General features: G+C 36.0%; 50 protein-coding genes and 3 pseudogenes (1 of these 53 running past the window's edge). 46 read left to right on the top strand and 7 right to left on the bottom strand.

The window, feature by feature from the left end; all coding sequences use genetic code 11:
- The 4 genes from RK02_RS06625 to RK02_RS06610 all read left to right on the top strand — a co-directional run.
- A protein-coding gene (locus RK02_RS06625) for an AAA family ATPase (RefSeq protein ID WP_016183485.1) crosses the window boundary here: on the top strand, positions 1 to 273 show its end. It extends 3,186 nt beyond the left edge of the window; the window shows 273 of its 3,459 coding nt (coding positions 3,187–3,459); the start codon falls outside the window, past its left edge; the stop codon is at positions 271 to 273.
- A gap of 193 nt (positions 274 to 466) precedes the next feature.
- Entirely contained in the window at positions 467 to 3,655 is a 3,189-nt protein-coding gene (locus RK02_RS06620) for a DEAD/DEAH box helicase (RefSeq protein ID WP_016183484.1), read from the top strand.
- Between the two features lie 839 nt (positions 3,656 to 4,494).
- Positions 4,495 to 4,893, top strand: coding sequence for a transcriptional regulator SpxA (gene spxA / locus RK02_RS06615; RefSeq protein ID WP_016183483.1), 399 nt, complete (start codon positions 4,495 to 4,497; stop codon positions 4,891 to 4,893).
- Positions 4,894 to 5,184: 291 nt separating this feature from the next.
- On the top strand, positions 5,185 to 6,000 hold the full coding sequence (locus tag RK02_RS06610; protein WP_016183482.1) for an adaptor protein MecA: 816 nt from the start codon (positions 5,185 to 5,187) through the stop codon (positions 5,998 to 6,000).
- A gap of 498 nt (positions 6,001 to 6,498) precedes the next feature.
- Here RK02_RS06610 and RK02_RS06605 read toward each other — a convergent pair whose 3' ends face one another.
- Both RK02_RS06605 and RK02_RS06600 read right to left on the bottom strand, forming a co-directional pair.
- Positions 6,499 to 7,071: a DsbA family protein gene (locus tag RK02_RS06605; protein WP_016183481.1), complete on the bottom strand. Its 573-nt coding sequence runs from the start codon at positions 7,069 to 7,071 to the stop codon at positions 6,499 to 6,501.
- A 262-nt stretch (positions 7,072 to 7,333) separates the two neighbouring features.
- Positions 7,334 to 7,915, bottom strand: coding sequence for a CYTH domain-containing protein (locus RK02_RS06600; protein ID WP_016183480.1), 582 nt, complete (start codon positions 7,913 to 7,915; stop codon positions 7,334 to 7,336).
- A 212-nt stretch (positions 7,916 to 8,127) separates the two neighbouring features.
- Between RK02_RS06600 and yjbM the strand changes: the two genes are divergently transcribed.
- The 6 genes from yjbM (at position 8,128) to RK02_RS06570 (ending at position 14,584) form a co-directional block, all read left to right on the top strand.
- The gene (yjbM, locus tag RK02_RS06595; RefSeq protein WP_016183479.1) at positions 8,128 to 8,847 is read left to right on the top strand and encodes a GTP diphosphokinase; all 720 of its coding nucleotides are present in this window, start codon (positions 8,128 to 8,130) and stop codon (positions 8,845 to 8,847) included.
- 379 nt (positions 8,848 to 9,226) lie between these two features.
- A complete protein-coding gene (locus RK02_RS06590; protein WP_016183478.1) occupies positions 9,227 to 10,039 on the top strand; it encodes an NAD kinase in 813 nt (270 codons plus the stop codon).
- On the top strand, positions 10,039 to 10,932 hold the full coding sequence (locus RK02_RS06585) for an RluA family pseudouridine synthase (RefSeq protein ID WP_016183477.1): 894 nt from the start codon (positions 10,039 to 10,041) through the stop codon (positions 10,930 to 10,932). Before RK02_RS06590 ends, RK02_RS06585 begins: the two co-directional genes overlap by 1 nt.
- A gap of 157 nt (positions 10,933 to 11,089) precedes the next feature.
- Entirely contained in the window at positions 11,090 to 12,460 is a 1,371-nt protein-coding gene (gene mgtE / locus RK02_RS06580) for a magnesium transporter (RefSeq protein WP_016183476.1), read from the top strand.
- A gap of 204 nt (positions 12,461 to 12,664) precedes the next feature.
- Entirely contained in the window at positions 12,665 to 13,981 is a 1,317-nt protein-coding gene (locus RK02_RS06575) for an AAA family ATPase (protein WP_016183475.1), read from the top strand.
- Positions 13,982 to 13,984: 3 nt separating this feature from the next.
- Positions 13,985 to 14,584: a hypothetical protein gene (locus tag RK02_RS06570; RefSeq protein WP_016183474.1), complete on the top strand. Its 600-nt coding sequence runs from the start codon at positions 13,985 to 13,987 to the stop codon at positions 14,582 to 14,584.
- A gap of 325 nt (positions 14,585 to 14,909) precedes the next feature.
- On the opposite strand, the gene RK02_RS06565 is transcribed toward RK02_RS06570, so the two are convergent.
- Both RK02_RS06565 and RK02_RS06560 read right to left on the bottom strand, forming a co-directional pair.
- The gene (locus RK02_RS06565) at positions 14,910 to 16,040 is read right to left on the bottom strand and encodes a thermonuclease family protein (protein WP_016183473.1); all 1,131 of its coding nucleotides are present in this window, start codon (positions 16,038 to 16,040) and stop codon (positions 14,910 to 14,912) included.
- Positions 16,041 to 16,080: 40 nt separating this feature from the next.
- Complete coding sequence (locus RK02_RS06560) at positions 16,081 to 17,166, bottom strand: thermonuclease family protein (protein WP_016183472.1); 1,086 nt, start codon at positions 17,164 to 17,166, stop codon at positions 16,081 to 16,083.
- A 623-nt stretch (positions 17,167 to 17,789) separates the two neighbouring features.
- On the opposite strand from RK02_RS06560, the gene RK02_RS06555 reads away from it, so the two are divergent.
- The 23 genes and pseudogenes from RK02_RS06555 (at position 17,790) to tnpB (ending at position 39,487) form a co-directional block, all read left to right on the top strand.
- On the top strand, positions 17,790 to 18,509 hold the full coding sequence (locus RK02_RS06555; RefSeq protein WP_016183471.1) for a sugar transferase: 720 nt from the start codon (positions 17,790 to 17,792) through the stop codon (positions 18,507 to 18,509).
- Between the two features lie 18 nt (positions 18,510 to 18,527).
- Positions 18,528 to 19,589, top strand: a complete 1,062-nt coding sequence (locus RK02_RS06550) for a glycosyltransferase family 4 protein (protein WP_016183470.1) — start codon at positions 18,528 to 18,530, stop codon at positions 19,587 to 19,589.
- A 697-nt stretch (positions 19,590 to 20,286) separates the two neighbouring features.
- A complete protein-coding gene (locus RK02_RS06545; RefSeq protein ID WP_016183469.1) occupies positions 20,287 to 21,960 on the top strand; it encodes a phospho-sugar mutase in 1,674 nt (557 codons plus the stop codon).
- A gap of 19 nt (positions 21,961 to 21,979) precedes the next feature.
- Complete coding sequence (locus tag RK02_RS06540) at positions 21,980 to 23,290, top strand: sugar phosphate nucleotidyltransferase (protein ID WP_016183468.1); 1,311 nt, start codon at positions 21,980 to 21,982, stop codon at positions 23,288 to 23,290.
- Positions 23,291 to 23,310: 20 nt separating this feature from the next.
- Positions 23,311 to 24,276: a type I phosphomannose isomerase catalytic subunit gene (locus RK02_RS06535; protein WP_016183467.1), complete on the top strand. Its 966-nt coding sequence runs from the start codon at positions 23,311 to 23,313 to the stop codon at positions 24,274 to 24,276.
- Between the two features lie 20 nt (positions 24,277 to 24,296).
- Complete coding sequence (locus tag RK02_RS06530; RefSeq protein WP_016183466.1) at positions 24,297 to 25,550, top strand: glycosyltransferase; 1,254 nt, start codon at positions 24,297 to 24,299, stop codon at positions 25,548 to 25,550.
- 12 nt (positions 25,551 to 25,562) lie between these two features.
- Positions 25,563 to 26,693, top strand: coding sequence for a glycosyltransferase family 4 protein (locus RK02_RS06525; RefSeq protein ID WP_016183465.1), 1,131 nt, complete (start codon positions 25,563 to 25,565; stop codon positions 26,691 to 26,693).
- Between the two features lie 83 nt (positions 26,694 to 26,776).
- The gene (locus RK02_RS06520; RefSeq protein ID WP_016183464.1) at positions 26,777 to 27,811 is read left to right on the top strand and encodes a glycosyltransferase family 4 protein; all 1,035 of its coding nucleotides are present in this window, start codon (positions 26,777 to 26,779) and stop codon (positions 27,809 to 27,811) included.
- A gap of 119 nt (positions 27,812 to 27,930) precedes the next feature.
- Positions 27,931 to 28,302, top strand: a complete 372-nt coding sequence (locus RK02_RS06515) for a serine O-acetyltransferase (protein WP_018451774.1) — start codon at positions 27,931 to 27,933, stop codon at positions 28,300 to 28,302.
- Between the two features lie 19 nt (positions 28,303 to 28,321).
- Positions 28,322 to 29,440, top strand: a complete 1,119-nt coding sequence (locus RK02_RS06510; RefSeq protein WP_016183461.1) for a glycosyltransferase family 4 protein — start codon at positions 28,322 to 28,324, stop codon at positions 29,438 to 29,440.
- A 35-nt stretch (positions 29,441 to 29,475) separates the two neighbouring features.
- Positions 29,476 to 30,555, top strand: coding sequence for a glycosyltransferase family 4 protein (locus RK02_RS06505; protein ID WP_016183460.1), 1,080 nt, complete (start codon positions 29,476 to 29,478; stop codon positions 30,553 to 30,555).
- A 3-nt stretch (positions 30,556 to 30,558) separates the two neighbouring features.
- A complete protein-coding gene (locus tag RK02_RS06500; RefSeq protein WP_016183459.1) occupies positions 30,559 to 31,731 on the top strand; it encodes a glycosyltransferase in 1,173 nt (390 codons plus the stop codon).
- 26 nt (positions 31,732 to 31,757) lie between these two features.
- Positions 31,758 to 32,945: an O-antigen ligase family protein gene (locus RK02_RS06495; protein ID WP_016183458.1), complete on the top strand. Its 1,188-nt coding sequence runs from the start codon at positions 31,758 to 31,760 to the stop codon at positions 32,943 to 32,945.
- Positions 32,932 to 34,326: a lipopolysaccharide biosynthesis protein gene (locus tag RK02_RS06490; RefSeq protein WP_016183457.1), complete on the top strand. Its 1,395-nt coding sequence runs from the start codon at positions 32,932 to 32,934 to the stop codon at positions 34,324 to 34,326. Before RK02_RS06495 ends, RK02_RS06490 begins: the two co-directional genes overlap by 14 nt.
- Positions 34,327 to 34,329: 3 nt before the next feature.
- Positions 34,330 to 34,857, top strand: a complete 528-nt coding sequence (locus RK02_RS06485; protein WP_016183456.1) for an acyltransferase — start codon at positions 34,330 to 34,332, stop codon at positions 34,855 to 34,857.
- 64 nt (positions 34,858 to 34,921) lie between these two features.
- Entirely contained in the window at positions 34,922 to 35,479 is a 558-nt protein-coding gene (locus RK02_RS06480; protein WP_016183455.1) for an acyltransferase family protein, read from the top strand.
- Between the two features lie 640 nt (positions 35,480 to 36,119).
- Positions 36,120 to 36,572: a hypothetical protein gene (locus RK02_RS06470; RefSeq protein ID WP_016183453.1), complete on the top strand. Its 453-nt coding sequence runs from the start codon at positions 36,120 to 36,122 to the stop codon at positions 36,570 to 36,572.
- On the top strand, positions 36,479 to 36,997 hold the full coding sequence (locus tag RK02_RS12530) for a hypothetical protein (protein ID WP_342662315.1): 519 nt from the start codon (positions 36,479 to 36,481) through the stop codon (positions 36,995 to 36,997). The genes RK02_RS06470 and RK02_RS12530 overlap by 94 nt, the downstream gene beginning before the upstream one ends.
- 81 nt (positions 36,998 to 37,078) lie before the next feature.
- Positions 37,079 to 37,534, top strand: coding sequence for an acyltransferase family protein (locus RK02_RS12445; RefSeq protein ID WP_342662314.1), 456 nt, complete (start codon positions 37,079 to 37,081; stop codon positions 37,532 to 37,534).
- Positions 37,535 to 37,586: 52 nt separating this feature from the next.
- Positions 37,587 to 38,069, top strand: coding sequence for a hypothetical protein (locus RK02_RS12440; RefSeq protein ID WP_016183450.1), 483 nt, complete (start codon positions 37,587 to 37,589; stop codon positions 38,067 to 38,069).
- A gap of 267 nt (positions 38,070 to 38,336) precedes the next feature.
- Positions 38,337 to 38,761, top strand: a pseudogene (locus RK02_RS12615) (Pycsar system effector family protein).
- 185 nt (positions 38,762 to 38,946) lie between these two features.
- The gene (locus tag RK02_RS06445; RefSeq protein ID WP_016183448.1) at positions 38,947 to 39,141 is read left to right on the top strand and encodes a hypothetical protein; all 195 of its coding nucleotides are present in this window, start codon (positions 38,947 to 38,949) and stop codon (positions 39,139 to 39,141) included.
- Positions 39,122 to 39,487 carry an IS66 family insertion sequence element accessory protein TnpB gene (gene tnpB / locus RK02_RS06440; RefSeq protein WP_016183447.1) on the top strand — a complete coding sequence of 122 codons (366 nt, stop codon included), beginning with the start codon at positions 39,122 to 39,124 and terminating at the stop codon, positions 39,485 to 39,487. The genes RK02_RS06445 and tnpB overlap by 20 nt, the downstream gene beginning before the upstream one ends.
- 203 nt (positions 39,488 to 39,690) lie before the next feature.
- On the opposite strand, the gene RK02_RS06435 is transcribed toward tnpB, so the two are convergent.
- Positions 39,691 to 41,049, bottom strand: coding sequence for an ISL3 family transposase (locus RK02_RS06435; protein WP_016183446.1), 1,359 nt, complete (start codon positions 41,047 to 41,049; stop codon positions 39,691 to 39,693).
- Between the two features lie 199 nt (positions 41,050 to 41,248).
- Between RK02_RS06435 and RK02_RS06430 the strand changes: the two genes are divergently transcribed.
- The 3 genes and pseudogenes from RK02_RS06430 to RK02_RS06420 all read left to right on the top strand — a co-directional run bounded on the left by RK02_RS06430 (position 41,249) and on the right by RK02_RS06420 (position 43,571).
- On the top strand, positions 41,249 to 41,476 hold the full coding sequence (locus RK02_RS06430) for an IS66 family transposase (protein WP_016183445.1): 228 nt from the start codon (positions 41,249 to 41,251) through the stop codon (positions 41,474 to 41,476).
- Positions 41,433 to 42,686: pseudogene (locus RK02_RS06425) on the top strand (IS66-like element short variant transposase); the annotation flags it as partial. The gene RK02_RS06430 and the pseudogene RK02_RS06425, both read left to right, overlap by 44 nt.
- A gap of 165 nt (positions 42,687 to 42,851) precedes the next feature.
- Positions 42,852 to 43,571 (top strand): peptidoglycan amidohydrolase family protein, encoded by a 720-nt coding sequence (locus tag RK02_RS06420; RefSeq protein WP_018451725.1) that lies wholly within the window; start codon positions 42,852 to 42,854, stop codon positions 43,569 to 43,571.
- Between the two features lie 47 nt (positions 43,572 to 43,618).
- On the opposite strand, the gene RK02_RS06415 is transcribed toward RK02_RS06420, so the two are convergent.
- Together RK02_RS06415 and RK02_RS06410 are read right to left on the bottom strand one after the other, a co-directional pair.
- Positions 43,619 to 44,701, bottom strand: a complete 1,083-nt coding sequence (locus RK02_RS06415) for a GDP-mannose 4,6-dehydratase (RefSeq protein WP_016183442.1) — start codon at positions 44,699 to 44,701, stop codon at positions 43,619 to 43,621.
- Positions 44,702 to 44,705: 4 nt separating this feature from the next.
- Positions 44,706 to 46,181: a nucleotide sugar dehydrogenase gene (locus RK02_RS06410; RefSeq protein ID WP_016183441.1), complete on the bottom strand. Its 1,476-nt coding sequence runs from the start codon at positions 46,179 to 46,181 to the stop codon at positions 44,706 to 44,708.
- 194 nt (positions 46,182 to 46,375) lie between these two features.
- On the opposite strand from RK02_RS06410, the gene RK02_RS06405 reads away from it, so the two are divergent.
- The 10 genes and pseudogenes from RK02_RS06405 to RK02_RS11995 form a co-directional block, all read left to right on the top strand.
- On the top strand, positions 46,376 to 46,579 hold the full coding sequence (locus RK02_RS06405) for a hypothetical protein (protein WP_016183440.1): 204 nt from the start codon (positions 46,376 to 46,378) through the stop codon (positions 46,577 to 46,579).
- 65 nt (positions 46,580 to 46,644) lie between these two features.
- Positions 46,645 to 46,872, top strand: coding sequence for a hypothetical protein (locus RK02_RS06400; protein ID WP_018451726.1), 228 nt, complete (start codon positions 46,645 to 46,647; stop codon positions 46,870 to 46,872).
- 171 nt (positions 46,873 to 47,043) lie between these two features.
- The gene (locus RK02_RS06395) at positions 47,044 to 47,358 is read left to right on the top strand and encodes a hypothetical protein (protein WP_016183438.1); all 315 of its coding nucleotides are present in this window, start codon (positions 47,044 to 47,046) and stop codon (positions 47,356 to 47,358) included.
- Between the two features lie 264 nt (positions 47,359 to 47,622).
- On the top strand, positions 47,623 to 48,573 hold the full coding sequence (locus tag RK02_RS06390) for a reverse transcriptase domain-containing protein (protein ID WP_016183437.1): 951 nt from the start codon (positions 47,623 to 47,625) through the stop codon (positions 48,571 to 48,573).
- Between the two features lie 33 nt (positions 48,574 to 48,606).
- On the top strand, positions 48,607 to 50,799 hold the full coding sequence (locus RK02_RS06385) for an AAA family ATPase (protein WP_016183436.1): 2,193 nt from the start codon (positions 48,607 to 48,609) through the stop codon (positions 50,797 to 50,799).
- Between the two features lie 3 nt (positions 50,800 to 50,802).
- Complete coding sequence (locus RK02_RS06380; protein ID WP_016183435.1) at positions 50,803 to 52,851, top strand: UvrD-helicase domain-containing protein; 2,049 nt, start codon at positions 50,803 to 50,805, stop codon at positions 52,849 to 52,851.
- A gap of 169 nt (positions 52,852 to 53,020) precedes the next feature.
- Complete coding sequence (locus RK02_RS12525; protein ID WP_016183434.1) at positions 53,021 to 53,215, top strand: hypothetical protein; 195 nt, start codon at positions 53,021 to 53,023, stop codon at positions 53,213 to 53,215.
- Positions 53,216 to 53,394: 179 nt separating this feature from the next.
- On the top strand, positions 53,395 to 55,251 hold the full coding sequence (locus RK02_RS06370; RefSeq protein WP_016183432.1) for a P-loop NTPase fold protein: 1,857 nt from the start codon (positions 53,395 to 53,397) through the stop codon (positions 55,249 to 55,251).
- Between the two features lie 311 nt (positions 55,252 to 55,562).
- The gene (gene galU, locus RK02_RS06365; protein ID WP_016183431.1) at positions 55,563 to 56,453 is read left to right on the top strand and encodes a UTP--glucose-1-phosphate uridylyltransferase GalU; all 891 of its coding nucleotides are present in this window, start codon (positions 55,563 to 55,565) and stop codon (positions 56,451 to 56,453) included.
- 298 nt (positions 56,454 to 56,751) lie between these two features.
- A pseudogene (locus RK02_RS11995) lies at positions 56,752 to 57,671 on the top strand (hypothetical protein); the annotation flags it as partial.

The following is a 57,671-nucleotide window of genomic DNA, read 5'->3' as shown; positions in this document are numbered from 1 at the left end:
TGTTTAGCCTTATCTTTAGCTGATGTCATTCAGCAACAAAGTGGAGGCATTCAAATTGAAGCGCTCTTTATTGATGAAGGCTTTGGTACCTTAGATGAAGAAGCACTCGCTCAGGCGATGCAAGCATTGATGCAAATTGAAAGTGAAGGGCGCTTAATTGGTATTATCAGTCATGTTCGTGAATTAAAAGAACAAATTTATCAACAATTACAAGTCAGAACAAAGGGCAATGGTCAAAGCCAGCTAGTTAGCCAAAGCATGGAGATTGGTTAAGCATTATCGCTAGCTAACTAGCAAATCCCCTAAGTATAAAGAAAAATCAAATCCCAAACAAGCTAGCTATTGCAGCAAACCAACTAGAAAGGTAAGTAAAGTCTGGGGCAGCGTAAGCCAAGTGTTGCAGCTAGCAAGAAAAAATAGTATGAAGATTAGGAAATCTTAAAAGTTTAGAAAGGCAGTGTGAAGCATGAAGTGGAGTATTCCAGAAAGAATCGTCAGTCGAGGCCGCAAATATATGGAAGAAGGACGTGTATTATCCATTGTTGCTGATCCAACACAACAACTTTGGCATGCGGAAGTTCTAGGTAGTGAACGTTATCTGGTGGAACTAGATGCCACTGCCAAAGAAGAAGACTACTGCCAATGCCCTTATTGGCAAGAACACGGCTATTGTAAGCATACCGTCGCAGTTGAGCTCGCTTTGAAGAAAATGGGTAAAACGCGCCAACAATTAACTGAGCATGCGCCTAGCTTTAATCGGACCCCCGCTCAGCTACTAGCCAATAGTCTCAAAAAATTACACGTACATCCCCAAGGCTATTTGGATAATCAAGCTTTGACTGTCAGCTTTCAACTTGAAGTTTTGGAGGTGAATCCATATCATCCAGAGCATAGTCTATTAGTAGCTAGCTTGCGCCTAGGCTATCAAGGAGAACGGCTGTATTTGGTCAAAAATTTAGCGCAGTTTTTGCAATGCTACCAAGAAAGCAATTATTACACTCTTAATAGCAAAAAACGTTATTTTGTCGCTCGCGAATTATTTACCAAAGCTGAGCAAGATTTGATTGAACTGTTTATCCTTGCCAATCAAGCGCAAGAAGGTCTGTTGCAACTAACTTCGGTGGCTAAATTACAGCTGGATAAAAAATATCTCGTGCTTAATCTGACGACATTAAAGCAGTTAGCGGCCTTTAGTAAGCAGCAGTTAGGCAGTTTAATGCTTCACCAGCAAAAATACCAACCCTTTTTTGTTGATGAATCCACGGATCCACGCTTTACTTTTGAGCTAACCCAAACAAATGAAGGAGCTCGTTTAAATTTAGCTGACGGCTTTGATTTACTGTTGACCTATTATCAGGGAGGCTTTAAGCAGGACACCTTTTATAGTCTAAATAGTCAACAGCTACGGATTTATCAAAGCATTCATCAACTAAAAAAACGCTTTGATCAAGTGGAATTAACCTATCCAGCCGCTGAATTGGAAAACTTCTTCCAACAACAGCTCCCATTATTAAAGCAAATCGCCCAGATTCAAATTGATGCCTCCTTACAGCAACAAGTACTACAGGTCCCCCTGGTGAGTCATTTTTATTTCATGAAGCAACAGGGACAATTGATCCTACAGGTGGCTTATCGTTACGGTGAAACCATCTTTTCAAGTAACCCTAAACGTAGTAGGGCAACGAATCAACAACAGCTTATTTTAAGAGATCGTGCAAGTGAAGAGCGGATTGAACGATTTATTGAAATGCTCGGCTTTGTCCCCAACGAAAAAGGCTATCAAAAGCAATTACCAACCGGGGCAGCCTTACATCATTTCTTTAGTGTCGAATTAGCGCAATTTGCCCAATTTGGTCACATTCATCTAGGAGAGAAGCTCCAGGCCCTTAAGCTATCAGAAGAAAAATTAGCGGTGCAATTAGCCGTTGATCGCCAACAATCCTGGCTAGATGTTCGCTTTGAAGTCAGCGGAATTGAAGAACAAGAGGTCAGTCAACTAGTCAAAGCCTTACTAGAAAAAAGCAGCTATTATACTACGCAAGCAGGTCAAATAATCGATTTAACGAGTGAAACGTTTACCAAAGTCGCTCAATCCTTACAAGCGATTCGCCAATTTGGCCAATTAGCTGGCAATCACTATCAATTACCACTTTATCGTGGAGGAAATCTTCAACACTTATTGGCGGACAATCAGGAAATCCAAGCCAGTCAAGCTTACGAGCAATTTGTCTATGATTTAACCCATCCTGAACAATTTGCGGCTAAAATTCCCGACCAACTGCAAGCTAGCTTACGCAATTATCAGCTTGTTGGCTTTCGCTGGTTAAAAATGCTTAGCAGCTATCAGCTTGGTGGAATTTTGGCGGACGAAATGGGGCTAGGGAAAACCTTACAAACCATTACCTATCTATTATCGGAAAAAGAAGAACAAGGTAGCTTGCGAGCTTTAATCGTTGCCCCAGCCAGTCTAGTCTATAACTGGCAACAAGAATGTCAACGCTTTGCTCCCAGTCTTAAGGTCGCTGTCGCAATCGGCCAAGCGAGCGAACGCGCCCAACAAATCGCAAAGGATGCCGAAATTATCATCACCTCCTATGCCAGCTTGCGCCAAGATATTGAACAATATAAAAAGCAACAATTTGACTGCTTGATTGTTGACGAAGCCCAAATGGTGAAAAACAGCCAAACCAAGACAGCCAAGGCCTTACGAGAATTAGTGATTGCCAAACGTTTTGCGCTCAGTGGGACTCCGGTTGAAAATCGCTTAGAAGAATTGTGGTCTATTTTTCAAATGATTATGCCAGGCTTTTTCCCAAATCAAACCGCCTTTAGACAGTTATCGACTGCTCAAGTTGCACAGATGATTCAACCATTTGTTTTAAGGCGCGAAAAACAAACTGTTTTAACCGATTTACCAGAAAAAATCGATATCAACTATTATAGTAGCCTAACCGAGGAGCAAAAGACGATTTATCTGGCCCAATTAGAAAGTATTCGGCAGTCGCTAAATCAAATGGACAGCCAACAATTTAGCCAATCGAGAATGACCATCCTAGCTGGGCTGACGCGCTTGCGCCAAATCTGTTGTTCACCTGCGCTCTTTATGCCCGATTATCAAGCCGAATCTGGTAAGTTAGAGCAGCTCAAAGCACTGGTTAGCCAAGCCAAAGCGAACCAACGGCGGATTTTGATCTTTTCACAATTTACGAGCATGCTGGATATTATCCAACAAGCACTAGCCGAATTAGGCTACGACAGCTTTTATTTACGAGGCAGTACGCCAAGCAAAACACGCATGGAAATGGTCGATGACTTCAATGCCGGCAAATGTGATATTTTCCTTATCTCATTGAAGGCAGGCGGTACCGGCTTAAATCTTACTGGTGCCAATACCGTTATCTTGTATGATCTCTGGTGGAATCCAGCCGTTGAAGAACAAGCTGCCAGCCGTGCGCATCGCATGGGGCAAAAAGAAACCGTTGAAGTCTGGCGCCTCATCGCCCAAGGTACGATTGAAGAGAGAATGTATCAGCTCCAACAAGAAAAACGTGAACTATTCGACCAAGTCATGCAAGGCAGCGAACAATCCTTACACCAACTAACCGAACAAGACATCCGCCACATCTTCGCTATAGGCGAAAAGGATGTGAAGTGAATTGAACAGCCACGAGAAAATTTGAGTGTTACTCACCGTTAAAAAATAGATGCAGTAAAAAATTTTTTTCAACGGTGAGGCAAATTTTCCGAGTGGCTATTCACTTCACACAGATTAGAAAAGGATGTGAAGTAGCTTGCTCAGACATGCGAAAATTCGAGTGTTACTCTCCAATGAGAAAATGAGAAAAGTGCAGAAATTTTCCCATTGGAGAGGCGAATTTTCGGCATGTCTAGCTACTGAACACAGATTGCGAAAAGGATGCCTAGCAAGTTGGTCAACTACGAGAAAATAAGTTCCAGCATGGTGGGAAAATCCGTTTATTTAAAGATTTTCTACGCCAGGCTGGCTTATACGTCGAAGTGTCTAGTCGTTAGACACAGATTACACCAAGGATGCCTAGCAAGTTGGTCAACTACGAGAAAATAAGTTCTGTTCTGTCAACAAAATCCATCGTTTTAAAGATTTTACTGACAGAACGGATTTTTTGAAATGTTAGTTATTTTATCTTGAGTTTAAAAAGTAAAATGAAAAACAATTGATTTTGCAGGATTGATTTTTGGATGAAAAACTATTTCTATTTTCTTTTCTTATAATAGAAACAAAGGTATCGCTTACATAAATTTTAGAAAGATTACCCAAAAGCTTGAGTTCATCGCCTTTTATCGCCGACATTTCCTAGCCCTACTTAGCTAATCCGACAAAAGATTCTTAATATGACTACTTTTATAGAAACAAATGAAACATCCCCCCCTAGTAATTGCTTGCATAATTATGTATAATGTGAATGTGAAGAAGTGTTAGATGTTTTATTATGGCCAATGAAGGAGTGATTTTCTGTGTTAATTTTATATACCTCACCGAGCTGTACTTCCTGTCGCAAGGCTCGGGCTTGGCTAAAAGAGTATGATATTCCCTTTGTTGAACGAAACATTTTCTCTGAACCATTGACAATTGATGAATTAAAAGCAATCTTACAAATGACTGAAGAAGGAACCGAAGAGATTATCTCAACCCGTTCTAAGGTATTTCAAAAGTTAAACATCAACCTAGACGAGCTACCTTTGAAAGATTTATTGAAGTTAGTTCGTGAAAATCCAGGTTTATTGCGTAGACCGATTATGATTGACGAAAAACGGCTACAGGTTGGGTTTAACGAAGATGAAATTCGTCGATTCTTACCTCGCGACATTCGTCAATTAGAATTAAGACAAGCGCAATTAATGGCGGGTCTATAATCAAAAGAGGAAGCAATCACCTACAGGAATAGATTACTAAACAGGGCTGGAAGTGTGTAGACTTACCAGCCCTATTTGTATAAGGATGTGAAGCGACTGGCTCAGCTACGAGCATCTAGCCGAAGCAGCTGCAATATGAGCTTTGCGTTCAATTTATATAGGCTACAAACAAGACAAAAGTTAGGTATAGGGTACAAGCATCTAGTTGTTTCCAGTTTTTTTGCTTTACTTTTTTCTTGGTTTCGCTACAATATTACTAGAAAGAATCAATAGAAATGAGGTGTAAACGATATGGAAGTAGAACATATTAATGATGATACCGTGCGCGTTTACATTCGCAATGAAGATTTAGCTGCTCGAGGCTTTACCTTTATTGACTTATTAGGGGGACATCGTGAGATTGAAAGCTTCTTTTACAGTATTTTAGAAGAAATCGATGTTGACGACCAATTTAAAGGCAGTGAAGCTGTCACTTTCCAAGTATTACCACGAGGAGACGGCTTAGAACTATACATTACTAAAGATATGAATTTTGATAAAATGGCTGATTTACCTTTCTTCCAAGGGCCAAATGCCAAAACTGTTGATGCAATTGATGAATCACTGACTGAAGACGAATTAGAAGCAATTGGTTATATAGATGATGAAGATAGGTTAGAAGCAGAGCAAAAACAAAGCGAACAGCCACGTTTACCAAGAGGTGCGAATGAACAGCAGATGCGAGACTGGGTGAACCGAATTAAAGGTGAAACAGAAAGCATCAAAGCGCAAAATCAGCAAAACAAAGAAAAAACCAAACCTCGTCGCAAAATTGTGCCAACGGAATATGTCTTTGTCTTTAACGATTTTGAAGAAGTCATCCAAGCCACGCAAAAAGTCAATATTATTGGTATAGATGCTAAGCTATATGAGTTAGAACAGCAATTCTATCTAGTCGTGACCTACCAACGAGGCCATAACGAACCTGAACATATGGCAATGCAAAACGCTATTTTTAAAGAATTTGCCCAACCTACGCACCTAACCAAGGATGTCTTACAAGAACACGGCAAAGTCCTATTTGCCAACGACGCACTAATGGAAATCAAAAAAATCTTTAAAGGGTAAGATAAGGATGCCTAGCAAGTTGTTCAGCCATGAGCAAATAAGAAATAGTCTGGGAAAATTGTAAACAAAGACAAATTTTTTCCAGACTATCTTATTTGCCGAATGGTTACTTGCTAGACACGGATTAGATAAGGATGCGTAACGACTTGCTCAGCTACGAGAAAATTTGAGTGTTACTCTCCAATGGGAAAATCAAAAAAGTAATGAGATTTCCCCATTGGAGAGGCAAATTTTCCGAGTAGCTAGTCGTTACGCACGGATTACATAAGGATGTCTAGCAAGTTGATTAACTCCATCCATCTAACTTCCAGTCTGGGAAAGTTTAAGTAAATTTAAACTTTTTCAGGCTATTTATTTGTTTAAATAATGAAATCATCATCTAAGTACAAAGCAAAAATGTATGCACACACATCCAAAATGTTATTTAGCTAACTGAAAAAATCCCTTTAGCTTATAGAAAAGTCGAGTGAATTCGGCTCTATAGCTAAAGGGACTGTTTTATGAATGATTTAGTTCTCGTATTTCTAAATGATTGAGCAAGGTTGGAAACTGCCAGATGTTTTCCTTACCTTCAATAATATAGCTGGTCTGCTCATCAAATTGATTGCAATACCAGACAATCGTATCGACCTTTTCTACCTTCATATCACAAGCTAAGTGTTGATCTTGCTCAAATAGTTGCTTACAAAGAGGGGCTTTGCGATCTTCAGCGAACACTTCGCAATCGCCACCAGTTTGTGCAAACAACTGACCAGCCAATTCTTGATTATAGTTTTGAGAATCAGCTTGCACTAAACGCAAAAATTCACGCGCGTAACGTTTGCCTTGTAATTGCGCAGCCTTATAGTCTAACGCGATTTGATAGGCCTTGGATAATAAATGATTGCGAGTAGCCAGATTATCATTTAATTGGTTGGTTTGAATAAATTGTTGGATTACCTGCAAATTAACCAATGGAATCACCTGCAATCGCACCGGAGTACTCAGTGATGATTGACAAAATGTCAATAAATGCTCAATCTCATTAGAAAAAGGCACTAACGGATTCACAAAGATATACAAATCATTCATCATACTCACTCCTCATAAATATCAGCATGAAATCAGAAAATAAATAGCAGTTGTTGCTAAATGGTTCATGCTCCTCTAAAGCGACTGGCCTGTTTGATGTTTTCTTTATAGCTAGCTAAATAGTCATAAAGAAAACTTATACAATTTAACTTTATCAAACTTTCGCTAATTTATAAATCAATACGCTTGTGAGGGAAGGTGCTAATCTTTCGTTTTTACCAAAGCTTAAATAAATCTCAGCCTAAACGAATATTCTGAAATACTAACTGAGTCCATAGGCTTGAAAGGCGCGCGCAATTTTATTGGTAGCTGGTTTGTAGGTAATGGCTAGTTGCTGACACAATTTTTCAAAAGCTAGCTTACCTTTATTGTAATCGGCTACTTCCAACTCTAATTCATAGTCGTGCTGCTGATGATACCAGCTTTCATCTAGAGCAATTTCACCTATTTCAAGGTTGAATTGATAACGCTTGGTAGTAAGTTCAGCTAATAAACGCAATTCATTTAATTCAATCCCTAAAGCCTGCAATTTTTTAGCGACTGCCCCATGTTTAGGTAAAGTTTTTTGCTTTAGATAGGGCTGGATTTCAGCTAAACTGTAATGATCTGTGGTTTCTAATAAGCCTTCAGCTAGTGGGGTTTTTAAAGTAAGTTCAGCTTGATTCGCTAGGGTGCGAATTCTTAGGCCACAACCAAGATTTTTTAGCTTGAAATCTGGGGTATCAAAATAACTATTGCTTTGGGTAAAGGCTTGTGCCGCACGTAATTGCCAATAGTCGATACAGCGTTGATATTCTTCATAGGTTAATAAGGTCTTTAATTCGATTTCGATTTGTTCAGCCATAGCATGCTCCTCGTTTGAATAATTTTTTCTATTTATATAGTAACAAAAAAAGGCAACAATTGACCAATAAGTTTTTAAGAAAACGTTTCCTCATCTTTGGTTCGGTTCATAACTATGCTATAATTTAAATAGTGAGCTTTTTTTACATCAATAGAACAATGAAATAAAATCAACTAAGTGTTTTGCGATAAAATGTTTTGCTGAGGTGACTTATGGAGCGTAAATGGGATGATTTCTTAGCACCGTATGAACAAGCGGTCAATGAATTGAAGGTAAAATTACGAGGGATTCGTAAACAATTTAGAGAAACCAAACAGCATGTGCCAATTGAATTTGTAACTGGCCGTGTCAAGCCAGTCGAAAGTATTCTAGCCAAATCCAAGTTACGGGGCATTCCTTTAGATCGTTTGGAAGAGGAGATGTCAGATATTGCGGGCTTGAGAATCATGTGCCAGTTTGTAGAAGATATTCATCAAGTCGTTCAGCTATTGCGCAATCGCAAGGATATGAAGGTCATTATCGAGCGTGATTATATTACCAATAAGAAGGCAAGTGGCTATCGTTCTTATCATTTGGTGATTGAATATCCAATCCAATTATTAGACGGTGAGCGCACCTTGCTGGCAGAAATTCAAATTCGCACCCTAGCGATGAACTTCTGGGCCACTATTGAACATTCGTTAAACTATAAATATCAAGGCGACTTCCCTCAAGAAATCGGGGAACGTCTGCGCCGAGCAGCTGAGGCAGCCTATCTTTTAGACGAAGAAATGTCGAGTATCAGAGAAGAAATTCAAGAAGCGCAGCGACTGTTCTCTCAAGGAAAACGTGGACAGATCGAAAGCACGACTTCAATGGATCAGGCTGAATTTGGCAGCCTCAACCACGAACTCGAACAAGCCTTTATGGAAGAAGAAACGCCTAGTGAATAAATAATCTAGCCTAAATTCACTCATGTTACTTAAGAATAGCAAAAGGAATAACTGAAAATGAAATAAGCTGGTACAAAGTGATTGCATAAATAATTAAATTTATGCAGGGGATATACCCTTACATGAGCAACTGATTTTGATGCTTTTGTACTCTTAAGATTTGGATACCAGTAAATATTTAACAGCTAGGCGGGTGGCAGACACCAGTTTTTGTACTCTTAAGATTTAGGTTTCAGTAAAAACTAAACTTATTCTCAATGATTACTGGCTAGCTATTATTCTTTGTTCCATTAGTCGTTTACAACCTTACTTTCTTTCAACTTTACGCATCAATTAATCATGTGCTGGCCAGTTTGGTTCAGTCAGAAAGGGTAAAACCATGAAAATAGCGATTATCCATAATAGAGAAGCCCTTTCGTTAAAGGTAGCTGATGAATTAAAAAATTTATTACAGACTTCAACGCATCAAATGGACCAAGAAAATCCTGATTTGGTCATTTCAATTGGTGGGGATGGGACCTTATTGTCAGCCTTCCACCTATATAGCCATAAACTTGAACATGTGCGCTTTTTAGGTGTGCATACGGGACATTTGGGCTTTTATACTGATTGGCGTGATTACGAGCTTAAAGAATTAGTCGATTCACTTTGTAGTCAAACTGATCAAACGGTGAGCTATCCATTATTAGATGTGACGATTCATTATCGCAATGAGAAGCCTACTCAGCATTTTCTAGCGCTGAATGAATCTACGCTTCGACGCAATAGCCAAACGCTAGAAGCCGATGTGTATATTAAAGACGAATTATTTGAAAAATTCCGTGGCGATGGGCTATCTGTGGCTACGCCGACTGGTTCAACTGCTTATAACAAAAGTATTGGTGGGGCAGTGCTGCATCCTAGAATTAATGCGATGCAGCTAACCGAGATTGCTTCGTTAAATAATCGCGTCTTTCGTACATTAGGCTCGCCAATTGTCTTGTCGCCAACGGAATGGGTAGTTTTAGAATTGCCTGATAAAAAACAAGCAGCCTCTTATATGATCACCATTGACCAGTTTTCAATGGAGCATTCAGAGGTAGAAAAAATCGTTTATAAAATTGCCGAGGAACGCATTCACTTTGCTTCTTATCGTCATACCCATTTTTGGCGGCGTGTGCGGGATTCGTTTATCGGAGAAGTGGAGAATTAATGGAATTTTGCTATCAATTTAATCAAGAAAGCCCCAAACAGCTAAAAACCTTTTTAAAAGAGCAGGGAATTTCTAAGGGATTACTAGCTAAAATTAAATTTCAAGGTGGCAAGATTCAAGTCAATGGCACCGTGCAAAATGTCTTATATCAGCTTAAATACGGCGATCAAGTGCAGATTACCTTGCCAGCTGAAGGAGAGCATGAGACGGTGCTATTAGATGAGACCCCAATTGAGATTGTCTTTGAAGACGAACATCTGCTGGTGGTGAATAAACCAGCTGGCATTTCCTCGATTCCAGCCCAATACCATCCGAATGGGACCATGGCCAATCGGGTGAAGGCTTATTATAAGCGCCAAGGCTATGTCAATCAGGTCATTCATGTGGTGACGCGTCTTGATCGAGATACCTCAGGCTTGATGCTCTTTGCTAAGCACGGCTTTTGTCATGCAAAATTAGATACGCAGCTGCGCCAAAAACAATTTGTCAAAAAATATCAGGCACTTGTCACTGGCGAAATCTTAAAGCTACAAGACCATGCCAGCATTGATTTACCGATCGCCCGTGATTTAACGTCACTATTAAAGCGTAAAGTTGACAGTAACGGTCAGGCAGCCAAAACCGAATACTGGCTAGAAAAACGCAATCAAGACTTAGCTTTAGTAGATATTCAGCTGCATACAGGACGAACCCATCAAATTCGCGTACATTTTAGTGCGATTGGCTGTCCTTTACGTGGCGATGAGATGTATGGCGGAATCGTTGATGCGCAAATGCCTCGCCAAGCCTTGCATTGCTACGAGCTAGCCTTTTGCCACCCATTTAACGAAGAAGCTTTGCATTTTCACTTAGATTTACCTAAGGATATGCAGCAATTAGTCAACGGACTATAATATGCGTTAAAATACGCTACCAGCTAATCTTAAGCTCAGTCAAAAAATTGATTGAATCAAGTACTTTGCTTAAGTACTAGCAAGACCGAACAATTAAAAATCGTTGAAGCAAAACAGATGAAATACGAAAAGAGTAACTATAGAAGAGGTGAGAGCAATGGATGAAACATTAGAACAAGAATTAATGGCACGTTTCGAACGTTTAACTGAAGAATTACGCACCAATCAGATTCAAGCTTTTCGGGAGGATTTCCTGGAGATGCACTATTATGAGCAGGGGCAATTCTACCAGTCATTGACTAGTGAGGACCGTCTATTGCTCTATTCCCTCCTATCGCCCAAGGAAATGGCTGATATGTTTGACGTGATTGAAGAAGACCACGAAAACATGAGTCTATATCTATCGGAAATGCGCCCAAGCTATGCAGCGGCTATGCTCGCAGAAATGTATAGCGATAACGCGGTTGACTTATTAAACACTTTAGATAAAAAGCAAAAAGCGATGTATCTCAGTCTGATGGATAAGGAAGTCGCAGCAGATATCCGGGAGTTATTACATTACGAGGATGAAACAGCCGGCTCCATCATGACGACCGAATATGTTTCGATTGTCGCTAACCAAACCGTGCGCTCAGCGATGTATGTCTTAAAATCAGAGGCCAATGTCGCCGAAACCATTTATTATATCTATGTCGTGGACAATGAGGATCGCCTCGTTGGGGTAATCTCGCTGCGTGATTTGATTATCAATGATGATGATGCGATGATTCAAGAGGTCATGAGTGAACGGGTGCGTTCAGTGCACGTTGGCGATGACCAAGAGGATGTCGCCCAAACCTTCCGTGATTATGACTTCCTTGCTTTACCAGTCGTGGATTATGATGATCACTTAGTCGGTATTGTCACGGTCGATGATATTATCGACGTTATCGATGATGAAGCCACCAGTGACTACTCTGGTTTGGCGGCCGTTAACGTTGAAGAAGTCGATGAACATCCCTTAAAAGCGGCCAGTCGTCGCCTACCCTGGTTAGTCGCTTTATTATTCTTAGGGATGATTACTGCGACCATGATTAATCAATACGAGGAATTAGTCAGTGAAGCCAGTATCTTAGCTGTCTTTATCTCGCTCATTACCGGGACAGCCGGAAATGCGGGCACGCAAGCGCTAGCGGTTGCTGTTAGACGAATCGCCATGCCAGAAGACAAAGAGCGCAGTTTCCTCATCACCGTGCTTTCTGAATTGATTACCGGCCTAATTATCGGCTTGATTACTGGGATTGTGATTTTTGTCCTAGTTGCTTTATGGAAGCACAATCCAATCCTTGGCTTTGTCATCGGCATTGCGATGATGTGTGCAATTACCGTGGCTAACCTTGCAGGTACCTTTATCCCTATGCTGATGGACAAACTTGGCTTTGACCCAGCCGTTGCCAGTGGCCCCTTTATCTCGACACTGAGCGATTTAACCAGTGTCTTGATTTATTTTAATATCGCTAGTTTGTTTATGGGATATTTTATCAAATGAACAGAAGCAAAACTATAAGTGAATAAAGTAAAAGCCCCAACTAATGATTTGTCATCGTTAGCTGGGGCTTTATTTTTGGATATTTTCAATAGTTGTAATCAATATAATTTTGAAAGCTTATCGAAATTATAGAAAGTAATTGAATTAAACGATAAAAAAATGTACAATTTGTATATAGAAAGTAAAAACAGGAGGTATTGTCTCATGTTTTCTGTAATAGAAGCTAAAAATTATAAGTCTTTTGCTCATTTGTATTTAGATTTGAATAAGAATAAGAAAGCTAAAACTGTCAAAAATATGATTAGTATATATGGAGAGAATGGTTCAGGTAAGAGTAGTGTGATTTACCTTTTTGAGATTTTAGCTCATTCTCTTCATACTATTCAAACGTTTAATAACTTGGTTGAATTACGAGATAAACTAGCTCGTAATGTAGATGTTGAAAAAAAAGATATTAATAAAATTGTTTATGAAGTATCAAAATCATCTATAACCAGAATCGTTGAAGATTGTCGCATGATTGATAATGATGATCCAATGCAGCTTATTTTCCATTTTATTTTGAATGGAAAAAATGGTAGCTATACTTTGGAATTTAATAAAGAGAATCAATTGACCTTTGAAAAATTAGACTATGTTATTAATCGCAATGTAGGAACAATATATGAAATTTGCTATACGAATCATGAAATCCATTCAGCATTTAGCAAAAGTATTTTTACTAATAATGGTTTGATACAAGATTTTCAACAATTGGTTGATAAAAATTGGGGACAGCACACATTTTTAGCAATCTTGAATGATTTTATGGCAAATATAAATGAACAATTTATTAAGAAACATATCAGCTCACATTTGTTTGAAGTGATAGATTTTTTTGAAGGGATAGGCTATGCCGATAATGATTTATTTGGTGTTCGCTTACCAAATAAATTTTTGATTGATTTTTCAAGTGGAATCATATCTAAGGATAAGCAAGAGTTGTTAGAAAATACTGAGCGAGTATTTGAAGAATTTTTCACTCAGATTTATTCAGATATCAAGCAAGTAAAATATGATGTTCGTGAAGATGGAAATCAGCTAATCTATCAATTATGTTTTTACAAATTAATAGAAGGACAGCTTCGCAAGATTCCCTATAGTTTAGAATCACATGGAACCAAAAAATTAACGGATATCCTTTATATTCTATTAAGTGTTACTTATGGTTTTGTAGTTGTTGTTGATGAAATCGATGAAGGAATTCATGATTTAATGATACAATCAGTATTAGAAAGTGTGACGGACTCACTTAAAGGTCAATTGATTTTTACGACTCATAACACTTTTTTGATGCGCAGTTTCGATAAAAATAGCATGTATGTGATTGATATTGATGCAAATGGGTCAAAAAGTATTACTTCTTTAGATCATTTTCCTACTCAAAGGAATCATAATATCCAAAGTCAATACTTAAAAGGATATTTTGGTGGCATGCCTTATCCTGGCACTATCGATTTTGATGAAATGCTGGAGGATTAGGACATGAAAGGAAATAAAATGGGGAGAAATCTCCGTACGATAGTGGTATGTCATGGAAAAAGTGAAGTACGTATTGTTGAAAATTTAAGACGTAATCTAAAAATTCCTATTGCCATTCTCTCAGAAAAAAATGGCAAAAATAGCATTCAAATTGGTAAATCTTTGGATCGATTTTTGCATAAAAAATTAAATAAGAAGAAAGCAGTCAATGATTTAGGGATAATCGAATATGATAAAAAAGGTCAACCTCTAGATTTAAAAATATTTATCTTAATGGATTTAGACGATGTGCAAGAACATCAAATGATTGAAAATTATAAAAATGGAACCCTTTTTTCTAAACACAAATTTTCTAACTTGATTATTCCACTATACAATGATGGTAACCTAGAAGAAGTGATGTTACGTATGGGATATGATACACCTAACGATAAAAGAGAAAAAGTAATGGTGTATGATCGTTTATTTAGTGCCCAAAATATTTCTGAAAATTTAACGAGTATTGAAAAATTTATGGAAGATTGTAAAAAATGCAAGCAAACAAACATGGAATTATTACTCCAGCATGTCATTGAGCATGCTAAATCGGTAGGTAATTTCTAAGTTGCTGTACAATAAATCATAGTACTTGTTGGCTATTTTTTGACACATTGATAAAAATTAATTGCATAGGAAAAGGTCAGGAAGCATAGGATGCCCTGACCATTTTCTTTGAAGAAATTAAAAGAAGTAACTTAAATATTTAATCTGCAACCAAATTCCATACAGTTTCTTTTGAAGAAATACTTAATATAATGGGAATTGATTTATTAGAGTTTGAGAAACTGGAATAGATATTCAAATTTTATTAGTCTAACATTCAATATGGATGTTTGCTTTGCCAGCAAAAGAAAAGCTGTAGGCGAAAAACGCCTACAGCTTTTTCTCCTTATCCTCTTGGGGCTCTGAAACCAGCTTGTTCAGCTTCAGAGATGGTTTTAAACATCTGCATAGGATTCGTGGTCCGACTATAATATTTTGAACCCGGAATATGATAAATCCCATTAGCAGAACCTTTGATTAGGCCATTGCCATTGGCATCGACATATTGTGTCTCCGCATTGGTTGCTGGGGCTGGTTGGTTTTGTGCTGGTGTAGCTTGTGCCGGAGTAGTTGCTTGGTTTTGCGCTGAAGCATCCTCATGATATCCTTGTGCATCAGCATAGCCAGCCACACTCCAAATGTTGAGATTTTCTGCTTTTGCTTGCTCTTGAGCCGCTTGGACTTGATCTAGATATTGGGTGTTTGGTGGTGTAATATAGCGAACCATAGCCAAGCCTTCCCGTGCCAAAATTTCTTGAACCAGTTGACCGTCAGCAAAGACATACATCAATTCACGACCGTAATGATCTTGCTTTTGGCCAATATCATAAGCTAGCTCAATGGTTTTCGCTTGTGTCAAAAGCTGGTGTACTCGTTCCTTGGCTTGATCAGCATAAGGTTGGTGCGACTTAGTTTCAGGTGTATCAATTAAAAGATAGCGGACCTTAATCATCTGAGAACCAAGGAGAAAATAGGTCGTATCCCCATCCACAAATTTATTGACTGTAGCGGTAATTTTTTGATTGGCTGGTTTACCTAGCAGAAACTGCGCTGGCTCCAATGGTTCAGCTGATTCAGTGGTTGTGCTAGTGGTTGTACTAGTCGTGGTACTAGTAATTTGCGTTGTGGAGGAGCTAGCTTCTACGCTGCTAGTACTAGGGCTAGTTGAAGTGCTTTTTGCTACCTGAGTAAGCTTGTTACTGGTAGTGGGCTTCTCTTGTTGGGTAGCGACATTTCCATTTGAATGACCATAGACATAGCCGCCTAATGATACACACAGAACGAGCGCCAATGAGGACAATACAATTCCTCCACGTGCTTTTTTGTTACCATAATAATAGATACCATAGCCAGCTGTGACAATCCCAGCGATAATCAATAGCGGAAAGAGAATTTTAATAATATAAACAATCACGGCAAGGATAATCATTATCCCAATCCACGAGCCTTCATTTTTCTTGCGATAACGTCTAGCCAAAATTACTCACTCCTTAACTTTTTGGTTTGCAGTTACTTATCTATTCATAGCCACATAAGGTATAGCCTTGCGCTTGTGCTTCTTGCAAAGTCATTTGTACCGTTCCGTTTGCTCTACGTAGTCCGCGACAGGTTGGATCAAAATGATATCTTCTGCCACTTTGCGGAGCAACCCAAACCATTTGTTGATTTTGCTGTTGGGCAGCCTGTTGCTCGGCTAAGCGCTGTTGTTCTAGTTGGGCGGCGCGAGCAGCCGCTTCTTGTCTTTGACGTTCTTCTTCAGCTTTGCGTGCGGCTTCTTGTCTTTGTCGCTCTTCTTCTGCTTTACGCGCTGCCTCTTGTTCAGCTTGCGTGACTGTAGTACTGACCTGACTAATCCGTTGGCTGTAGGTGGCTGGTCGTTTATTTTCTGGAACTGCTTGCAGTGCAACATTAGCTTGTTCTAAGGTTTGGCGATTCGGTGTGGCTTCTGCGGTTTGAATCGCTTTTTCAGCCGCTTGGATTAACACTTGATTCTTTTGATAGAGCTCGTAGGCGGTTAAACTAAAAGCGTGATCAGTGGTTACATAGCCATCATATTGCCAAACACCTAGTAAATGCTCTTGTGCAGCTAGACTGTCTTGAGATAATTGTTTATTTAACGCTTTATTTTCTAAGTGATGTTCAGATAAGATAGCAAGTCCTTTTTGCAGTAAATGACTTTGTAAAAGCTCATTGCCTATCCAGATGTAGGCAAGCTTCGTCCCATTGATTGTTTTACTTCCATAATATGGATCATATTGTAACTTAATTTGTTTGGCATGACTTAAAGCTGTCTGAACTTCATCTTTAGCTTCAGCAGCTAAGGGCTCTTTTTTATCTGGGTTTGGCGTTAACACACCTAAAAAGCCGACGTTGATTTCCTTGTCAGCTAGTTTAAAGGTAGCCGATTGTCCAGAATTCGCTTTGACGAATTGAACCGGATACTTTTTGTTGTCGCTTTTATTGGTGTATCTCGCTTTAGTTGAGCTAGTGGTCGTGTGGCTTTCTTTTGTAGTGCTGTCATGTTTTGAACAGGCAGCCGTATTAACCGCTAGCATCAATAGGGATAAGGTTGTAAGTAAAATAGTTGATAACTTCTTTTTCATCTCAAAAACTCCCTTCATTTATCACACTTTTTGCTTCATTTTTATAACATCCTTAAAATAAATTATATTAAGTGTTCGTTGATTTGTCTATATTATTTTATTTACAAATAACTAATATTTTAAATTGAAAATTCAACATCGTGATAATTAGTGAATTGTTGAACTTTATTTATTTGTCCGGAGTTTTATGGTATAATTTTAAAGTTGTTAGTGGCCTATCCATGTTAGGTTGTGGAGAGTAGATTGTGAGTCTACAAGGCGTATGAAAGAACGAAAGGATTTATCGTTACTTTGAATGAGGTTAATTTATTTTAATCTTATCGAACTCTTTATAGAATAAACTGTTTGTTAGTTAAAGAAAGTTATGAAATCTATTTTCATGAAAATATTAAGAAAATGAGAGTTGACAGTAGGTTTATGAGAGTGTATGTTAGAGCTATGTGACTAAATTTAAGGCCGTTTGGAAAAAGATAATTACTACTATTAATATATATTAATTTTTACTTATGTATTAAGATAGTGATTTGAAGTTTGGAGTGAACAGTGGTTGGTAACTAATTTGCTGCTGTGAAGCTAACAAAAGATTAGCAAAAATGAAATGATATTATTGGAGCGTATGAGAAGTGTGTAAAGGTGTGGGCGATAAAAAAATGGAAATGACCGAATCGGTAGAGGAAATTACTATTAATGATCCTGAATTAGAACCACTAAAAAAACATTTAGTACATAAACAAAATTATTTAGCTATCAAGCGTTTAATAGATATTATTGGAGCAGTGGTTGGCTGTATCCTATCTATTCCATTTATTCTTTTAGTCGGTTTAGCCATTAAAATTGAATCGAAGGACTTAATGGCTAAGGTCTTCTTTGTGCAAGAACGGGTTGGAAAAGATGGCAAGCTGTTTAAAATGATTAAGTTTCGATCCATGCATGAAGATGCAGAAGCACGATTAAAAGAAATCTTACATAAAAATGAAATCAAGGGTGCTATGTTTAAGATGAAAAACGATCCTCGAGTGACTAAAGTCGGTCGCTTTATCCGGAAAACAAGCATCGATGAACTACCCCAATTTTTTAATGTTTTAGTGGGAGATATGAGTTTAGTCGGTCCGCGTCCACCTTTGATGCGCGAAGTCGTACAATATAAAGAAAAAGACAAAGGACGCTTACTAGTCAAACCAGGGATTACCGGTTTGTGGCAGGCGACGGTCAGAAATGATACAGATTTTGATGGAATGGTTAAACTAGATTTACGTTATATCAAAGAATTAAGCTTTAAAACAGATATGAAAATATTATTAAAAACAATCTTAGTCGTGATACATCCGAATGGAGCGTATTAAAAATATTTGGGAGATTACATGGTAAAAGAAAAGAAGAATTTGTTGATATATGCTCATTATTATATTTCTGATACGGCATCGACTGGACAAATTGTCCGAGAACTTGCAGAAGGAATGTTGGACAAGTTTGATATTACGGTAATTTGCGTGGTTCCTAGCTATTTAGGAACCATTGAAGATAAATATAAGACACAGAAATATTACGAAGAAGAAATCAACGGAGTAAAAGTTTTAAGGATAAGAGTACCGGAGTTCAGTAAAACCAATAAGAAAAGCCGTGTGAAGAACATTGTTTCCTATTTTTTTGGAGCGATGTTTGCAACATTCAAAGTTGGAAAAATGGATTATGTGTTCTCTATTTTCCAGCCTCCGATTCTCGGTCGTTTGCTGGGCGTCTGGGGCAAATGGATGAAACATGCCAAGTACATCTACAACATTCAGGACTTCAACCCGGAGCAGGTACTGGCTGTTGGCTACACCAAGAGCAAGCTGGTGACTGATGCCATGATGTGGTTTGATAAGTTCAGCTGCAAGCGCAGTGACCTTGTGATCACAGTCGGCCGTGATCTGGTGGAGACGGTGGAGAACCGTTTCAAAGGCAAGAAAGTTCCCAAGACCGTTATGATCAACAACTGGATCGACGAGAACGAGATTTACCCGTTGGATGAAAATAATGAGAGAGTTCTGGCATTCAAGAAGAAGTACGGCTTGGATGGCAAGTTTGTCATTATGTACTCCGGCAATATCGGTCTTTACTATGACTTGGAGAATTTGATTAAGATTATAGAGAAAATCAAACCGGGTACTAAGACTGCCGAGGGTCGAGATGTTGTATTTGCTTTTGTTGGTGCTGGTTCCGTGCTGGATAAGTTGGTGCTGTATGTAAAAGAGCATCACATGGACAATGTGGCTTTCATTCCGTATCAGGATAAAGCTGATTTGATCTATAGTCTGAACGCCGGTGATGTTCACTGGTGTGTGAACGCAAAAGGCATCAAAGGCGTGAGCTGCCCTTCAAATGTCTACTCAACAAACCGTATTGACGTAGCATCGTCGAAAAGAACCTGTTTTGCACACTAATTGGGGTGCTGAAATTGGTTATATTTCACAGTTACATGAACTTAAAGTGCCAGATGCTTATACAAAATGCTGAAATTTTGACCCCTGTGGCACAAAATTGGCACAACTTTTTCAGAAGTTTTGAGGAAAAGGTGAAAAACAGGAGGAAACATCAAAAATCCATGAGTTTATCATTAACGTCTGAAACTGCTGTTGAGTACACTATCTGACCTGCTAATGACACCTACATCATAAGGGTTTGTTGAGTCGTGAAAATTACGGAAAAATAGATGATTTCTACTTCATAAAACAGCTGTTGAGTAGAGCCTGGATGATGATAAATACATGTTTTGTGTGGTGAGAGTGAATGATTTGTTCATGGTGAACAATGAATGGAGAGAAATGGACTAGGTGATATATACAGTTTTAACAAAACTCGTGCGCCGAGAGGGTTTGATTCAACAATCCAACACTTAGAAAAACGTCATTGCAAGGGTATACGGGGTTCGATTATATAAAGTAACACTTCGGCTATAGAGGAATAGAGACGAGTGTACTCAATAGAAGTGGTATGTAGTAGAAAACATGATTGCTGGGGTAATTGGATACGACAGCATAAGAAAACACTTAGCCGAGTGAGCAGCATGGGGAAAAAGAAATACCATCCATATGGATGTGTACATAGATATAAAGATACTTTTAAGGGAGTAAATGAATTATGGATATTAAAAAAGAATACGAGCGATGGCTGGTGAATGCAACTGCGGATGCAGATGTTGCCGCTGAACTGAAAACGATGGATGATACAAAAATTGAGGATGCTTTTTATCGTGATCTTGCTTTTGGCACCGGTGGTCTGCGTGGCGTAATTGGCGCAGGCACCAATCGGATGAACGTCTACACCGTAGCGAAAGCTTCTCAGGGTCTGGCTGATTATCTGAAAAAGAACTTCACAGAGCCGTCTGTGACCATCGGCTATGACAGCCGCATCAAGAGCGATGTGTTTGCAAAGGTGGCAGCGGGCGTGTTCGCAGCCAATTGTGTTAAGGTCAATATCTGGCCTGTCCTGATGCCGGTTCCGACCGTGTCTTTTGCGACCCGTTATCTGCACACCTCCGCAGGTGTCATGGTGACGGCTTCTCACAACCCTAGCAAGTATAACGGCTATAAGGTCTACGGTGCGGACGGCTGCCAGATCACCACTGAGGCTGCTGCGGAAATTCTGGCGGAGATTGAAAAACTGGATATCTTTGCAGACGTCAAGACCGGTGATTTTGAAGCAGGCATGGCAAACGGCAGCATCCAGTACATCCCGGATGAGGTCTACACCGCCTTCGTGGAACAGGTCAAGAGTCAGTCGGTTTTGTTTGGTGAAGAGGTTAATAAGGATGTGGCCATCGTGTACAGCCCGCTGAATGGCGCCGGTCTGAAGCCTGTGACTCGCACCTTGAAGGAGATGGGCTACAGCAACATCACGGTGGTCAAGGAGCAGGAGCAGCCGGATGGCAACTTCCTGACCTGCCCGTACCCTAACCCTGAGATCAAGGAAGCTATGGCACTGGGCATGGAGTATGCCAAGAAGTGCAATGCCGACCTGCTGCTGGCAACCGACCCCGACTGTGACCGTGTGGGCATCGCTGTCAAGAACAAGGCAGGCGAGTATGAGCTGCTGACCGGCAACCAGACCGGTATGCTGTTGTTGGACTACATTTGCAGCCAGCGTGTAAAGCACGGCAAGATGCCTGCCGACCCGGTTATGGTCAAGACGATCGTCACCATGGATATGGGCGAGCAGATTGCTACTCATTACGGCCTGCGTACCATCAATGTGCTGACCGGCTTCAAGTTTATCGGCGAGCAGATTGGCAAGCTGGAAGAGCATGGCAAGGCAGATAGCTATGTGTTCGGCTTTGAGGAAAGCTATGGTTATCTGACCGGCTCCTACGTCCGCGACAAGGACGGCGTGGATGGTGCCTACATGATCTGCGAGATGTTCAGCTACTATGCCACCAAGGGCATCAGCCTGCTGGACAAGCTGGATGAACTGTACAAGACCTATGGCTACTGCCTGAACACCCTGCACAGCTACGAGTTCGACGGCAGCGCTGGTTTTGCCAAGATGCAGAACATTATGCAGGCGTTCCGGGGAGACATCAAGGAGTTTGGTGGCAAGAAGATCGTGAAGCTGCTGGACTACGCTACCGGTCTGGGTGGTCTGCCCAAGTCCGATGTGCTCAAGTTCCTGCTGGAAGATAACTGCTCCATCGTGGTGCGACCTTCCGGCACAGAACCGAAGCTGAAAACTTACATCTCTGTCAGTGCAGAAAATAAGGAAGCCGCCGAGAAGGTGGAAAGAGAGATTTGCAAGAGTGCTGAAGAGTTCTTGAAGTAAAGATAGAGGAGAAAAAATTATGAATTTTATTTTACTTTCTGGTGGTTCAGGTAAGCGTCTCTGGCCTCTTTCTAATGACGTGCGCAGCAAGCAGTTTATCAAGCTGTTCAAGAATAATGATGAGTATGAATCTATGGTGCAGCGTGTCTATCGCCAGATTACTACGGTAGATGCTGATGCAAAGATCACCATTGCAACGAGTAAATCACAGGCAAGTGCTATCAAGAACCAGCTGGGCGAGAAGGCTTCTATTTGTGTAGAGCCTTGCCGCCGCGATACATTCCCTGCCATCGCACTGGCTGCAGCTTATCTTCACGATGAGCTGGGTATGGCAGAGAATGAAGCAGTTGTTGTCTGCCCGGTTGACCCTTATGTAGATAATACCTATTACGAAGCTGTCAAGACTTTGCAGGAACTGGCAGAGCAGGGCGGCGCAAATTTGACCCTGATGGGCATTGAGCCGACCTATCCTAGCGAGAAGTACGGTTACATTATCCCGGAAAGCGGCGAAAATGTCAGCAAAGTTAAGGAATTCAAGGAAAAGCCGGATGTGGAAACGGCTAAAAAGTATTTGGCTCAAAGTGCGCTGTGGAATGCAGGCATCTTTGCGTTCAAGCTGGGCTATCTGCTGGACAAAGCACACAGCATGATCGATTTTGAAGATTACCGTGATTTGTTCAATAAATATGATACCCTGACCAAGATCAGCTTTGACTATGCTGTGGTCGAGAAAGAGTCCAGCATTCAGGTTCTGCGTTACAGCGGTGACTGGAAGGATGTCGGCACATGGAACATGATGGCCGAAGTCATGGCAGATAAGACTAAGGGCAAAGCCATCCTGGATGAAACCTGTGAGAACACCAATGTGGTGAACGAGCTGAATATCCCGATTCTTTGCATGGGCTGTAAGGACATGATTGTTGCAGCCAGTGGTGATGGCATCCTGATTGCTGATAAAGAACGCAGCGGTTATATGAAGCCTTATGTGGAAAAAATTGAGACGGAAGCAATGTATGCTGAGAAGTCTTGGGGTACTTATACGGTTATTGATGTGCAACCGGGTTCCATGACGGTCAAGGTTTCTATGAGAGCTGGCGAACACATGACGTATCACATGCATAACTACCGTGAGGAAGTGTGGACGGTCGTTTCCGGTAAGGGTAAGGCAATCGTTGATGGCATGGAGCAGGTTCTACGTACTGGCGATGTGATCACCATCGCAGCAGGCTGCAAACACACGATTGAGGCCATTACTGCACTGGATATGATCGAAGTCCAGCTGGGCGAAGAAATCAGCGTCGCAGATAAGATTAAATTTCCGATGGAATAAAAACAGTGGGAGACAGAGTAATGGAAATCATGAAATTGATTCCGACGGGTAAAGATTATTTGTGGGGTGGTACTCGACTTCGGGAAGAATATGGTAAAAAGCTTGATCTAACACCATTAGCAGAAACTTGGGAGTGTTCGGTTCATCCGGACGGTCCAAGTTATGTGGCAAATGGTACATATAAAGGAAAAACACTGGCTGAAGTGCTAAAAGCCCATCCAGAATACCTCGGTACAAAAGTAGAAAACGGTGAATTGCCTGTGCTGGTGAAATTCATCGATGCCAAGAAAGATCTCTCAGTACAAGTGCATCCTAGTGATGAGTATGCGAGAGAACACGAAGGTGACAATGGTAAGACTGAGATGTGGTATGTCATCGATGCTGATGAAGGAGCCAGTCTGATTTATGGTTTCCAGCATGAAGTGACGGAAGAAATTCTCCGGAAAGCGGTTGAAACTGGAGCGTTGGATAAACATCTGCAAAAGGTTCCAGTTCACAAGGGCGATACTTACTTTGTTCCGGCAGGTACTGTGCATGGCATCGGTAAGGGCATCCTTGTGGCAGAGATTCAGGAAAGTTCCAATGTGACCTACCGGGTCTATGATTATGACCGCGTGGATAAGAACGGCAAAAAACGTGAGCTGCACTTTGACAAAGCTGTGCAGGTCATGAACATGAAGGTGGCACCGGATGTGAGCCAGAAACCGAGAATGGTGAAATACTATTCTGGCTGCTCCCGTGAACTGCTTTGTCGGTGTAAATATTTTGAAACAGAAAGAATACAAGTAACGAAGGGCTTTGCCTTTTCCGTGATGGATACCTCTTTTCAGGTATTAATGTGTCTGAATGGTTACGGTGAAGTGCAGACGATGGACGCGGAGCAGAAACCGATGCGCTTCAGTAAAGGTGAAACACTATTTTTACCGGCAGGATTGGGCAGATGCTTGGTAGTTGGAGATGCAGAGCTGATAAAAGTTCGGTGCTGAAAAGCAAGAATGAGGAGATTATGAAAAGATTGGTATTTTTGACGGCTAGACTTCCATTTCCGGCTAGTTCTGGGCGTAAAAATGTGATGTACAATTATTGTAAAATTTTGCATGAAACATATGGGTATGATATTACAGTTATTTCGTATTTAGAGGAAGGCGATGATCCAAATAAAAAGCCGGATTTCATCAATGATGTCATAGTACTGCCAAATGTTTCGGCAAAGAAAAAAATAAAAAATCTGATGTTAAAAACATTTTTTCAAAGAAAATGGCCAATGCAGGTTTCTCTGTTTTGGGATTCTTTAAATGCTGTTCGCATCAAGGAAGTTTTGGATGAGATTAAGCCGGATGTTGTGATTGCAGATATGGTGCGAATGACTGAATATGCGCGAGAATATCAGGGCTATAAGATTGCTGATTTAGATGATATGCTGTCAATTCGTTATGAGCGTCAATTATCGCAAGATATGGCATCAATTAATCCATATGGGGCATATTTATATTCTTTACCTAAAAATGTACAGAAAATTCTCTCCTCAAGTGGAATGAAAACTGCCATACTAAAATCTGAAGTATCATTATTGAAAAGATATGAAAGAAATATTGCTAAAAGCTATAACAAGATAGTTTTTGTAGCAGATCGAGAAGCAAAAATCCTTAATAATGAGTTGAAGTTTGACCGAGCAGTTGCAGTTCCGCTGGGTGTTGATGTTGAATATTATGGAGAATTCTTCGATAAACAGGAAAAGAATCAACATACGATTGCTTTTTTAGGCGCAATGAGTGTGGCCCATAATGAAGCCGGTGCAATTCACTTTATAAGAGATATTTTCCCATTAATACAAGAGAGGGTATCAGATGCCCAATTTATCGTTGTTGGTGGAGGAATAACAGATCAACTTAAGAAAGCTGCAAAAGGAAATGATTCAGTTGTCTTTACTGGAAGGGTAGAGGATGTAAGAACTGAGGTTGGAAAGTGCCAGGTATTCGTATGCCCACTTACGTTTGGAAGTGGCATAAAGACCAAAAATCTCGAAGCAATGGCAATGGGAATTCCAGTAGTAACTACGACAATTGGAGCAGAAAATATCAATGCAATTGACGGTCAGGATTGGTTGGTTGCAGATGATGATCAAGCATTTGCGAATCAAGTAGTTCGTGTTATGACGGATACTTGCTTGAGTGAAAGATTAACTCGAAACGGTAATTCTTATGTGAAAGAGAACTTTACATGGAATGTAGCAAAGGAAAGAATGAAGCAGATTGTGTAAGGAGAAATAACGGTGCGAATCGGTGTTGATGGAAATCTATTGTGTGGAAAAAAAACAGGAATGGGAATTGTTGCGGCTTCAATATTAAAAAACCTAGAATTAGATGATGCCGAAATTGCTATTTTTGTTCCGGGAAAGTTAGACACAGAGCTGACTGAAATATTTAAAGAAAAAAATTTTGAAATTGTGAACTGTAGTTCAGCAAATTATTTCAAATGGGAACAACTTGTTTTGCCCAAAGCTGTAAAAAAATATAATATAGATGTTCTTTGGTGTCCATACAATACAGCACCGTTAAAGGTTTCTTGTCCTACGGTAGTAACAGTACACGATGTAATTTATATGTCCTTAAAGTTAAAAGAAGCTAGCTCACTGTATAAGAAGGCCGGATTAATTTATAGAAGAACAGTTGTTCCGCAGGCAGTAAAAAGAGCAAAAGAGATTGTAACAATATCTAACTATGCAAAGAAGGATATATGTGAGTCCTTTCCTGTAGCAAAGGATAAAATCCAAGTGATTTATAACAGTACAGATTTTGAAGTGTGCCGTTTGAATCCAGATGAAGAACATTTTTTTTTCAAGAAACATAAAATCGAAAAGCCATATATTTTAGGATTTGGTTCTCTGGAATCAAGGAAAAATTCGATGGGGCTGATAAAAGCGTACAAAAGATTAAATCAAGAGTTAAGAGATAAATATCAATTAGTTCTGTTTGGTTTTAGAGGGTACAAAGAATCAAAAGAATATGCCTATATAAAAGAAAATAAAATTACAAATATTATTGTTTTGGAATATGTAAGTGACGAAGAAAAAAATAGTCTGTATAAAAATAGTATAATGTTTGTGTTCCCAACATTTTCTGAAGGCTTTGGAATACCGATTTTGGAAGCGTATGTAAATGGAACGCCGGTAATCACATCTAATGTGACTTCATTGCCTGAAGTAGCCGGTAATGCCGCTGTCCTTATTGATCCACATAATACAGATGAGATTTGTGTAGAAACAGAAAGATTGCTGATGAATGAGGATAAAAGAAGCGATTTGATAGATAAAGGCAAGAGGCAACTAGATAAATTTGATTGGAAAAAATCAGCGAAGGAAATGTATGGAATATTAAAAGAGGCAGGGGGAATTGAAGAGTAAAAAGTGTATTGTCACGATGGTTTTCTACTTAAAAATAGAACATCATAATTAAGTACAGGACAAAGGTGGCTTGAGGTAATATAATGAAAAAATATGCGATAAATGGATCGCCGTTAGCAAATAGAACTACAGGCATAGAAAGATATATGTTAGAGATTATAAAAAGAATCGATAAAAAAATTGATTCAGAACATATTAAATTGTATTTGTTATGCCCAGATAATACAGAAATTAAGTTGCCAAGATTGCAAAACATTGAAGTGGTGAGACTGCCATCAAAAGGTAGCAAAATTTGTATTGGAAAACTTAGAAGTTATTTAAAAAGTAATAATATATGTTATTGTTCAATGTCAGGAAATTTGTGTATACAGAAAGGTGCAATTATATGCACACATGATATACGTCCTTTAATATATAAGAAGTATGATCCACTGATGTTCAGAATTAAATGTATAATTAACTTTGTGTCAAGTAAACTAAGAGCGGGAAAAATTGTAACAGTTTCTGAAACATCAAAAAAAAAGATAATGGAATATTTGAAGGTGTCACCTGAGAAGATAACTGTTATTTCAAACGGGTGGGAACACATGAAGGATATTTCAGAAGATGAGAACTTCTGGGGGAAACATCCAAATATAAAAAAAGGTGAATACTATTATTCGTTAGGTAGTCAGGCTCCCCATAAAAACTTCATATGGGTTGTTGAAAATGCAAAACGACATCCAGAGAACAAGTATGTTGTAGCAGGGAAAGTTTGGGAAAACTCATCTGATACAGTGATGAAGGAACAAAATATAATTTATTTGGGATATGTGACAGACGAAGAGAATAAGACACTGATGAAACACTGCAAGGCATTTGTATTTCCATCAAAATATGAAGGCTTTGGAATCCCACCACTGGAAGCATTGTCATGCGGGGCAAAATTGTTTGTAGCAAATACATCATGTCTTCCAGAAATTTTTAAAGATGTCGCAGTGATGTTCGATCCGGATGATTACAGTTTTTCATTTGAACAAGACAGAAAAATTTCCGATAAGAAAATTCAAGAAGTTCTAGAAAAATATTCATGGGAGAGAGCAGCAATCCAATGGATTGATTTGTTTGAGGAGAGCTAAAATGGACAAAGATAGTAGAGTAAGATGGTTAAGAGACTGCGAGCAGTGTCAAGGAGATACTAAAAAAGTTTTAAAGATTTTAAAGGGGGGTACAGCTCGCCCGCAAAGAAAACTTGACATTGATCCAAAAAGTTCAACTTCTACTATATAAAGGATTAAACAATTATTATAATCGAATTCTTCATGGTATTGAAATTCCATTATGTACAGAAATTGGTGTAGGATTAAGATTAGTACATATGAATGGAATTGTAATAAATAAGGATGCTCTAATAGGAGAGAATTTTACAATTTTTCAGCAGGTTACCATTGGAGCGGTCCAAGGAAAAGCTGGAGCACCAATTATAGGAGATAATGTATATATTGGTGCTGGTGCAAAAATATTAGGCAATATAAAAGTTGGAAATAATGTTAAAATCGGAGCAAATACTGTTGTAACAAAAGATGTTCTAGACGGAGTTACAGTAGTTGGGATAAATCAGATTCTATAATAGGAGAAAATGTATATTTATGAGGATCGGAATAGATGCGCGGCTTTTTACCGGAAAAAATATGACAGGAATTGCAGTTACTCAATATGAGATAATAAAGCAGCTTGCATTAATTGACAAAAAAAATGAATACTATTTGCTTAGTAGAGAAAAAGTTCAACTTGATTTTCCGATTCCTGAAAATTGGCACGAGGTCGTAGAACCTTTTAAGCAAGGCATGGTCTGGTATAATACAAAATTAATTACCTTACTGAAAAAATATAAAATTGATATATTTTGGAATTGCAATCACATTCTTCCACTGAGAAAACCTAAGGGAGTAAAATATGTTTTGACAATTCATGATTTGGCATTATGTAAATTTAGAGGGATTGGAGAAACAAGTAATGTTGTAAAGCAAAAACTATTTGTTCGACATTCCTGTAGGATGGCAGATAAGATCGCAGTTGTATCTGAGTGTACAAAAAAGGATTTGATGCAAATCATGAAGGTTCCTGATGACAAGATTATCGTTTGCTATAATGGTGGAGCTGAAGCGAAAAGTAGAGTTTCAGATGATACGATTAAAGTCACAAGAGAAAAATATAACATCACGGGGCGTTATATTTTTTACTTAGGAACTTTGGAACCACGGAAAAATATTTTGACAGCGGTTAAAGCATTTGATGTGTTGCGAAAATATGAAAATATTCAATTTGTTATTTCGGGTGGAAAAGGCTGGAAATATCAGCCCGTGTTGGATCAAATCAATAGATCTAATTATAAAGAAGATATTATTTTGACAGGATATGTAACCCCAGAAGAGAAAAGCGCACTATACTCTGATGCAATACTATTTGTATTTCCATCAATATATGAGGGATTTGGAATTCCTATTTTAGAAGCTTTTAGCTATGGAACCCCCGTTATAACTGCAAATAATTCATCATTGGCTGAAGTTGGAGGAAAGGCGGCTTTTTACATCCAGGATGCCTTAGATGCAAATGAATTAGCAACACTAATGAATAAGGTGTTGCATTTGGATGTTTCTGAGAGAGAAAAACTTAAAAAGAGCGAACAACGGCAAACCCAAAAGTTTAGCTGGAAAGCATCAGCATGCACAATGCTACATATTTTTGAGCAAACAATGAAACAATGAAACAAGCTAAATTAGATGTAAGGAAAATCAGGAAAATGAAAAAGCCACAAACTTTATTAGTACTAATGCCAGAGATCGTTTGGGGAGGAGCAGAAAGACAATTTCGGTATCTGATAAATAATATCAAAGTAGATAAAATTGCTGTAGTGTGTCCACATTCATATGCAAAACAAGCGAACTCATATGTAACAAACGAAATAAATAATAAAAACGCTGAAATAGTTGAGTCAAGACGTCCTGTTCATAGCAAAATTAATGTGATTATATACTATTTGTGTGAAATAAGAAAATTATTAAAAAAGTGTAATATATCCACAGCAATTGTATATGAAGCATATGGATGTTATTTGATTCCATATTTGAAGCAAAAGGGTGTTAAAGTAATTTATTCTGAAAGAAATTCTGGTGAAGGAATTGTTCAGAGTAAGTTGCTGAAACTATTTGTTGGGAAATCTGATGTAATAACAACAAATTCGTTAGCAGCACGGGAACTGTTAAGAAAATATTATAAGCAGAAAATTTTTCTGGTAAAAAATGGAATTGAAACAGAATCAATTAAACTTAAGCCAGATATAGAAAATGCTAATACAATTTTAGTGCCAGCAAGAATATCGAAAGTAAAAAATCAAATGATAATGCTTCGATTTCTTAAAAAAGATACGGACTTTAAGGGAACCGTTATTTTTGCTGGAAAAACAGAAGATGCAGATTATATGGACGAGTTGTGCAAATATGTTGAACAAGAAAGAATGCATGACAGAGTTGATTTTATAGGATTTACATCCGAGATGGAATCGTTGTATCAAAAAGCAGATTTGGTTGTCTTGCCCTCGCTTGTTGAGGGAATGTCTAATATTATATTGGAATGCTTTGCTAGAAAAATTCCAATCTTAGTAAGTAATATTGAAATGAACACATTCACTGATAATTTGAAAAAATGGTCCTTTGATCCCCAAGTACCAGATGAATTGGTTGAACTGTTTAGTAAGTGGGTAAATTTAGATTTAAAAGAAAAGAAATGTATATTAGAAGAAAATAGAAATTATGTGTTAAATGAGCATTCGTTGAAAAAAATGACAGAAACGTATGCTGATATTATAGAGGAGATTGGCTAAAAAATGAAAACTTTGTTGTTTGACTTGTTGAATGCGCAGCCAATAGGAAGTTCTAAGTTTCATGGTGGCGGAGAATATATTAAACGTGTGTTTGATAGGCTTGTTCAGGAATATTCGAAGATAATTAGAATTATTGCTTTTTATGATCATGATAAATTTTTGGATGAATGGCTTATAAAATTAATGGAGGATTATAGGATCGAAACTGTTAATGTTAAGTCGATTTATGAGCTTCCAAACGTTTTCAGTAATAACGAAATAGATTTGTTTTATACAGGGCTTCCATATGAATATCGGACGGAAATATTGCCAAAAGGAGTGTATAAAGTTGCAACCTTTCATGGAATGAGAGCTGTAGAATGTCCACATGATGAATATGAGTATAAATATACAGATTCGATGAAAGTTAAAATGAAAGAACAAGTACGGACATTCCTTAAAAATACGAAGTGGGGATATGCAAAAAATAAAGAGCAGGGCATAGCGAATTATAAAGAATGTATTGCGGCATTTGATAAAATTGTCTGTGTGTCAAATCATACAAAATATTCATTACTGAACTATTTTCCAGAGTTGTCGGAAGATCAAGTGGAAGTGCGTTATTCACCACTTAAGAATAGTACATCAAGAAGTATAGAAAAAAAATTTGATAATCTAGTAAAAGAAAAGTATATCTTGCTTTTAGGTGGAAATAGGTGGATAAAGAACAGCTATAGAGGATTAAAAGCATTAGATGATTTATATTCGAGAGGGCATCTTCAGAATATAAAGACAGTTGTAGTTGGAAACTTGTCAAAGACTGTTAGATCAGAGTTAGTAAACAATGATAAGTATGATATTAAAGGATATGTAAGCGATGATGAACTTGAATTTCTTTATAGAAACTGCGAACTCTTCTTATATCCTACTTTGAATGAAGGCTTTGGATATCCACCACTAGAAGCAATGATTTATGGAAAAACCTGCATTGTTTCTGGTATTTGTTCTTTACCGGAAATTTGTGGAGATGCTGTCTACTATATTAATCCAACAGATATTGGGGAAATTCAAAATAGAATTCTATGTGCATTGTCTGTGCCTATAAATACTGAGCATGTTGTTTTACAGAGTAAAAAAATTCAAGAACGACAAGAAAACGACTTAAAAATGCTTTGTGAAATGATTTTACGTGATTAACATTTTTTAGGGAGTAAAGAATATTTATGCGGATAAAGATAAAAAAAAATAGCATATATTATTTCCTGATGGCCGTACTATTTTTTGAACCTGTAATATTTCTTGTTATGCCACGGTTATCAGTAATACATGGATTGATTCAAATACTGCTTTTAATGTGGTCTTTATTTATTATACTTTATACAATAATCAAAAGAAAACATGTAAAATACAGTGCAATTATTTTATTGCTTTGTTTCTTTATGTGGCTTATTATTTCGAATTTATTTCATTTAAAAACAGGACGTGATTTCCTTAAAGAAATGATTCCGGTAATAGCTATTATTGTAATTATAATAGATGCAACACAGAAGAATGAGCTAATTGTCTTGCTGAAAGAATTTAGTATTTATGGCTCAATTGTTGTTTTGAGCAATTTAGTTAGTCAGTTATTATGTGGAGAGAATGGGATATATCATGATTGGCTTCAATCTTGGCAAGCTTATTATGTATGTGGTAATGCAAATAGTTTTATTTTTCATTATTTATTGGTGCTTGGTGTATTATTTGCATATATTCAATTAAGTGGCTCATTTGTGATATGGTCATATATAGTTCATGTAATAATGATATTTTCCATGTTTTATGCATTACAATATGGTGGATCAACTACCGGATTTGTTGTAATGATAGCATTGCTATTGTTACGGATTATATCAATTAGAGTAGTCAGAGAATTTATTTTTAAATATTATAAGATAGCATTAATAGGTGGATTCATTTTTGCTACTTGGATAGTCATAGGAAATGGCTGGAAATCAGAATGGCTATTGGATATACTCCAGAGATATTTGAATGAGAATTCTAGCTTTTTAGCTCGAGGGATAATTTGGAATAATGCAATGCAACTTATAACAGAAGCTCCCTTTTTGGGACATGGAACTAGCGCTGTTAGAATTGTAAAAGATATAGATGGTATATTACGTTCTGCGCACAATAATTACTTGGAAATTACAATAATGGGAGGAGTTCCGGCTCTTATCTTTTATTTACTTTATATAATCAAGTCACTCAAAGGGAATAGAAAACAATCATATTTGTTGATAGTAGTTGTTATTATGTATTTGATTGTATACATGGTAGAACAAAATCCATTTTATATTGGATTTTATGTAATGACAACACTTTGTAATGTGATGAAAAATAATATTGGAGAAGATAATGTCAAGAGCTAAAGATCTGTTAAAAAACACGGGGATATTAATGATAGCAAGCATTTCCACACAATTAGTGAGCTTCTTGCTATTGCCATTATATACAAAGCTTCTTTCAACAGCAGAATACGGCGAAATAGATATTTATACATCTTTAACGATGATTGTAATCCCATTTTTGACTTTACAGCTTGAGATGGGCTTGTTTAGATTTTTTATTACAGAAAAATCTGAAAATAGTAGGAAGAAAATTGTATCTACAACATTTATTGTTATTGCGTCAGTAGTATTGTTTGTGACAGTTGTTTTCTGGGGGCTTAATATTTTATTTTCAATACGATATGCCAAATACATTTACTGGTTCTATCTTTCCATGACGGTATCAACTGTTTTGTTGCAAGTGTGTCGGGCCTATGGCAATAATAAAGCATATGGATTTGCTTCGTTTTTAAGTTCTGCCTTGGCAGTTTGTTTAAACGTTTTTTTTATTGCAGGACTGGGCTGGAAAGTTGAAGCAATTTTTTTATCCTCTACAATTGCACAAGTAGTAAGTGCAATTTATATTGTATTCCGGACAAAAGTGTTTTCGTACTTTAGTCCCAAATGCTATGATAAGCATGTCGCCTTAAAACTGTTGAAGTACTCTGTTCCATTGGTGTTTAATCAAATTTCTAGTTGGGCGATCAATTATTCAGATAGATTGATTATTCTTCAATTTTGGGGAACAAGCTCAAACGGAATATATTCATTGTCAAACAAATTTTCAAATATTACAAATACATTTTTTAATGTGTTTAATGTTGCATGGACAGAAAATGTAGTTAGATGCATGGATGACAATGACAGTCAAAACTATATAAATTCCATGTTCATGATTATTTTTAATGTGTATTTGGCATTGATAACTGGAATTATAAATTTGTTGCCATTTTTCTGGGGATTTATGGTTAATGCGAATTATGGAAGTGCGTATGGACATGTTCCGATACTATTGCTAGCAATGTTTTTCTCAGGAATGGCGGCAACGATAGGAAGTGTATACATAGCTTATAGTAAAACCCGAGAGGTCAGTATAACAACCATTATGGCTGGAATATGTAATATAGCGATACATTTCATCTTGCTACATAAATTCGGACTGTATGCAGCTTCTATTTCAACACTGGTTTCCTTTGGAATGCTATTTTTCTACAGATATGCGTTTGTCAAAAAATTTTTCTTGCTAGAAATTGAATGGAAAAAAGCAATTTCTCAGATGATGATATTTGTTGTTGCATGGATAGCATATCTTTGGAAAATAGCCGGTTTTATAATAGCTGGGCTTGTGCTAAATCTGGCTTTCATATTTTATGTTTTTCTAAAGAATAAAGCGTTACTTTTGAAAATGATGAGGAGAGAGTAAAAAATGTTGAATAGATTAAGAGCCAAAATAAGAGAAGAGTATTTTAAATGGGGGGGGATAAAACTCGAACCAGGATTAAATCATATAGATGGAGGGATTGTCAGAAAAAGCAAAAGTGCAGTAGTTTCTATAGGAAATTGTTTTTCGATAAGAAAATATGCAATATTGAATGTTTCAGAAAATGGAATACTGATGATAGGACGAAATGTTTTTATCAATTATGGTACCAAAATCAATGTTAGAGATTCTGTAAACATCGGGGACAACTGCATTATAGGGCAAGATGTGTTGATATATGATCACGATCATGACTATAAATCGGAAAATCGAAGAGATAACTTTGTGAATGCGCCCGTCAGCATTGGAAAGAATGTATGGATCGGTTCTGATGTGATTATCTTAAAGGGAACATCGATAGGGGATAATGCTGTTATTGCTGCAGGAAGTATAGTTAAAGGGGAAGTTCCAGCGAATACATTATATTATAGAAAGCTTGGAGAATCACAAATGAAAGATATCTCAGATTGTTAATGAGTATCTTTTGAAAGGAATAATTATGAAGAATGAGAAAAAATCCTGAAATTCAAATATAGAAATGCTTCGCATTTTATGCATGGCATTTATCATAATGGGACATTTTATTGAACAAACAGGTGCGGTAACACAGTCATCAAGCATGGTGATATCTGTTTTGTTGGGAAGTGGTCTGAGGATTGCTGTTAATATATTTGTTCTTATCGGAACATGGTTTATGATTGATAGAAAATTTAATGCAGCAAGAATTTTAAGGCTATATGGTAATATCTGGTTTTATACGGCGGCAGTTTCTTTGATGCTTCTTGTATTCTATAAAATATCATTGACCAACCTTGTTAGAAATTTTTTCCCGTTTGTAGGCGGTGCATTATGGTATGGATCGGCTTATATTGCGCTTATGCTTCTTGCGCCGCTTTTGAATTGTATCCTGAAAATTGATAAAGACAAACTGAAGATATCACTGGTTGTTCTTTTTATTCTTGTGTGTGTTGAAACTATGATTCGCCCAATGATTGATGATTGGATGAGTTGGATTTTATGGTTTTCATATTTGTATATTTGCGTTGGTTATTATAAAAAATATATTTATGAGAATAGTGTATATGGGGGGGACTGACAATAGGGGTGAGTATCTATATTTGCATGTGTAGTCTCTTAATCATCTGCAAATTAAATGATCATATTCCAGATGCTATTGGAAATTTGATACATAGATATTTGCACGAACTGTTTGTTGTGCCCAATATTATGGTAGCTGTATGTATTTTTCTGTTTTTTATTCAGCATAAGCAGCCATTGTTAAAAAATGAAAAGATAGGAAAGACTGTTAATTATATTGCAAAATCAACATTTTCAGTTTATGTGTTTCATCAGGTTCCGGGATTTTATGATTTTCTCTGGACGTCAGTTTTGAAAAGCAATTTGTGGATAAATACGTATTGGTATCCAATAGGCTTGGTGATGATTGTTATAATCCTATTTTCTTTCGTGAATATTATAGATTCTTGGATAAGAATACCGCTGGAAAGAAAATGGGTTAAAAGTAGTTTGTTTTCTATGAAACCTTTTTGAATAAAACATATGAGCCATTTGCTTGAGGCGGTTACTCATGATAATGGTGACGGAATATGTTACGAAGAGATTGAAATGTTAGCATATTTAATGGCTTATTTATATTGAAACAAGAAGGAAAAATCAGACAAACACCACAAATGTTTCCTGATAATATATAAAAAATTTATAGAAGGCTACTAGAAATGGCAACACAACGAAAAACGAATTTTGAAGCGTTACGATGTATTTGTGCTGTGATGATTGTTGCGGGGCATATAACTGGAGAAACTGATATTTCTAGGGGGGGAGCACATAGGTTATTCTTGGCCTTGATGTCATCGGGGGCTAGAATCGCTGTCAGTACCAGCAATTTAGTTAAAGCTGCACTACTTTTTTGTGGTCATGTGCTTTGGTTCCCATGTGTTTATACGGGAATGCTGATTTGTTCACCATTTTTGAATCAAATTATTTGTTTATGCACAAAAAGATGGCTTCAATATATTTTACTGGTGAATTTATTTCTGCTATCTTTTATCCCAACAATCGTTCCAGGAAATAGCGGCTGTTTTTTAATGAATTTAATTGGTTCTTATTTATATACATATTTATTGGATATTATAAAAGATATGGAATCAATATTGTGGAGAAAAAAGTAGTTTATTTGTCGTTGAGTATTGGACTATATTGCTTTTTGGCTTCTTTATGGGTGATATTCTCAATTTATAAAAATAAAATTGGGTATTTGAATCGTATTGAATCCTATTATATTCATGATTTTGAAACTTTACCTGCTTTTTTGTGTTCAGTAGGATTATTTGTTTGGTTTAAAAACATAAAAATACAATATAATCGTTGGATTAACATGTGTGCATCTTCCACATTCGTAGTCTATATTATTCATCAAGTACCTATATTCTACGAAAATCTATGGAATGATTTATTTGCGTTCGAAAGATTTGCAAGTGAGAAATATTTTTTTGTTTATTTTATTTTAGCGGTTGCTGTGATATTTATAGTTTGTGTTATTATTGATCAGATCTGTTTAAACTTGAGCAAATCCTATTATCGGGGAATTATATAAAAGCTGTTATAAATAGAGCAGATGGATATATCAATATACTAGAAAAAACTGGGTAATATAAATTATATCAAATGAAAGGACATGGCCATGAAAAAACGAAGTAGAAGCATTGATGTATTACGTGGAATGATGATGACGTTTGTTGTGATAGCTCATTTTAATCGAGAATATCTACATGATATCATTTTTCTTTTTCATATGCCTATATTTTTTGCTTTGTCAGGTTTGTTATTAAATCGGACTAAATTAGTAGCAGAAAAGTCTTACTTGATAGGCAAGATGAAGTCATTACTATTACCATACATAATTTACTTGACAATAGATACGTTTTTTGTTCAAAGGCAACGGTCAATAGAAAGCTTGGTAGAAGTTATATGGGGTGGCAGGGCAATAGGGGGTGTTTATTGGTATATAACATGTTATCTCTTTACTATTTTTATATTTGCCATCCTTTTGAGAAAATTCTCCGATAGAATGGTAAAAGATCTGATTTTAGTGGGGGGGGATAGCGATTCTCGAATCGCACCTTGTGGATAGTGTTCATTTCCTGCAGTCTCCTGGAATTCCGTGGAACTTGGATGTATCATTAATGGCACTTGTCTATGTCGGAATAGGGTTCTTTTATAAGGATAAGATTAAAGAACTACTGGAATCTGAGTTGAAAAAATATAATTTGGCAGCAGGAATTGTTGCCGTTGCTTTGGTTATATTCTGCTGGTTTATTTATAGAAACGGTAATAGGCTTTACTATTTCGATATGAAGCCTGTGTATTACAAAGAACTTATATCCGCATTATTGATTCCGTGTGCATTTGGAATGGTATTTGCAAGGTTGGTTTATTGGATGGAAAAAATCAACTGGCTTGATGGCTTGAATCGTTTCCTTGCGCTTTGCGGGCAAGCAACTATTCCAATCATGTTTATGCATATCCCATTGAATCATTGGAAAGGTGCTTTTGAATATGGCAGAGTTATATATGTGGTAATTGGTATTGGCATTCCTATAGTATTTACATTGATGTTTAATAAGTATAAAGCCATGAGAAAGCTGTTCGGATTGCCCAAATGGTGATATACTGGGAGTGGATGCTCCCTACGCTGCTCTAATAATATCACACACCTCTCCATGGTGAGCAGCAGGCAACGATCTAAGAATGATCGGCTGAGATGTGATGATGTGGCTATAATAAATGAATTTGATAAACAGAAGATTGTGAAAGGAATTGCCACAATGACGGGAACAACAATTGCAGATACATTAGATACAGATGAACAAATTGAATAAGCGAAGGCTTCACTGGACAGAATAAATGTTTGGATAAACAGCTGTGATTCAAAAGTGGGGACAGTGCTTGCATTAACAGGTGTTTTGTTAACCATTATTTTCACAAATGATGGAGTGGCGGAAATGTATAATGTGTTGCAGAATATTATACCACTAGCCAATTTTTGTACAGTTTTATATATTGTATTTCTTGGAAGTTCTGTGCTCATGCTGTGCTATGGAATTGCACGATTAATTTTATCATTAGTTGCAAGAATTAACGCGAACATTTATCAGCAACCTGGGCTGATAACAGATTCGGTTTTGTTTTTCAGAAAGATAAGCGATAGGGCATCCTATCAGATTTTTCAAAATGATATATTAAGCATAAAAAAGAAAGATTATTTGAAGATCTCCTTTCTCAAGTCTACATAAACTCGAAAATTGCAAATGAAAAATATGTGAACTACAATAAAGGAATTAGGCTCTTTGTCAAGTAGTGTTGTTGGCAATTAAGTCAATTGGAGAGAAAGTTATTTTATGAATGCTTTCTCTCTTTTTTTTATTTTCTTTTCTTTTTTCAATCGACGCTTATGTACGGTGTAAGCGCCCAATAACGAGGTGTATCGCATCTATCTAGTCCTCCAGTTATACTGTATTCAAACAGAAGATTGGAGGATTTTTCATGATGAAACAACCCATTGTCCCTCTAGCGATGCCCAAAACTGGCACGCAACACTGCAAGCAACGAACCAAAAATGAGCTATTACTTCGTTGTAAAGTGGGAGCGATTGAGCTCAGCTTTTTCTCATCACTTGACGCCTCTCAACGAAATGAAATTTTAGAGAAGGTGTTCGCTTATGGGACTAAACTTAAGTGATCTGGGGCCCGTCTACATTGTTTGTGGGAAAACGGATTTACGAAAAGGAATTGATTCACTGGCTTACCTTATTCAGTCACAATTTGCTTTAGACCCTTTTTCAAAATCCGTCTTTCTTTTTTGTGGTGGAAAAAGTGATCGATTTAAAGCCCTCTACTGGGATGGTGAAGGCTTCTGGTTGCTTTATAAGCGTTTTGAAAATGGACAACTAACTTGGCCAAGAAATACTACGGAAGTTCAGGCTTTAACGCCTGAACAAGTTGAATGGCTAATGAAAGGATTTTCTATTACACCAAAAATTTTGGAGAGTCAAAGTCGTCATTTCTATTGGCTCTTTGTCAAGTAGTGTTGTTGGCAATTAAGTCGATTAGAGAGAAAGTTATTTTATGAATGCTTTCTCTCTTTTTTTATTTTCTTTTCTTTTTTCAATCGACGCTTATACACGAACAGGTGGCTGGAGCTGTGCAAGGGTGGACTTGTCCACTTGCGTAGCCCTTGCACAGCTGATAAAGCCATCTGTTACAATGTGTGGGCGATTGAGGAAAGGTTTTAAGCAGATTTTCTTCTACATTTTCGTTTCTTTGGTTTTTTTGTTTGCCATTTTTCCTCGTATAAAAAGATTCTTCTTCGCATATTTCCAAAGTTTCTAAATCCAAAAGCAACTCGTTGAAAGACTTTGATTAAATTATTTTTACCTTCTAGTTTTCCGTTTGAATAAGGTAGTTTTAGAGCATTCTTTACATTACGAGTTTGTTTGGTTAAGTATTTAATTGACTTTTTAAATTTTTTATCTAAGTTTTGAGGTAAGTTATAGAGTATATCAAAAAATTCGTTGTATTCCTTGTCCTTGAAGTGTCCAAGCAGACTTTGATAAATCTGATAACATTGCTTGAAGCCTTCGTCAAATGAAAGTAAGGTATCTACAACTTCTGTTTGAGTGACGAATTTTTTGTCGAATAATGGGTACTGTAATCGTTTCTCGTAATTCAGATTATCCTCGTGTGTTAAAACGAATTTCCAATATCTTTTTAATTTCGTATAGTGACGAGATTCCTTATTTTTTTGTTCATTCATTACTTGAATTCGTTTATTATTTAAAGCACGATTCAATTGTTGGACAATATGGAAACGATCAATGATTATTTCTGCATTAGGAAATATTTCTTTGATAGCATAAGGATAAGAGGCATTCATATCCATTACCACATATTTCACACGACACCGATTTTCCAAGCTAAAGCTCAGAAAATAGTCTTTAATCGCAAAATTCCTACGATCATTTAGAATATCAATGATTTTCCCAGTTTCTCCATCACTAAAAATAAAGCATAATTTTGTATGACAATCTTTCGTTCCTTTGAATTCATCAACCAATAGGCATTCAGGTAGTTGGTAGGTATAAGGGTTCACCTCATAAGTGTAGGACTTCAGGATACGTTCAACCGTTTTAGTGGAAACGAAGTAACGATTAGCAATATCGGTCATAGAACATTTCTGCTTTAAATCATTAAGAATAGCGAATTTCAACGCTTTTGAAATGTAGCAATTTTCATCAACGATATCTGTCATAGCGCTGAAAGTATGCTCGCAATCTTTACAACGATATCGCTGCTTGTATAAACGAAGATAAGTGGGAACATTTTGATAAGGAATCATTTGAATTAGGCTAGCTTTAGGCGTATGTTTAATGACAGAACCAACTCCCCCACATTTAGGGCAACAGTATGGATTTTCAGGGTATGAGAGTAAGCCGGAAAAGACTTTAGAAGGAACGCCATGTACTTCCTCTTCAGAAAGTGCATCCGTATAAGTAGGGAAAGTAATATTATCATCTTTAATAGAAAGCAGTTTTTTGATAAAAGTAGTTGTACTTGGACAGTTTTTTTTGATATTATTTAGTAAAGACATCTTGTTTCACTCCTTAATGGTTTTGGTCGACTTAATTATAGAGGAAACAGATGTCTTTTTCTATTATTTTGATGATAAAAAAAGATATTTAGTGTTATCCTCCATTTGAGTAACAACACTAAATATCATAGACCCTTTCTATTGAAATGCCGACTTTTTTTCGCGTATAATAAAGAAAAATCTTGAGGAGTTAACGAAGATGTCATCATCAGAAAAAACGATTGAAAGACTGACAAAAACAATTGAAACACAGGTAAAAACAATTGAAGCAATGTCCAATGAACTTGCGCTTTTACGCGAACAAGTCGCTTACCTTACCAAAAAACTTTATGGTAAATCCTCTGAAAAGCGTGACTATAACCAGAATCAATTGAGCCTGTTTGATGACATGGAATTGCCTGAAGAAGAAAGTGACTGTCCCAGGTAACCTAGAAGAAGAAACCATTACTTATCGTCGGAAAAAAGCGAAAGGCAAACGGCAAGCTATTTTTCAACAATTTAAACCCGAGGTCATCCACCATGAATTGATGGGAGAGGCTTGTACCTGTCCAGATTGTCATGAAAGGTTAAAAGAAATCGGCTCGTGTGTGCAACGACAAGAATTAGTCTACGTTCCTGCACAGTTAAAACGAGTGGATCATATTCAGCATGCCTATAAATGTGTTGCCTGTAGCAAGAAAAATGCGACAGATAAAATCATCAAGGCCCCTGTACCCAAAGCGCCCTTGGCGCATAGTCTAGGTTCAGCTTCTATTATTGCGCACACCATTCATCAGAAATTCACACTGAAAGTGCCAAACTATCGACAAGAAGTGGATTGGCAGAAAATGGGGCTACCGATTAGCCGTAAGGAGATAGCTAATTGGCATATCAAGTCTAGTCAGTATTATTTCGAACCACTCTATGCGTTACTACACGAAAAATTATTAACACAAGGCCTTCTTCATGCGAATGAAACAGCTTATAGAGTTTTAGAAAATGAGACTCCCTTGACTTATTACTGGACATTCCTTTCAGGAAAACAAGCCGCACAGCCAATTACGCTCTATCATCATGATCAACGCCGAAGTGGCTTAGCTGTTCAAGAATTTCTTGGTGAATATGATGGCTATGTTCACTGTGATATGTGGTCAGCGTATCGCCAACTACCTAAAGCAAAGTTAGTGGGTTGTTGGGCACATGTGCGCCGAAAATTTTTTGAAGCAACGCCGAAACAAGCAGATAAGCAGTCATTGGGGCGCAAGGGATTAGCTTATTGTGACCAGATGTTTTCACTAGAAGCCTCTTGGGCTGAGTTGCCTTCAGCTGAAAGATTGTGCAAGCGCAAAGAAAAATTAGCGCCATTAATGACAACGTTCTTTGATTGGTGTCGCAATCAATCAGTGCTCCCAGGATCGAAGTTAGGCCGTGCAATCACCTATGCGTTGAAATATGAGGAAACATTCAAAACAGTTTTAGCGGATGGTTCCTTAGCATTATCTAATAATCTAGCTGAGCGTGCAATTAAAGGGCTAGTCATGGGACGGAAGAATTGGCTTTTCTCTCAAAGTTTTGAAGGAGCCAAGTCTAGTGCAATCATCCTGTCACTTTTAGAAACTGCTAAACGAAATGGCTTAGACTCAGAGAAATATCTTACCTAGTTATTGGGCGCTTATGATCATTTTAATATCTGTAAAAAGTATATTTTAGTTATGAAAAAATTTGCTTTGGCGAGCTAATTCAATTTGGACAAAGGCGCTTCTTTTTTCGTTTCTTATTTGTAGGACCTATCTTACAAATTAGAAATATAAAGGAGAAGAATGATGATGGTGAATATGGACGTAGCGATTGCTTACATGGATCAGTTACGGAAAAAAGGTGTCACGTATTCAATGGCAGGTAGTCGGACAGGGGCTGATGGGACGGCTGATTGTAGTGGGGTGGTGTATGCTGCTTTGTTAAAAGGGGGGGCCAAGCCTTATGGTTATGTTGTCTCAACAGAAACTGAGCATGAGTGGTTATTGCTAAATTGTTTCCATTGTATTGCGCATAATCAGGAGTGGACAATGCAGCGTGGTGATCTATTGATTTTTGGCGAAAAGGGACATTCAGCAGGTGCTGGGGGACATACGGCAATTGCCATAGATAGTTTGCGAGTGATTCATTGTAATGATACGGCTAATGGGGTATCGATTGATGCCGAAACTAGTCTGCCTTATTCTCTGGGGTGGTATGTATATCGACAACAGGTTGCACAAACTAGGGATAAGCCAACAATCTCTGCGACTCCCGGTCTTATTTGGCTACCTGAATCGGCCAGTTTTCGCTTACAGTTGCCGATTCATTTACGAACAGCACCCTCGACCAAGGCAGCGATTATCGCTACTCTGCCAGCAAATAGCGTAGTAAAGTATGATGCCTATGCTTATTATGAAGGCCATGTTTGGATTCGCCAAGCTCGGGCCAATCATCAGTATGGCTATCTAGCTACGGGTGAGTGCCAAGGCAATCGCCGCACAAGCTACTGGGGTACATTCTTCTAAAAAAACGCCAAGTAAGCTGTTTAGGCAATTTACTTGGCGTGTTTAATTTATCCATAAAATTCTTTATACCATTTAGCAAAATTTCGTAGTCCTTGCTGTAGACTGGTATTTGGTTTAAAGCCAAAATCTCTTTCTAAAGCGGTGGTATCAGCATAGGTAATCGGCACATCGCCTGGTTGCATGGGGACCAATTTTTTATGCGCTTCAAAATCATAGTCCGCAGGTAAGACCTTGGCTTGAATAAGCTCTGTTTGTAAAATATTGACAAAGTCTAACAGATTTTCTGGTTGATTATTGCCAATATTATAAACTGCATAAGGGGGAACGGGTAAACCATCCTCACCAATTTGCTTTTCAGGAGCGCCTTGCATCACACGCATTACTCCTTCAACAATATCATCAATATAGGTAAAGTCACGTTTACAATTTCCATAATTAAAGATTTCGATGGTTTCGCCTTGCATTAATTTGTTCGTAAAACCAAAGTAAGCCATATCAGGTCGACCAGCTGGACCATAAACAGTGAAAAAGCGTAGACCAGTAGATGGAATATTATAAAGCTTGCTATACGCATGCGCCATTAATTCATTGGATTTTTTGGTGGCAGCATATAAGGACACTGGATGATCCACTTTATCTTCTGTGGCATATGGAATTTTTTTGTTACTACCATATACTGAAGATGAGGAAGCATAAACCAAGTGTTCGACACCAGTATTGCCGGATGTATACGAATGACGACAAGCCTCTAAAATATTGTAAAAACCAATCATGTTGGCTTGAATATAGGCATCAGGATTGGTAATCGAATAGCGTACGCCTGCTTGGGCAGCTAAGTTCACCACGATTTCCGGCTGAAAGCTAGCAAATATTTGGTCAATACAAGCTTTATCAGCAATATCGCCTTTAATCATTTCAAAAGTCGCTTCAGGATGTAGCGCAAGTTCTTTTTCGATTTGAGCTAAGCGCCATTTTTTTAATTCAACATCATAGTAGTCGTTTAAATTATCAATGGTTACAATTTGGACTTTTTCAATATTACGTAGTAGCGCTAAAATCAAATTTGCGCCGATAAAACCAGCACCACCAGTGACAAAAATTCTTTTATTTATTAAATCTATTTTCTGCATCGTTTTAGTCCCTTCTGAAAATATCTCGTGTATAGACTTTTTCTGCTACATCATCTAAAGCAGTATCGTAGCGATTAGCGATAATAGCTTGCGATAATTTTTTGAATTTCTTCAAATCATTGATTACTTCACTGCCAAAGAAGGTTGTCCCATTTTCTAAGGTTGGCTCAAAGACGATAACCTTTGCTCCCTTAGCCTTGATTCGTTTCATCACGCCTTGAATGGAGCTTTGACGGAAATTATCCGAATGGCTCTTCATCGTTAGGCGATAAACACCAATGATTGTTTCTTTTTCTTTTGCCGGATTCCAATTACTATTGGCTTCATAATAACCAGCCAAATTAAGCACCTGATCAGCAATAAAATCTTTTCTTGTTCGATTGCTTTCTACAATCGCAGACATCATGTTTTGTGGAATATCTTGGAAATTGGCCAATAATTGCTTCGTATCCTTTGGTAAGCAATAGCCCCCATAGCCAAAGCTTGGATTATTATAATGAGTGCCGATTCTAGGGTCTAATCCGACGCCTTCGATAATGGATTTTGTATCTAAGCCCTTGGTTTCAGCGTAAGTGTCTAATTCATTGAAATATGAAACACGCAAGGCTAGATAAGTATTGGCAAACAGTTTTACTGCTTCAGCTTCCGTCAAGCCCATAAATAGGGTAGGGATTTCTTGTTTAATCGCCCCTTGTTGCAACAAATGAGCGAAAATCTCCGCTTGCTCTTTATTTTCATCATCACAGCCAACAATAATTCTAGAAGGATATAAGTTATCATATAACGCTTTTGATTCGCGTAGAAATTCCGGACTAAACAAAATTCGTTTGGTCTGATATTTCTTTTGAATACTTGCGGTATAGCCAACAGGGATCGTTGATTTGATAATCAGTGTAGCCTTGTCATTGACTGCTAGCGCTTGTTCAATCACTGTTTCTACTGCACTCGTATCGAAATAATTTTGCTTACTATCATAGTTGGTTGGCGCAGCGATAATAATAAAATCAGCATCCTTATAGGCACTTTCTGCATCTAAAGTAGCAGTTAAATGCAACGGTTTCTCTTTTAGATATTGCTCGATGTAATCATCTTGAATCGGCGAAATTTTTTGATTAATTTTTTCCACCTTTTCAGGAATAATATCTACCGCTGTCACTTGATGATGCTGCGCTAATAAGACAGCCATGGATAGTCCAACGTAACCAGTCCCTGCAATCGCAATCTTATAAGTTGCTTTTGGTAACGTTGTGGTTGTCGGTTCAGTTGGTTGATTAACAAATAAAGTCGTTAGATCAAAATCTAGTACTTCGCTCAGCTGTTCTAATTGCTCAATAGAAGGGACATGCTCTTGATTTTCTATCCGGCCAATCGTTAATCGATTCATTCCAGTTTTTTCAGCTAACTGCGCCTGCGTAAGGTTATACGCTTTTCGTCGATGCAATAACGTCTCAGCCAGTAAAGCAGCAGATAATTTTTTCATGCCAATTGCTCCTTTTGATTTTTATTCGTATCATTATTTGTGGTTTTGTTTATCATTTAACGGATATATGATACCATAAATAACTTTTGTGTGCAAAGGAGGAGAAAAATTAGATTGAAAAAGTGGAAATATACTATATTTCTAGTTATTTTTAGGCTATAATGTAAGCGATAAAATATTGAGGAGTGATTTGGATGAGTTATTATGATGATGTAGTGGTACACGAAACAGGCGGATATAACAATATTGATCATGTTAAAAAGATATTTGCCAATTCTGAAAAATTACTAAATGTGCAATCTGCAACCTATTGGGTGGATGTCTTGTATTTATTAAGAACGAATTTATCCACTAGTGAATTAGTTATTGCAGCCTATGCACATCGCTTTCCTAATTAAAAGAACCTTTCCGTCCGTTGTTTGATTTTTGTCGATTGATTTCTCATGGTGATGTGAATGGAATCATGCATGACAGTGAATATGTTGTCGACTTGCATACGCTTGCTGATTGTTCTTTGGGTGAGGGCTTATCTGTTGAGGAAATCGAAAAATTTAATCAAATTCTTGATTTGCATTATTTTGTTGCTGAGCAAGCACAGCGAGTTTTATTACCAGTCAAGGACAGTCATTTCCAGGTAGAGCCTTTAATTGCCAACTATCAACAATTGAACACATGGAAGCAAGTTGACTAAAATAGATAGTCTAATTCAACTATTTATGAATTGACATTAATAGTTGTAATTAGGAGAACTAGCTTTAAAAAGTCCGTTTTTTAATGATATGGAATTGGAAGTGAAACCTAATCTTGTATGATGAGCTGTCTCATCAAAAAGAAATGTATAGTTTTAGGAGTTGAATAAATAATGGAAAAAATAATTGGTAAGATAATCGATGTGAATAAAGACGATGATAATCAATTAGATGGTTTAAATGTTTCAGGAGTATGGGAGCTTATTGGACAAAAAGCTGATCAATGGTATTGGCTACAGCTTGCTGGAACGGACAATATGAAAGTTGAAATTAAAAAGGATTGGCAACTATTATTATCAGATAGTAAAACAGATAGAAAAGATATATTCTATGTGAACCAATTCAAGAAAAAACTATTTAGTTATCCTGATCATCCAAGTATTAGAGAATATCTATATAGTGACTATATAAAATTTAGAAGATATTGAACATGAAAAATGAAGAATATATAATAGCATTGTACTTCCATTAGCATATAGATAATTATTTTTTTTAATTATCCAGTTTGATGATTTCGTCAAATTGTTGGGATGATGTCTGTCGAACGCGAAGGCAGTTTTGGCTTCGCGATACGAAATAAATGTTGATTTCGTCACTAGCGTATCTTCGCATGTAGAGGAGCGTTCCTCAATCAAAATTTATTTCTAATGAATCAGTAATGGAAGTACATTTTTTTATAAGCAGGTATAGATATGAATGTTAAATATTTAACAATTGAAAAGTTATTAACCGATTGTAACCTTTCCAAAAAGGATTTTTTGACATTATGTGATTTAGATTCAAAATATGTATATGATATATTTTTAATTCCTAAAAAAACAACGGGATTTAGAACGATTAGAGTACCAAATGCACAATTAAAAATACTGCAATGCTGGATAAATAAAAATGTTTTGTCTAAAGCTGATATCAGTAAGTTTTGTAAATCTTATAGAAAAAATATGTCAATAGTCACTAACGCTAGGTTACATAAAAATCAAAAAATCGTTTTAAAACTTGATATAGCTGATTTTTTTTCATCGATTTCATGGAGTCAAGTGTATAAGATATTTGTTGAATTAAATATTAATGAAGAAATATCAGAGTATTTTGCTAAATTAGTTACAATTAATGATGGAGAAGTTAGATTAGGAATTCCACAAGGTGCTTGTACCAGTCCTACTATTTCAAATTGCATATTGAAGGATTTCGATAATAAACTAGGTAGCTATTGTATAAAGAGAAAAATAAGATATACTCGCTATGCGGATGACTTAACTTTTTCTGGTGACTTTAATTACAAAAAAGTGATTTTATTTGTCAAGAAACTTTTGGATAAATTTGGCTTTAAATTAAACAATTCAAAAATCAGGGTAATGAAAAGTGGACAATCTCAAATTGTTACAGGTATTCAAGTAAATGAAAAAATTCAAGTACCTAGAAAATACAGACATAATTTAAGACTAGAAATTTATCATATTCTCAATCATCCAAATGATCATTTTAAGATGAAGAATCTGTATAATAGTGCTGAGAAATCTCAATACCTAAAATCTGTACTAGGAAAAGTGAACTATATCTTACAGGTAAATAAAAAGGATGGTGAGTTTATAAAGTATAAAAATTTATTACATAAAATATTAGTGGAAGTATTAACAATTTGAAATTGTTTTTTGATTGTAGGGGAGTTGTTATACGTGTATTTAAAGAGTTTAAGCGTAAGAAACTATCGGAAATATGGAGATAGTGGGGAAAATATATTTTTTGCTCATAGTTCTTGTAAAGAAAATATAAAAGAATACTTATCCAATAATTCTACGTTGATTGTTGGTGCAAATAATTCTGGCAAAAGTACTATTATTACATTGTTATCTAAATTAGAGAAATTAAAAAGTGGAAGTCGATCAGTCTTTGCGCCAAATGATTTTAATTATCAATATATTAAATCATGGTTTGACAACAATGTGTATAAAGCTGCGATAAATGAGCAATCTTTAAATATTGAAGCGACTCCAGAAATAGAATTTATCCTCACAATAGGTGTTGAAGATAAAAATGAGAATATTTATGCTAATTTTTTTGATGTTTTGGTTATCAATGAAAATACCAATCTGGAAAATATGGATATCAAAATAAAATTCAAATATGAGTTGGTAGATGAAAAAGCGTTTAAAAATAATCTTGATAAATTAGTACTAAAGTCCGCTAAAGCTAAAGAAAAAAAGGGGAAACAAGAATTTTTTCGAGAGTTTGTCAAATTATTAAATGGAGATCATTATGCATTGAATGTTTATCCAGATGGTTCAGATACTAAGGTTAAGAATTTTTCATTAAGTTCGCTATTTAATGTTAAAACAATTGCTGCAAATACAGTTAAATCTGATGAAGTATTATCTAAAGCATATAATAAAATTGTTCAAGCGTACATAAAAAAGCTAAGAATGGAACACTCTTCTTCAGAAAATCAGCATGAGAATAGTGAAAATTTATTAGAGAAGATTGATAATTTTATAATTGAGATTAATTCTCAACTCAATACAATTGCAAATAAGAAAATCAAAGAAAAGATACAAGAAGCTGTAAGTAGTATTGAATCAGCTAAAAATTTGGAAATGAATTTACAGCCCAATGTCACAATCGAAAAACTTTTATCGGATGGGATACTTTATGAATATGTTGAAGATAATAGCTATATTCCTGAGAGTCAGTTTGGCATGGGATATACAAATTTAATGGTAATCATTGCAAATATAGTTGATTACATTCATATGTATGATAAAGAAAAACTGAACAGCTCAATTAATATTCTTTGTATAGAAGAGCCCGAAACTTTTATGCATCCACAAATGCAAGAATTGTTTATTAGAAATATTTCCAGTGCAATGGATAAATTAATTGGTAATACTGAATTAAAAAAATCTTTTCAGATTGTTATCACAACACACTCATCTTATATTTTAAGCAGTAAGATTAGTTCAGAAAACTCCTTTAATAATATAGTATATGTTAGAAGTGGACGGAATAAAATATTTGAGAACGAAGACGATACTAAAAGTTTTAAACAAATAATAAATTTATACAATGAAGAATTACAAGAGGAACTTAGGAAGAAAAGAACAGATAATTTGGAGATTGATAATGTGAAGATGAGAAAATATATTGCAAAATATGTTTCATTAGAGCTTATCGATATATTTTTTGCAGATGCAGTTATTTTTGTTGAAGGTTCTACTGAAGAAATGTACATAAAATATTTAATAAGCAAAGATGATCAATTATCTAAGCTTCATATCAAAGTATTTGTAGTAGGAGGGGCATATGCCCATTTGTTTTCATCATTACTTAAATTATTGGGTATTAAATCAATTATATATACTGATTTGGATATAAAAAAAGATATTGGAAAAAATAATATCTTAAGTAGTAATCTTGATGATAGCCTTGTAGATTTAGAAATGCATTCTACAAATTCTAGTTTAAAAACATTTTATAGTAGTTATGATAAAAAACATATTAATGAGGATAGGATAGGAAGTGAGGAATCTAAGGATTATATATTTTTTCCACTAAATAATATATCTGTATATTCACAAGGAAAGATAAATGGTAAGTATGCAACAAGTTTTGAAGAGGCAATTATTTTATCAAATTGTGAGGAAAATAAAAATTCCTTAATAAAAATTTTATCTAAAATCCTTCCTAAAGATAAGGAGTTATACAAGGGGAATATTAAGAATCATTCAAGAGAAATACAAATAAAATTAGCTTCTAAAAAAAGAGAATTTGCTTTGAACATGATTCTCTTTTTAAGTACCGATAGTGAATTTAGGCTTAAAATCCCTATTTATATAAAAAAAGGATTAGAAGAACTTGGTTTTAAGGACGAGTAGGAAATGAACATAAATCAAAAATCAAATCAAAACTATTCATTAGAAACAATAGAAAACTGTATAGATACAGGTAAGAGTTTTTGTTTTAAAGCCGGAGCAGGGGCAGGAAAGACTACAACCATGCAAAGGGCTATTGAATATATTTTGTCTAAAAAAGGTAATCTATTGAAATCAAGAAATCAAAGAATATTGTGTATTACTTATACCAATATAGCTAAAGATGAAATTAAAAATCGTTTGGGTAAAAATTCTTCTGTAAAAATAGCAACTATTCATAGTTTTATTTGGGAATTTATTCAACAACAACAATATTTACTAAAGAAACAACACATACTAAAATTAGAAGAAAGAATACAACAAGAAAAAAATTTTATTTTTTCGCTAGTTACTGATGATAAGGAATTTGAGCAATTAAAATCATTCATCAAAAATAGTTCTGACGAAGGATTTCTTGATAAGTATAATAGACACTATTTAGAAAATGCAAATGATTTTAGAAAGATAATGGGTAGATTTGCTTGGACAAAAAGGTATTTAACTAATGTTAAAACTTTCAAAAAATTAATTAATAGCTTAAATAAGTTAATAAGTTATGAAAAAGCACTACAATATGATATCATCCATGATAAAAATATTGTTATACGCTATGTTTCAAATAAAAATATAGATAATTTAGTGAAATTTCAAATAAGCCATCAAACACTTTTGGAGTATGCTAGTAAGATCATTCGAGAATTTCCTATTTTACAAAAAATAATTTATGATAAATATCCATATATATTTATTGACGAGTATCAAGATGCAAGTGATTATGTCATTGATTTATTTTTTAGTTTTTTTGATAATACGCAAGCCATTGATAAAGAAAAAAATTTTTTATTAGGTTTTTTTGGTGATTCATCACAGAAAATTTACAGTACGCAAATTAATGCTGATTTTAATATCGCACAATTAGAGAATATACAGAGTTTGTATAATTATCGTTCAGGTAAAAATATAGTTAATGTGATAAATAAAATTAGAAATGATAATTTAATTCAAAATAGTCAGTTAGATGAGTTAGATGCAGGTAGAGTAAGATTTTATTATTGTGAAAGATTTGATTTAAATAATTTTTTAAATTGTACATATATTAAGAATGATACCGAAGAGAATACTGCTGTTTTGATTACAAAAAATGAATATATAGCCAAGTATAATGATTTTAATGCTTTATATAATTTTTTTAAAAATATTAATCGTTTCAAGGGAAGATTTTGGAACAAGATTAATGAACAATTATTTAATAAAGATTTAACTAGAATAGATCCATTTTTTAGAAATATTCATAATTTTATTGATTTTATTAATACAATAACAAGACCTAACGTTTTTTTGAGAGATGTTTTAAAGTATTATGAAGGATATAGCAGAAAAATGAATCTAGTAGATTTTTTTGAAATGTATCAATGTTTTCAAGATATAGTGATAGAGAATAAGTCTTTTAAGGAAGTAATAAAAGAAGTAATTGTAAAAATAAATTGTAAATTAAAAGGTAAAATAATTATAGCAAATATTTTTTCATTATTTGATGATAAGAATAATATAGTTGGATTTACAGAGGAAGACATTTTTCTCGAGATTAATTCTTCTTTTAGAAGATATATCAATAATGATGAAGAGCTTGAAGAAGATGAAGCAACGGAGGAGTTTTTTGAACTTCCTTTTGCAGAGTTTATGAATTGGTATAACTATATTCATGATGTACATAAAGATGAAGTCTTTCAATATTATACTTTACATGGATCTAAAGGATTAGAATTCGACAATGTTATTGTTGTTTTGAATGACCATTTTGCACGCAAAAGTAACTATTTTAAATATTTTTTTGAAAATTATAGAAATAGTAGAAATAATGATGACAAAGTGTTTGAGGAGATTCGTAACTTATTATATGTTTCTTGTTCCAGAGCAAGGAAAAATTTAACTGTGATTTATGAAACCAACAGCATAGAGAATATCAGAGGAAATATTGAGGAAATATTTGGTAAAGAAAATGTTTCGGTTCTATGATATCTGTAAGCGCCCAATAATGAGGTATATTAAAAATCTCCAAAGTCACTCGACTCTGGAGATTCTTTTGTAAGCGTTGGATAGGATGTAAGCGTCCAATAACGAGGTGTATCGCATCTATCTAGTCCTCCAGTTATACTGTATTCAAACAGAAGATTGGAGAATTTTCATGATGAAACAACCCATTGTCCCTCTAGAGATACCCAAAATAGACACGCAATACTTCAAACAAGGAATCCCAAACGAGAGATTTCTTCATTGTAAAGTAGGAGCGATTGAGCTCAGCTTTTTCTCATTACTTGATGCAACTCAACGAAATGAAATTTTAGAGAAGGTGCTCGCTTATGGGACTAAACTTAAGTGATCTGGGGCTTGCCTACATTGTTTGTGGGAAAACGGATTTACGAAAAGGTTGGGAATATGCATCGGATAAAAGTCCAATATAATGAGGTTTTCTAGAGGAGGATTATTTAATTATAATGGTTCAATAATTAATCAATATTCATAATTAATGTTTTTGATTAGGAGGGTAAAATATTAGATATGATAACAGAGTGTAGAAAAGATAGAATAATTGAGGCTGTTGAATGCTATTTAGAACAAAATGATAAATTGGCCTTTCAAATTGACGGACCATGGGGGATAGGAAAGACTTTCTATATACAGAATAAATTGTTAACATTTTTAAATGAGAAAAAGTATGCTGCTATTTATTTTTCATTATATGGATATGATGATATAGATAAAATAAAAAAAGATTTGAGCATAGAAATTATGCAAAAACAGTACGCTATTTTACCGACATCAAAATTTAAAAAATATAGAACTAAATATGGAAAGATAAAAGCACTATCTGAATTTGATAAGAAAATCAAATTTTTATTTCAGGCAGCTGAGTTAGGATTTTCTGTATATCAAGATTCAATGTATGATCAAAATGAGTTACCATTAGTCTTTTTGATTGATGACTTGGAACGAGTCAGTGACAAAATCGATATACGTGATTTATTAGGATTTATTCAAAATGAATTACTAGAAAGATTATCTAGCAAGGTAATTATTATTTCTAATGAATCTGTATTAATGGATGTTGTCAATGACTCGAGTAAAAATGATAATGACTATTATTCTAATAATAATTCTTATTTTAATATGAAGGAAAAAATTATTGGAAAAACCATTGAATTTAAGATAGATATGCTCACTATAAAGGAAATACTTGAATCGCATGGCAATGAATTTTTTGAAAAATATTCTGACTGGATTATTTCAGTTTTAAGTTTGTTTGAATCTACGAACTATGGAAAAAGTATAAATCTTAGGACTTTACAATGTGTTTTAGAAGATTTTAGTTATTTAACACAAAGGCTTTCAAGGAATATTGGTTTGTTGGAAAATAATCAAAAAACAAAAATTAAAAAAAGCTTATTTTTGAATATATTTGTAATTACGAACGAAATAAAGGTGGGAAGACTGTTCAAAAATGAGTTGAATGGTCTACAAAGAATATGTAAAACCAGGAATTTTCTCTATATCCCATTAAAAAAACAAGAAAAAAGAAAAGTTGAGCTGATTATTGATAGATATCATAAAACAAACAATTCAAATTTCAATGATTATATTTTTTATCATCAATCTATCAATCAATACATTTTTACAGGAGTGTATGAGGAAAATAATTATGTTACAGAATGGCAAAATACTTTTTTATTAAATGATGATATTAAAGAACTGGAAAATTTTGAAAAATTAACTGACTATGATTTTAAAATAAAACAGAACCAAATATTAAATTTCCAAAAATTGAATAGTCTTCCTTTTGAAACAATATTAAATCTAGCCTGTTTATTTAAATTTTTTGAGCAACATGATTTGCTTATGTTAGAAGATAACAACTATATGGGTATAATTTATCCAATTGCAGCGTCTAAATGTAGGGAGTTAGATTTTGTTATTAATAAATCCTTTAGTTTTGCATATGAAAATTTTGCCAAGCAATATCCTCGTGAATATGAGGATTTAGTTAAGTTAAATAAAAATGGTATCAATGATAAAAAAGAATTAATTAAATTACTGGATGAGCAATATTTCTCTCTTACTGATTCTACAAGATTTTTCAAGTTATTAGTAAATTGTCCTGATATAGTAGAACAATATATATATTCAGAACCAAGCAAGGCGAGTGATTTAGCTTTTAAAATAAAACGATATAAAAATGAAGTAGTTTTTGATTTGCAATCTGAACTACAATTTGCACAGAGATTTAAAGAAAAATTATTAAATGATTTACAAACGAAAAACTTGGGTAAAGTTGTCAAATTTCAAATAAAAAATAGATTAATTCTTTCGATAGATGAAACAATTTCTGAATTTAAAAATAATCTTGTAGAAGATTTTTAATTTTCCTAGATTAAAAGAATTGTATAAAATAAATAACTCTTCTTGAAATGAATTAAAAGAACTACTTAATTAGATAATTATCTTAATAATAAGGGGTTACTATATAATACTAAGATAAAATTTTTCCTATAGTTGTCTTTTTATATTCACAATCACTTTTTGATGTTATTACAATAACCATAATGACCTTCGCAAACCAATTTTATCAGATAATTCCTATCCCCTATCATTATAATAATGAAAATTACTATATTCCTAGTTATTTTTCATGTATAATGTAACCGTTACAGTATTCTCTAGGAGTGAATGACATGAAAAAAGTACGTAAGGCAATTATTCCAGCAGCCGGGCTGGGGACTCGTTTTTTACCAGCAACCAAAGCGATGGCTAAGGAAATGCTGCCGATTGTGGATAAACCAACGATTCAATTTATTGTTGAAGAGGCCTTGGCTTCTGGAATTGAAGATATTTTGATTGTGACAGGTAAGGCAAAACGTCCGATTGAAGATCACTTTGATGCCAATATTGAATTAGAACAAAACTTAAAAGCAAAAGGCAAGTCTGATTTACTTGCTTTAGTTGAAGAAACAACCAATGTGAATCTGCATTTCATCCGACAATCTCATCCAAAAGGGTTAGGGCATGCCGTGCTGCAAGCCAAAGTCTTTGTGGGCAATGAGCCGTTTGTGGTTATGCTTGGGGATGATTTGATGTATGATTCCACACCGCTTACCAAGCAATTGATGGATCATTATGAAGATACGCATGCTTCCACGATTGCGGTGATGGAAGTGCCGCATGAGGAAACGAATAAGTACGGGATTATTGCGCCGGAAGAAGAAGTGAAATCTGGATTATACAGCGTGAAGAATTTTGTGGAAAAACCAAAGCCAGCAGAAGCACCAAGTAATCTAGCTATTATTGGTCGTTATTTACTAACTCCCGAAATTTTCAGTATTTTAGAAAATCAAGCGCCTGGTGCAGGTGGTGAGATTCAATTAACCGATGCGATTGATACGTTAAATCAAACCCAACGAGTCTTTGCTCATCAATTCAAGGGTCAACGCTTTGATGTCGGTGATAAGTTTGGTTTCTTAAAGACAAGTATCCAATACGGTTTGACGCATCCAGAGGTCAAAGATTCATTGAAGGACTATATTATCGAGCTAGGTAAAGAACTAGAAGCAACAAATGAGAAATAATCAGAAATAACAATGGCTAAAATCACGCTTGCTTTCTATGAAATGTAGAAAGTGAGGCGTGAATTTTTTTGTTTCCAACAAGTCATAAATTATTTTAATATCAATAATTGTAATTTATATTTTAGTGAAAATGTAAACTTTTTATATGTGTTTTTTATTTTGTTGGTGGATTTATTGTTTTTGAACGTTGTTTTTATAGTCTTATATAATTATATTTTTTGTGAAAACGATATTTTATTCATTATATTTATATGCTAAAATACCTTTGTTAAAAATAAAATAATGAAAGGTGTTTTTTATGAGGGGTAAAAAATTATTTTTAGTGGCAGCGTTAGGGTTGTTTGGAATACCAACTATTGCGCATGCAGATGCGATTCATCGCTTATACAATCCAAATACTGGCGATCATTTGATGACAGTTGATCAAAATGAATATCAACTGTTAAATAAATTAGGGTGGAAATATGAAGGAGTTATTGGGGATTCTGCTAAAAGTGGGACAGCTGTTTATCGCTTATATAATCCTCATTCAGGAGAACACTTCTTTACACAATCTGCCGTGGAGCAACAGCAATTAACTCGCATTGGTTGGAAAATGGAAGGGGTCGCTTTTTATTTCCAAGATAAAGGTGGTCAAGCAGTTTATCGTTTGTATAATCCAAATACTAAAAAAGCTGATGGTCATTTCTTTACCTCTAGTGTTTCTGAGAAAAATTATCTTGTTTCAATTGGTTGGAAGGATGAAGGAGTTGCCTTTTATCAAGCACCAGCAAAAACTCAAGAGACACAACCGACAGAACCTGCTAAAGAAGAGCCTACACCAAGTAAAGGTGAAGATACCACTGTGCCAAAAGATAATGGAGGTACGGTAACGTCTCCAACTAGTCCAAGCACTGGAGATAGTGGCAGCAGCACACCAACTAGCCCAAGCACTGGAGATAGTGGCAGCAGTACACCAACCACCCCAAGTACTGAAGACAATGGTGGTACTACACCAACCAGCCCAAGCACTGGAGACAGTGGCAGCAGCACACCGACTAGCCCAAGCACTGGAGACAGTGGCAGCAGTACACCAACTAGCCCAAGTGCTGGAGACAATGGTAGCAGTACACCAACCACCCCAAGTACTGGAGATAACGGAAGTAGCACGCCGACTAGCCCAAGTACTGGAGACAGTGGCAGCAGTACACCAACTAGCCCAAGTGCTGGAGACAATGG

Source organism: Enterococcus columbae DSM 7374 = ATCC 51263 (genome assembly GCF_000406925.1).
Lineage (GTDB): Bacteria > Bacillota > Bacilli > Lactobacillales > Enterococcaceae > Enterococcus_E > Enterococcus_E columbae.
The sequence above is the reverse complement of the archived record's forward strand: the minus strand, read 5'-3'. Positions and strand labels throughout refer to the sequence as shown.

Bases quoted from the DNA above. Each gene is read 5' to 3' on its own strand.
- RK02_RS06620 (WP_016183484.1), top strand. From the start codon at position 467: ATGAAGTGGAGTATTCCAGAAAGAATCGTCAGTCGAGGCCGCAAATAT.
- RK02_RS06610 (WP_016183482.1), top strand. From the start codon at position 5,185: ATGGAAGTAGAACATATTAATGATGATACCGTGCGCGTTTACATTCGC.
- RK02_RS06605 (WP_016183481.1), bottom strand. From the start codon at position 7,071: ATGAATGATTTGTATATCTTTGTGAATCCGTTAGTGCCTTTTTCTAAT.
- RK02_RS06600 (WP_016183480.1), bottom strand. From the start codon at position 7,915: ATGGCTGAACAAATCGAAATCGAATTAAAGACCTTATTAACCTATGAA.
- yjbM (WP_016183479.1), top strand. From the start codon at position 8,128: ATGGAGCGTAAATGGGATGATTTCTTAGCACCGTATGAACAAGCGGTC.
- RK02_RS06590 (WP_016183478.1), top strand. From the start codon at position 9,227: ATGAAAATAGCGATTATCCATAATAGAGAAGCCCTTTCGTTAAAGGTA.
- RK02_RS06585 (WP_016183477.1), top strand. From the start codon at position 10,039: ATGGAATTTTGCTATCAATTTAATCAAGAAAGCCCCAAACAGCTAAAA.
- mgtE (WP_016183476.1), top strand. From the start codon at position 11,090: ATGGATGAAACATTAGAACAAGAATTAATGGCACGTTTCGAACGTTTA.
- RK02_RS06575 (WP_016183475.1), top strand. From the start codon at position 12,665: ATGTTTTCTGTAATAGAAGCTAAAAATTATAAGTCTTTTGCTCATTTG.
- RK02_RS06570 (WP_016183474.1), top strand. From the start codon at position 13,985: ATGAAAGGAAATAAAATGGGGAGAAATCTCCGTACGATAGTGGTATGT.
- RK02_RS06560 (WP_016183472.1), bottom strand. From the start codon at position 17,166: ATGAAAAAGAAGTTATCAACTATTTTACTTACAACCTTATCCCTATTG.
- RK02_RS06550 (WP_016183470.1), top strand. From the start codon at position 18,528: ATGGTAAAAGAAAAGAAGAATTTGTTGATATATGCTCATTATTATATT.
- RK02_RS06545 (WP_016183469.1), top strand. From the start codon at position 20,287: ATGGATATTAAAAAAGAATACGAGCGATGGCTGGTGAATGCAACTGCG.
- RK02_RS06540 (WP_016183468.1), top strand. From the start codon at position 21,980: ATGAATTTTATTTTACTTTCTGGTGGTTCAGGTAAGCGTCTCTGGCCT.
- RK02_RS06535 (WP_016183467.1), top strand. From the start codon at position 23,311: ATGGAAATCATGAAATTGATTCCGACGGGTAAAGATTATTTGTGGGGT.
- RK02_RS06530 (WP_016183466.1), top strand. From the start codon at position 24,297: ATGAAAAGATTGGTATTTTTGACGGCTAGACTTCCATTTCCGGCTAGT.
- RK02_RS06520 (WP_016183464.1), top strand. From the start codon at position 26,777: ATGAAAAAATATGCGATAAATGGATCGCCGTTAGCAAATAGAACTACA.
- RK02_RS06510 (WP_016183461.1), top strand. From the start codon at position 28,322: ATGAGGATCGGAATAGATGCGCGGCTTTTTACCGGAAAAAATATGACA.
- RK02_RS06505 (WP_016183460.1), top strand. From the start codon at position 29,476: ATGAAAAAGCCACAAACTTTATTAGTACTAATGCCAGAGATCGTTTGG.
- RK02_RS06500 (WP_016183459.1), top strand. From the start codon at position 30,559: ATGAAAACTTTGTTGTTTGACTTGTTGAATGCGCAGCCAATAGGAAGT.
- RK02_RS06495 (WP_016183458.1), top strand. From the start codon at position 31,758: ATGCGGATAAAGATAAAAAAAAATAGCATATATTATTTCCTGATGGCC.
- RK02_RS06490 (WP_016183457.1), top strand. From the start codon at position 32,932: ATGTCAAGAGCTAAAGATCTGTTAAAAAACACGGGGATATTAATGATA.
- RK02_RS06485 (WP_016183456.1), top strand. From the start codon at position 34,330: ATGTTGAATAGATTAAGAGCCAAAATAAGAGAAGAGTATTTTAAATGG.
- RK02_RS06480 (WP_016183455.1), top strand. From the start codon at position 34,922: ATGCTTCGCATTTTATGCATGGCATTTATCATAATGGGACATTTTATT.
- RK02_RS06470 (WP_016183453.1), top strand. From the start codon at position 36,120: ATGGCAACACAACGAAAAACGAATTTTGAAGCGTTACGATGTATTTGT.
- RK02_RS12445 (WP_342662314.1), top strand. From the start codon at position 37,079: ATGGCCATGAAAAAACGAAGTAGAAGCATTGATGTATTACGTGGAATG.
- RK02_RS12440 (WP_016183450.1), top strand. From the start codon at position 37,587: ATGGCACTTGTCTATGTCGGAATAGGGTTCTTTTATAAGGATAAGATT.
- RK02_RS06445 (WP_016183448.1), top strand. From the start codon at position 38,947: ATGATGAAACAACCCATTGTCCCTCTAGCGATGCCCAAAACTGGCACG.
- tnpB (WP_016183447.1), top strand. From the start codon at position 39,122: ATGGGACTAAACTTAAGTGATCTGGGGCCCGTCTACATTGTTTGTGGG.
- RK02_RS06435 (WP_016183446.1), bottom strand. From the start codon at position 41,049: ATGTCTTTACTAAATAATATCAAAAAAAACTGTCCAAGTACAACTACT.
- RK02_RS06430 (WP_016183445.1), top strand. From the start codon at position 41,249: ATGTCATCATCAGAAAAAACGATTGAAAGACTGACAAAAACAATTGAA.
- RK02_RS06420 (WP_018451725.1), top strand. From the start codon at position 42,852: ATGATGGTGAATATGGACGTAGCGATTGCTTACATGGATCAGTTACGG.
- RK02_RS06415 (WP_016183442.1), bottom strand. From the start codon at position 44,701: ATGCAGAAAATAGATTTAATAAATAAAAGAATTTTTGTCACTGGTGGT.
- RK02_RS06410 (WP_016183441.1), bottom strand. From the start codon at position 46,181: ATGAAAAAATTATCTGCTGCTTTACTGGCTGAGACGTTATTGCATCGA.
- RK02_RS06405 (WP_016183440.1), top strand. From the start codon at position 46,376: ATGAGTTATTATGATGATGTAGTGGTACACGAAACAGGCGGATATAAC.
- RK02_RS06400 (WP_018451726.1), top strand. From the start codon at position 46,645: ATGCATGACAGTGAATATGTTGTCGACTTGCATACGCTTGCTGATTGT.
- RK02_RS06395 (WP_016183438.1), top strand. From the start codon at position 47,044: ATGGAAAAAATAATTGGTAAGATAATCGATGTGAATAAAGACGATGAT.
- RK02_RS06390 (WP_016183437.1), top strand. From the start codon at position 47,623: ATGAATGTTAAATATTTAACAATTGAAAAGTTATTAACCGATTGTAAC.
- RK02_RS06380 (WP_016183435.1), top strand. From the start codon at position 50,803: ATGAACATAAATCAAAAATCAAATCAAAACTATTCATTAGAAACAATA.
- RK02_RS12525 (WP_016183434.1), top strand. From the start codon at position 53,021: ATGATGAAACAACCCATTGTCCCTCTAGAGATACCCAAAATAGACACG.
- RK02_RS06370 (WP_016183432.1), top strand. From the start codon at position 53,395: ATGATAACAGAGTGTAGAAAAGATAGAATAATTGAGGCTGTTGAATGC.
- galU (WP_016183431.1), top strand. From the start codon at position 55,563: ATGAAAAAAGTACGTAAGGCAATTATTCCAGCAGCCGGGCTGGGGACT.